Source organism: Paenibacillus plantiphilus, assembly GCF_927798095.1.
In the GTDB taxonomy this organism is placed as follows: domain Bacteria; phylum Bacillota; class Bacilli; order Paenibacillales; family Paenibacillaceae; genus Paenibacillus_Z; species Paenibacillus_Z plantiphilus.
The window spans coordinates 115,343-173,013 of sequence record NZ_CAKMMF010000007.1 but is presented as its reverse complement, the minus strand read 5'-3'; the positions used below and the strand labels follow the sequence as shown (position 1 = coordinate 173,013).

The window sequence follows — 57,671 nt, the reverse complement described above, 5'->3', positions numbered from 1 at the left end:
TATCCTTGGCGAAGCTTGGCGCGATATATTGGACGGGATGATCCACTTCTTTCGTATAGAACAGCAATGTGCTGCCTAGTGTAATGTCATCTGCTTCTTCCGGCGCCCATTTCTCTTGAAATTCAGCATGGGCTTCCCGCCCGATCCGATATTTGGCTCCTGCCAGGAAGCCGACAAGGCCATCGCCTGTACAGTCCAGGAACACCGGACTCTCAAACCTGATTCTACGCTCAGAGCCCATCATCCAGCCCGTTACGGCATGAATGACCCGATCGCTCTCTGGCCCATCGGCTTCAATCTCATGCACATCGGTATTTAGAAACAGTTGAATGTTCTTCTCGTTTCTCACCGTCTCAAGAATGACCATGTCCCATAAGTACGGATTGCCATCCGGGTTTACGTATTGGTTTTTCAGAAACATTTCACCCATAATTCCCGTCTCTCGCGCATATCGATTCACGCCATGCCCTGTTGCGCCAACAACCCAAACTCTAACCTCACTGCTTGAATTGCCGCCTAGCATCGGACGGTTCTGTACCAGAGCCACCGTTTTGCCGTTTCTTGCGGCTGCTACAGCGGCACACACGCCTGACAGCCCGCCGCCAATCACCGTAATATCTGACTTCACTGATTCAAACCTCATTTTCGCTTACCCCTTTCGCCACTAGACATATGCATTATCCTTTAACAGCAGAGCTGGCTAGTCCCTCTACAATAAATTTCTGGCCAATCAGGAATACAATAATCATCGGAACCATGCCGGCTGTTGCCGCTGCCATCATGCCGTTGTAATCTACACTGTTCTCCAGCACAAAGCTTTGCAGGCCAAGCGAGACCGTATACAGCTTCTCATCCAACAGGAAAATAAGCGCGTTCTCAAAATCATTCCAGTGCCAGGAGAAATCAATAATCGCCAATGTGGCTAATGAAGGCTTGGCCATCGGCAGCATGATGCGAAGAAAGATGCTAAAGTGACCCGCACCATCGAGCATGGCGGATTCTGAGATATCCTTGGGCACAGCAATGAAAAATTGCCGAAGCATGAATACGCCAAGTACAGTGAATAAGCCCGGCAGTATCAATGCCCAATGTGTGTTATAGAGTCCAAGCGCATTAAACATAATGAATTTAGGGATGAAAATAATTTGGTTCGGAATCATCATCGCTACGAGATAGATTAAGAACAACGTGTCTCTGCCTTTAAATTCAATTCTGGAAAACCCGTAAGCGGCTACGGCAGCAAAAAACACGGCTCCAATCGTGCTAATGATCGATATTTTCAGAGAATTCCAATAATACGTGATGAAGCTGGCTGTCCCTGTCCAAACATTCTCGTGATATTTTAAAGTAGGCTGATCGGATATCCACTGAAACGGGGACTGAAACACTTCGAACGGCTGCTTAAAGGAAGTGCTTATCATCCAGAGAAATGGATAGATCATGATGAGTGCAAACATGAACATCACGATTGTAGAAATAAGTTTACGCATATGCTCTATCCTTTCTATGAATAATGAACCCATTTTTTCTGAGCTATCCATTGTATAGCTGTAATGAGAATAATAATAACTAGCAGAGCAACTGAAATTGCAGAAGCATAGCCCATATCATAATATCTGAAGGCCGTCTTATAGATGTATAAGGATAATACGGTCGTACTGTCCCCAGGTCCGCCGTTCGTTACAGCCTGGAAGATACCCATCTGTTTGATCGATACAATAAATCCCGTCATCAGCAGGAAGAGCGTTGTCGGACTAACCAATGGCCAAATTACATATCTGACCGTATGGAATAAGCGGGCTCCATCTATCTTGGACGCTTCAAGCTGCTCGGAGGATATCTCCTGCAAAGCCGCCAAATAAATAATGATATTGTATCCGAGCAGGAACCAGATCCAGATAATGTCGAACACGAATATGGCGGACGAGGTTGAGGAAAGCCAACCCGGCGGATTACTGATCCCCAAATTCATTAATAAAGTATTCACCGGCCCATTGACCGGCTGGAAGATTAGCATCCATACAAAGGCAATCGCAACACCTGTTGTAATGTACGGCAGAAAAAACATCGTGCGAAGCACTTTTTTGAAATAGACACTCTTGTTCAGCACAAGCGCCGCGAGAAATCCGAGCCCGACAGATATAGGAACTGATCCTAGAAAGATCAACGTGTTTTTCAAGGAATTATAGAACACCTCGTCTTGAACCAATCTTGAGAAATTACTCATCCCGACAAAATCAGCACTCAGCTGCGGAAACTCCCAATTCGTAAAAGCCAGAAAAATAGAAAATAAAGCAGGAAGAATTATGAAAGCGGTTACACCTATCATGTTAGGAGCAATGAACATATACCCTACCAGCTGTTGTCGTCTCATCCAGTTAAGCTTCATCTGCAGCTCCCCTAATTGAGCGGGGAAATAGCCAGCCATTTCCCCGCCCCATTATTATTCAAAGTTAGTTCCTCTTCAGAAACTCATTATGTCTCTTAACGACATTCTGAATCGCCTCTTCTAACGACTGTGCTTTAATATAGTACTTATCAAACTCCTCTGTTCTAATATCCAGCACCTCCTGCGGAAGCGAGACCTGGAAAGTAGGCAGCTCATTGGACAGCACTCTCTCTAACGATTCCAGATCGTACTTATCCTTCAAATCGCCAAGCAGCAGCTCAATGGCCTTGGCCTGATCCGCATCCTTCGATGCTGGAATACGGCCTCCCGCAGCCTGAGGGAGCATACCGCCGTCGGCATACCACTTCAGAAATTCCCATGCTTCTTTGGTGTGTTCGGATTTGGCATTAATAGCAATTGCATCGCCCAAGCCGCCCAAATATCGGAAATCATCCTGTCCCTCTGTCATTCGCGGCAGTGGAGCAAATGCAGCGGTAAAGTCACGCGGATAATCCGTCAAATTATTGGCATCCCGGAAAACCCATTCGCCCGCATTCAGCATAGCGACCTTGTTGCCCAAAAACTCTGCAATCAAATTCATTTTGGTCGTCTCGATCAAGCTAATCGGCGGACTCACTTTAGAGGTATGCATCATGTCATATTGCTGCTGCAGGGCTTCCCCTACGATAGGAGCGTCGAAGTTAGAGGTCCCGTCCTCTTTGACTGATCCCTGCACAGCCAAAGATCCGTCAAACGAAACCACATCTCTCCAGAATGGAAATGACGCATAGCCCCATCTGGTATCGGTTTGCAGCGCTTTCGCATATTTCTCAACATCTGCTAATGTCCAATCCGTTGGAACCGGCAGGCCGGCCTCGTCAAGAGCATCCTTGTTCAACCAAACAAAATGCATGTTTCGCTTTGTAGGAAGCGCATAATATTTGTCATCTACCAGCCATTCCTTCGCGCCTGCTCCCATCTTGTCGTCAATGTTATACTCACTGAATGGACTCAGGTCGAGTGCTGCGCCGGACGATACCCGCTTCGACAGCAACGGTTTGGTATAGTTAGCGAAGATATCTACATTCTGGCCGGAGACGAGCGCCGTATCTAATTTCAGATTGCCGCTGTCGTCATTGACATATCGAACGTAGGTTACCTGGATATTGGGGTTCTGCTTATTCCACGTATCCACAATCTCTTGCGGCCCCGCTTCAGCGGGAACGCCTCCCCAGAACGTCAGATTAACCACTTTGTCCGAGGAACCATTCGATGATCCTGCTTGCCCGCTCGTGCCTTGGCTATTATTGTTGTTGCTTGAGCAAGCAGATAGAGCAGCTACTATCATTAGAATAACAACGAATCCAACGCTCTTCTTTTTCATCTTCATTTGACCTCCATCTGTTTTTGTTGTGTTACGTGTCCATCTTATAAAGGATTGAAGATGAAAAGAATGAACATATCCATTAATCGCATAGAACAAAACAATTGAAATACAAGGGCGCTCATCCTTCTCTATATTGAGAAGGCGTGACGCCCTTCATTCGTTTGAATATGCGATTGAAATAATTAATATTTTTGAATCCAACGTTCTCTGAGATTTGATGGATGGTAAGATCGGTCTGCGTCAAATAAAACAAGGCTTTGTTAATTCTGAGCTGATGCACATACGTAATGAGGCTTTCCTTCGTCTTCGATTTAAACAAGCTGCTAAAATAGTTTTCATCCATTGCAATCATAGCCGCCATGCTTTTCACCGAAATATCGTTGTGAAAATTGTCATTAATATACTTGATCACCTTATTTACTTCCGGATGGTCTGTCATAATCGTTGGCTGCGTCTGTTTATAGGCATTCAGGCATAACTGCAATCTCGTCAGAATCGCCCCCTTCAATTGCTCATGATTTCTTGCATCGAATAGCGCGCTCTGGCTGCTGCTTCCCTTCTGAATCATGGAATACAGCGTATAGTCGATATCTGCCGCTATTTTCTTCACATGCACCATTGATAAATGGCTGCTGCGCATATCGTTCCATATATCATCAATAAGCTCCTGGCAGCGCTTCTCTTCCAGCTTCTCAAAGCTGGATATGAGCTCTCGTTTCTTTCTCCATACAAAGTAAGGCGCAGATTCCTTGACCTCCATCGCATCCACACAGAATACGCCCTTCATTCCGCTATACCAGAACATGCTCATCTGCTGAATGATTCTGCTCCACTGCATATGCAGCTGCGAATAGTGCAGGCCCGTCCCATACACAATCGCGTAATTGTTATCTTCTGCGGAAGTGTCAATAATCGGCGCCTCTGGCTTATGCCAAATAAAGACGGTGGTCAGACCTTCACTGTGATAGAGATGGGTCACTTCTGCATAGCGGTAATCAATAAAAGGCAGCGCTCCAATATGCTCCTTGGAGCTCCAGCGTTCCTCGCCTCGAATAACAGCTACAAGGGTGAGATTGAAATGCTGCAGCTCGGCAATCACCGATGGTACAGCCACATGCTCCTCCTGCTCCATCTCGGTTATATGGCGCCAAATCTGCTGATAGAACAGATTGATCCGTTGATCAGCATACTGGGACTGCTCTTCAAGCTCCAATTTAATTTTGGATAGCGCCTCGACTAAACTGGATACACTCATGGAAAGCTTCAAAATATAATTCGAAGCCCCATATTCCAGCGCTTGTCTCACATATTCAAATTCATTCATGCAGCTCAGCATAATAAATTTGCAGTTGTAATCCAGCTCTCGGGCTTGCTTCAATAACTCTACCCCATCCATAACTGGCATCTTAATATCTGTAATGACCAGGTCAAAATGCTTTTGTTGAAGCAGCTGCAAAGCCTCTTCTCCATTATCCGCTTCCCCTAATATGGTGAAGCCAAGCTCCTCCCAATTGACGATCATTTTTACCGACTCTCTGACGAACATCTCATCCTCGACAAGCATCACTTTCCACATAGATGTCAGCTTCTTTCGTATGGTCTAGAAAGCAAATAAGGCAGCTGCATACGCACCAATGTCCCTTGCTCCAACGGAATAACCTCTAGCTTGCCATCTTCCTTGAACAGGATATGGAGTCTGTCCTTTAAATTTTGCAGACCGATCCCTTTCCGGCTTCTCCCTCTTTGCTTCACGCTTTGCTCTGCAATTCCAACCCCGTCGTCTTCAATTTCAATAAACAGCAGCTTGTCCCGGGTGAAGATGCGTATGCGTATAGTTCCCTGACCTTTGAGCGGCGCAATCCCATGAATGATGGCGTTCTCGATTAAAGGCTGAATGCTTAGCTTGGGAACAAGGGTATAATCCATCACCGAGCTGTATTCATACTCTACATCCAGCCCGTCATTGTACCGCAATTCATGAATGAGCAAGTAATCCTCCACCAGCTTGATCTCGTCTTTGAGAAAAATTAATTCTGCTTCTGCATGCAAGCTCGTCTCCAATATATTGCCCAGCGACACACAAATATCCGGAATATCCTTATCGCCTTTTCTTATGGCAAGCCACTTGATTGTATTGAGCGTATTGAGCAAGAAATGGGGATTGATCTGCGACAATAGCATTTGAAAATGAACCAGCTCCCGCTGCTTCTGCTCATCCTTCAACAATTTCACCATCGTATTCATATCTGTCGACATCTGATTGAAGGAACGAATTAATTGCAGAATCTCACCTGAGTAATTCCTCTCGGGAATGGTTAGCTTCAAATTCTGTTTGACGATACTGCTCATTTTCTTTTCCAGCACAGTCAATGGCTTCGTGAACTTATAAGAAATAAACATATTAATCCCTATAAACAGCGCAATAAAGGCAATAAAAATACTGAAAAATCGGATCTTCAATACATAGACCTCATGGAACAGCACTTTTCTGGGAATAACATCAACGAAGTACCACTCAAGCTGTGGGATACTCCGATAATTAATGAGAGAGTCTGTACCTTGATCGAAATAAAAGCCGCCTTTTTCAGACGTTGTAGGAAAAAATGAGAGTACGTCCGGTTCCAGCACGAGCTCGCTATTAAAGGAAGAAACCAGCGTGCCCGCCTTATCGATAATGTAGTACTGATGCTCCTCATCGCTTCTCACAAAAGTTCTGAACCATGAATCGTAATCAATACTGATTCTCGCCAGACTAAATGGCCTATTGCTGGTGTCTCTCATTGTCGAGCTAAGGGTCAGTAAATGCTTGCTGCCAGAGATATTGCGGGAAACATAATTCGGATCATTGGCAATCCACATGTAAGGACGCTCCGCACTTAATTGCTGTGCCCAATTTTCACTTCTTAATTTGTTGTAATCCAGCATTTCTTCCGGCTGAAATGAGGTGTAAACGTTTCCATGAAAATCGAGCAGTGTATAATAGACCATTTGCGAATTAAACAAAAAAATACTATTGTCAATGTTTTTGAGCACCTGCTCCAAAAGATCGATCCGTTCAAGCACGTTGTAGTTCTCAGGCATTGTCAGCACGTCGTAAGTCACACTATCGTTCTGAACCATCACTAACGTTTTATAAACCAGACTCATGAGATCCTCTGTGGATTGCTGCACTTGATCCAGACCTTTAGAGCTTTGCGCAACAATTTTGTCCTGCAGAGCCACTTCGAATTCGTTGAATAAATACACACTCAGAACAATTAAAGGACAAATAATGAGGACGAGCATCGATAGAAAGAGCTGCCCCTTTAATCTTTGGGGTTTCATTTTGTAATAAATCGTCTTCATGCCCATGTGTGATCCCCTTCCACTATGCCTCCCAGCTCCGTTACCTTCTATTCTAATAGATTTCCGTACATGGCTGATTGAACAAACCTTATATCTTCATCATACATATCACTGATATTCCTTAATTGGACAGGCAGAGCGCTCCTTCTTAGTCGCTTATCTTTGTTCCAATGGGTTGTTGGATATGTTCATTCTTATTGGCTGCCGTAATTTATATAGTTTAATTATAAAAAATTGCAGCAACATTCGAACAGGATAAAAAGGGGAGAACAGCCTTTGATTAAAATTGGACCTTCTTTAATGTGTGCAGATCTCGGCAGATTAATCGATAATATTCAGCAGTTGGACCGAGCAGATGTTGATTTCTATCATTTCGATATTATGGATGGCAGCTTTGTTCCTAATATTACGTTGGGGCCCGATCTGATAAGAGCGTTGCGTCCCTATACGGACAAGCCGTTTGATGTCCATTTGATGGTGGAGGAGCCGGAGAAATTCATCGATCTCATTGCCGGGGCAGGCGCGGATATGATCTCCGTCCATACTGAATCCAAGGTGCATCTGCAACGAGCGCTTCAGCAAATTAGAGGCCATGGTCTTAAAGCCGGGGCGGCGCTTAATCCTTCGACTCCATTATGTATGTTGGATTACGTTATGGATTCACTGGATTACATCTGCTTGATGACGGTGAACCCCGGATTCGCCGGACAGAAGTTCATACCGAGCACGCTGGGTAAAATCAAAGATTTGAAGAAAAAAATCGACCAAGCAGATTGTGCCGATATCGCGATAGAGGTTGACGGGAATATAAGCAACGCTATTATTCCGGAGGTTGTAGCGGGTGGCGCTGATATGCTAGTGTGCGGCACATCCAGCATTTTTATTCCAGGACAATCGCTGGGGCACTCCGTTGCACAGGTGAAACAGCTCATTTCGCATGTATAGGGAATCCATCGATTCATTTGCAAGGAGGAGGCAGACCGATGACCATTACAGTTGTAGGCAGTGTGATTATGGATATTGTTTTCTTGACCGATCATTATCCCCAGCATGGAGATACCGTGTTCGGCAAAGAGGTTAGCTACTCCCCTGGAGGCAAGGGAGCGAATCAGGCAACCGCTTGTGCAAAGCTGGGTGCTGCGACCACCTTTATTGGCTGTGTGGGCAATGATGCTTTCGGACATACACTGCTTCACAAATTGCAGAGCAATCAGGTCAATATCGAATCGATGAAGGCAGTAGCGGACAGCGGGACGGGGACTGCGCTTGTTACCATCGATTCATCCGCCGAGAATACGATACTTGTCGTCAAGGGCGCCAATGATTGCCTGACGATGGAGGATATTGATCGCTGCGAGCATATCATTAGCAACAGCCGCATACTGCTCGTGCAAATGGAAATCCGCAGTGAAGTCATTAAGCAAGCTATGATGGCGGCTCGAAGGCATGGCGTAACGATCATATTAGATCCCGCTCCAACTGACGGTATCGACATTTCAGCCCTGCCCTATGCAGACATTATTGTCCCGAATCAGCAAGAAGCAAGGTTTCTCACCCAGATAGAGGTTCACAATATTCCAACGGCTCTAGAAGCAGCCATCTATCTGCATCAGCATTATGGCATTGCCAAATCGATTATTAAGCTGGGGGGACAGGGCTCCCTTGTGTATCAGGATGGAGCGTATGAGCATATTCAAGCCATTGCTGTCCAAGCTGTCGATACGGTCGGAGCAGGAGATTCCTATGCCGGGGCGCTGGCCTATGCGTTAGCTGAGGGGCGAACGTTACTAGCTGCCGCCAAATTCGCATCCATTGTCAGTGCATTGAAAGTCACAAGGCATGGCGCTCAAGACGGTATTCCATCCATGGAAGAGGTCGTGAATTTCTGCAGCGCTCGAAATTTGACTATTGATTGATACAGGTATAAGGGGCTGTCCGAAAAGTCCAATATCCAATGAGTCAGACCCAAATGATGTGAAAAGATGCCTCCAAAACCACTATAGAAGTGGAGCCGGAAGCATCTTTTCATCCTATACGGGGGGCTTAGTAGGGGCTCTGAAATCATTAAACGACTTTCTTGACAGCCCCTTGCGGCGTATCCGTTGGTCCATCGCCTCTTCTCACTGTTGTCTGATGTGGCGACATCCGTACTGCCCCATCGCGCCCCGGGAGCTGCGCGCGGCGCAGAGCTGGCTAAGGCCCGGTTCTTCTGGCTTAAAGTTACGGACAGGCTCCGGATTTAGAGGGGCTGTAGCTGTGAGCTGTCTAATCCTGTCTAATCAGCCAGCCGTCAAAGCTACGGGCACTTCCGAATCAGTGCATTAGAGCCCGTGCCGAGGATTGGATGTGCTCCGCATATCTTTTGGCTTCGGCTGCAAGATAAGCATCCGTACCTGGAGTAACATGAAAGGCAACAAACGCGGGTAAATAAATTCCGTTGCATCTGGTTAACGTTCTTTGGATCGGCCGCAGCAGTTCACTGATTGTGAACCCGTTATCTCCGCCGGACTGGTAGGATTGCTCTGTGCCTCCCGTTGTTGTTGCGAGTATAAACTCTTTGTCCTTTAAGGCTTTCCCTTCAGGTCCGTGAGCCCAGCCATATGTTAGTACGTCATCAAACCACTTTTTCAACAAAGGCGGACAGCTATACCAATAGAATGGGAACTGAAATACTACCCTATCATATTGCGTAAGAAGCTGCTGCTCCCTTTCCACGTCAATGTCCCCTCCAGGATAGTCCTGATAAAGATCGCGAACATAGATGTCTGCATGATGCTGCAGCTCGTGTACCAAGGCTTGATTAGCCCGTGATTTATCTAAATGCGGATGTGCAGCGATTACCATAATACTCATGACATTCACCCTTAATCGTTATTGTAGGATCGCGATCTACCTCCTTATTATTTCGTAGAAATCGAATTGCGAACAGTACGCTCTTTTTTCATACTTAGTCCTATAAACAGTACCATAGACTCCGACACCGGCTATTTTGTCGTGCTGTTGCAAAACGGTATACTTTGATAAAATACATCAGGGAAACTAAACTTCATACGATGGAGAGTTGGGAACGATGCCGGAAGAAGTCCGTGGTGAGAGGGCAACACAGGGAATACAAGCTACCCTTGATGTGATGGGCGGGAAGTGGAAGCCGCTTATCTTGTTTATTTTGCTGCATGAAGGTACGAAACGCTTTGGGGAATTAAGACGCCAGCTTCCGAATGTGACACAGGGCATGCTGACCAACCAGCTTCGTGAATTGGAACGGGATAAATTGATCGTACGGCAGGTGTATCAGGAGATTCCACCCAAAGTCGAATATTCGTTGTCCGATCATGGCCGAACATTAAGCTCTGTACTGGTAGATATGTGCGGTTGGGGATATAAGCATATTGAATTTATACAATCAATAAATCAGGAAAAGCATTAAAGACGGCATGGATCGTACTCGTGGATAAGAGCGGCTGCAAACACTCTCATGATGTCAAAGCATCGCACAATCCTCTTCGGCTCTCTCCATAAGACGGAAATATCGTGTTACAGCCCTGAAAAGTGGAGCGAGGCACGCTGTAACGCTGAAAAACCTTCTTACAGATGTCAAAGCATCGCATAATCCTCTTCAGCTCTCTCCATAAGACGGAAATATCGTGTTACAGCCCTGAAAAATGGAGCGAGGCACGCTGTAACGCTGAAAAACCTTCTTACAGATGACAAAGCATCGCATAATCCTCTTCGGCTCTCTTCATAAGACGGAAATATCGCTTTACAGCTCGGAAAAATGGAGCGAGACACGCTGTAACGCTGAAAAACCTTCTTACAGATGTCAAAGCATCTCATAATCCTCTTCGGCTCTCTTCATAAGGCGGAAATATCGTGTTACAGCCATGAAAAATGGAGCGAGGCACGCTGGATATTTGGAATGCAAGGGATGGATGATGCGGACCCGACCTGCTGAAAATGTTAGAAATGCCATTCATCCACGTTCCAGCTTAATGCCGCGAGCTGTTACTTGTGTTACTTGGGCAGCAAGGAAGCATACTGCTTGCGCATGGCATGAAGCTGCTTGAGCTTATCCATCGCCGCATCTCCCCGTTGTCCGGCCAAGGCTACGGACAGGCTCTCCACAATCGTCATCGGAGCGACAAGGGAATGGAAGGCGTCCGCATCTCCCCGGTCCACTTGAAGGACGATATGGCTGTCGTCGATCATGTCGGACAGCAAAAGGTCCGTCACCAGAATCGTCGTATAACCGGATTCGGACGCCTGTTCCAGAATGACGGCTGCTTCAGGGGATTTGCGGACGAAGCCGAAGAAGAGAACGACGTCCTTCGGGCCTGCGTGAACGAGGCTTTCCAGCAATTCGTGCCCGCTCTGGGCCATAATTCGGACCTCCATTCCGATCCGGTTCAAGCGAAACCGCAGCAAATCGGTCAGGCAGGAGGTGGAGCCAGGCCCATGTACGTATATGGTATCGGCGGCGTTCAGCGCCTCTACCGCCCGGTCGAACGCATCGCGGGATATCCGCTTCGCCGTTTCCTCCAGATTGACCGCCGCTGAGGTAATCATCCGTCCTACAACCTCGCGGTCGGTTTGCTCCAGCACATGCTGCATTTTCCGGGCCGGAGTTGAGTGCTGTGTTTCCTGCAAATATTTCTTGAACGATTTCAAATTGTCATACCCGATGACTCTCCAGAAGCGTGACACTGTGGCGATGCTGACGCCAGCCTTGACCGCGATGTCTTCCTCCGTGTAAAAGGGAATCCGTTCGGCCGACTTCATAATGAAATCGGCTATTTTCTTCTGGCTTTTAGACATTTGATGAACGGGAATCTCGAATTCGAGCTTATTCAATAGGGGTATCCTCCCACAGCGTTACTAACCGTTGCAATAATTGTACTAACAACATTGTAACCCGTCATATCCTATTTTCCAATCCACTGCGCCACATCAGCTATTCCGTTCTTCTTCAACAGTTTCTTGACCAGACTGGCAGCCTTCACCTTCGTCTCCAAGCAGTCAGACACCTCGATCCGGTAACGCCCTTCCTTCAGACATGCCCTCAGATCAGCTACAGTAGTATAATCGCCGTCCAGCTCATTCAGTACGCTCCCGAACTGAAGGGGATGGTGCGTATCGCTGCCTGCCACAACCGGTATGCCGATCTTCTGCCCCAGCCCCATGACAGTCTCCCTCATCCCCGGCCCGTACGAATACACATCTTTGGCATTGAGATCGAAGCAATCAAGCCGTCTGAGTGTCGCGATGTCATGCTGGGTTAGAGGATTGCTCTCCCGATGCGGATGCGCTCCGATTCTCAGCAGCGACAATTCGTCGCACCAATCTAGCAGTTGGCTGAATGCCACAAAATCGTCAGCCGAAGTGTGCGGCTCCAGTCTTGAGCGCAGCTCCAGTATCGACTTTCTTGAACCGATGACGAGGATATGACCGCCGAATTGGACGTCGACCTCCATGCCCGGGAACACCTTGAAGCCCTCCACATCGTAATAATCCTCTTGGTAGGTGTAATGACGGTCCAATGCCTCATAGATATCATGAAAACGGTATGTGTTAAAATGCTCGGTCATAGCAATGGCATCAAGGCCATTCTGAGCCGCTTCATGAATCGATGCCTTGAAATAGTCAATGGAAAACTCGGTTTTCTTGGATAGCTTGATATGTGCGTGAAGGTCGATTTTCATCATGGAATTCTCCTATCGTTACAGTGTGAACTGACTGCCCAGCCAGAATAAGAAGGCTACATAAATAGCGGATACAATAATAAATGCGTAGTCCCGGGGGAGAACCTTCAAGTAGGCCAGCTTGATTCGTTTAACCCTTGGGTCCTTGACGGCATAAGTGAACCCCTTCACTTCCAAAGCCTCAACCGTTGTCCGCGTACGCTTGGCCGTGTTGAGTATTAGCGGATAAAAAGCCAGCACCGATATTTTGCCCATGTAGACGAGCGCTCGCCAGCCAAGGAAGCCTTTTCGAAGCGGAGCACGCCCCCGAAGCCGATACGAGTAAAGAAGATTATTGTATTCCTCAATGAGAATTGGAAGCATCCGATAACCATACGCAACCCCGAAGCTGAATTGAGCAGGCATGCCGAGACTGAGCAGAGCGTCACTGAGCTTCTCCGGGTCCATACTGGAAAATACGGCGATACTCGCAAGCGCGATGACGAGCAGCTTGAGCGTTAGCGTAGATAGCGCCAAGGCGGCAGAGAAACCGCCGCCGAAGGCCAGCGCGACGATCAGCATGTAAGCCGTGTCCGTGACGAGTCCGAACGCCAGCACGATGAGCACGAGAACGCTTGGCTTCGATGTATAGGTAAGGATGGCGATTGCCAGCAGCATGCCGATGAGTACGGTTTTGTTATGAATGAACCAAGGGGCAATCGCGAAGAAAGAATACCATCCGATGAGCATCCGGGGATCGAACCGCGAGAGGAACGTCATGGATTGGCCATATGCTGTTCTTAGCAGCTCAATCTTGATTCGCTCCACACTCAGCTTTTCCCATATTGTCGTTTTGTGTGTCGGTTCAGCTAATTCCATACACAAGCTCCTCTCTCGGCATGCGCTGCATATAAGCGATGAATTGTTCCACAGACAGACAGGCTGGCTCGATGCCAAGCCGTCCGCATAATTGCACGATCTGAGGTGCAATCAAAGCCGCTCTGTCCAGTATTTCCGGGTGTTGAAACACGGTTCTGCTGTCTGTGTCCAGCAGAATCCGCCCTTCGTTCATAACGATCACGCGATTGGCCCAATCCGCTACAAGCTGCATGTCATGTGTAGCTATAACGACGGCTTTGACCTGCTCGCGAAGCTGATCGAACAGCAAGGTCAGCTCCTTGCGGCTTGCAATGTCCAGACTTGCAGTCGGCTCGTCGAGCAGCATAATGGTCGGGCGCATGGCCATACCGATCGCAAGAGTCGTACGCCGCTGCTGTCCCCCGCTCAGAAGCCGCCCATCCCGCTGCTGCAATTCTGTAAGCTTGAATCTGCGCAGCACATCCTCAATAAAGGGCTCGATGCCTTCCTGTTTTCTCGCTTTGAGAAAAAACTCGATATCCTGCCGTATGTTATCGGCAATAAACATTTCCTCGGGATTCTGGAAGAGGAAGGCCACTAGATCAGACAGCTCCTCGGGCGTGCTCTTGCGCGTGTCCTTCCCGCAAACTGTAACCTTGCCCTCCCAAGGACGGCGAAGTCCCGAGATTAACCGCAGCAAGGTCGATTTGCCGGCTCCGTTATTGCCGATCAACGCAATGCGGTCACCTTCATGAATGTCCAAGTCGATGCCTTGAAGAATCGGCTTCTTCTTGCGGTCGATGCCTTGATATCCGCTTATGACGCCCTCGAAGCACACTAGCGGCTCTCCGCCGGCAGCTTGCGATGAAGGAGGCACTATAGACTCGCCTGTGTCAGATAGGAATGAAGCTCTCCTTACAACAGGCGACCAGTGGGCTGCCGCTTCCTCAATCGTAATTGGATAGGCGATTCCCCGTTCTACCGCTTGTTCGCTGCGCAGAGCATGGAACGCCTGGGTCACTTGTGGGGGCTGAATATTCATCTCGGTTAGCTCCGAGACGGCGGACAGCCCTTCCGAAACGGATTTCACCCAGCGTACTCGTCCGCCCTTCTCCATCAGGACCATATTCCGGCAATAATCCGCGATAAACTCTGTATGATGCTCAATGACGACGATTGTTTTGCCATATCGCTCATTGAGCAGCTTGAGCTTCTCATAGATCACCCGCGCATGCGCGGGGTCCAGCTGAGCGACCGGTTCGTCTACTACGATGACATCCGGGTCCAGTGCCAGTGCGGCAGCCAAGGCGGCCATATGCTTCTGTCCTCCGCTCAGCTGCCAGATCCATTCATGGCGCAAATGCTCAATCTCCAGCATCCGAAGCGCATTCATGCCCCGCTCCTTGTAATCCTCGTAGCCGAAATTAAGCGGAGCGAAGCAGACCTCGTCGTATACGGTAGGACGCACCAATTGGTTCTCGAAGTCCTGGAATACGTAGGCGACACGCTTGGAAAGCTCGGCAACGCTGTGATCCGCTGTGGAAAGACCGTCAACGAGGACGGTTCCTTCCATGTCACCGGAATAATAGGTTGGGATAAGCCCGTTGAAGCACTTGCATAATGTGGATTTGCCGCTCCCGTTGCTCCCTGCAATAGCGATAAAATCGCCACGGCAAATCGAGAGACTGACTCCTTCGAGAGAATTGGCTTCTGCGCCCGGATAACGGAAGGTCACGTTGTCGAGTTTAATAATCGGCTGTTCCTCCGTTGACTGGAATGTCATTAAACCGTTTCCCCTTTCCGCTTGCCGGATTTCCTCGATATGCCCCATATTAACGCTGCGATGAAAATAACGGCGGCCACACCCATGCTGATCCAGATCGCCCCATCACCCAGACCGGCTATGAATTCCGATTCCCAGTCGATGAAATTGATATCGGATTCCGCCAAAAATTCCGCCGCGCCCGCAATAGCGAAGAACAGAATGCTCAGAATAATGAGTCGCGGCGTCACGAAATCCCCAATAGATGCGGATGCCCTGCCGTCACGCGGCTTCATGCCGAGCAGCGGCTCAACCTTGCCGTACAGACGAGGGACGAGATACAACGTCGGGAGCAATGCGAACAAAGTGCCTGAGACGATCATCGCATTCAGGAATGCAAAGCCTTCTATGGCCAGCACGCTTTCGGGAAGTCCGGGAACAGCCTCGAAGTCTTCGACTCCGAAATAGACCTTGCCGATATCGACGATAGTTCCAAGCAGTTGATCGATCCCGATGGCGACATAAGCCGCAATTGCCAGCTGACGCCGGTTGGTTGGATTCTTAACGAGCATTCCAGCGATAAAAATCGCGAGTCCGAATTCAATGAATTTCTCCAGCTCGCCCAGCCCTCCGAATTGACCGAGCAGCAGCTCTCCGAAAATCACTTCTCCGAAGCAAGCTCCCAGAGCGGCGTAGAGCGGGTTGAAAAGGATCGCGAAGAGCAGCGGAATGAAAATAAAATATTCGACCTTGAGCTCAATCGGGCCTACCTTCACTTCCGGTATAAGCTCGGTAATCATGTTCGAAATTCCGTACAAGGACATGGACAAAATGAAAATCATGAGCTTCTGCTGCGGTGTTAACTCCCAGCGTTTTGTCATTGATCCAGCGTTCATTTTCGTTCCCCCTATTAGTGTTCAAGTCTTCCTATTCAGAATAAGGAGGATTTGTTATCCGATCGTTAACCCTATGTTATATTTGCATTAAATATTTTCATACTGTTTTACTTGAAAACAAACTTTCACTATAATGGATATAGGACATGGAAATGATACCGGCAAAGGGGCGGCTGTGAAGTGAGAATCGATTTGCATACGCATGCGAAGTGGTCGAAGAGCATTGATTTTTCCTATGAATATTATCGGAGCATGATGAAGGAGGCGGGCAAGTGCCGTTTGGATGCGGTCGCATTGACGGAGCACTTCAACACACGTCAGTTCTGCGATATCTACGATACTTTAGATCGTCATTGCCCATATAACGGGCATTATTATGTTGTAGAAGGGGTAAAGGTATTTCCCGGAATAGAGATAGACGTGATGGAGAACGGTCACATCTTATTGATCGGGTCCAGAGATAATATCGTTGCCATCCGTTCGAGGCTGGATGATCATACAGAGGAAGGCCACTATATTGCGCTGGAACGGTTGCTCGATCTGAGTGAGGAGCATTCCTGTCTCCGTATCGGGGCTCACCCGTTTCGTGGTGCGAACCCGCTGTACCATCTAAAGCCGGAGCTGCTGGCTCGATTGGATGCGTTCGATGCCAACGGCAGAGATTTGCACCATTACGGTCTGGAGATGGAGGAACAGGTGCAGCGCTTGGCGCAGCAGGTTGGATTGCCAGTCGTTGCCGGCAGCGACACGCATCAGCCGTTGCAGTTCGGCAGCGTGTTCAACGAGTTTGAACAAAGCTGCGACACGATCGGTCAGCTACGCGATGTTATACGGCAGGGTGCTTACGGATATCAAATATCGCAGCAGCTCCATTCGAAGGTAGCAGCTGCCGAGGCTGAGCAGGCTCGATATAAGAGGGAGCTGGCGGTCCGTGGGAGCATGCATCTCGTTTGGCCTTGAATGTAAAAAGAACAAACGTTCCCTTTATATATTGAAATTCACTCTTCATTTATAGTACTATTGAATTAGTCATCCATAAGTTTACAGATCGGCATAACGTTTTGAGGAGGGTAAGCGTGTTCTACTCAAAAGAGACTATCGCATTGATTGTCGAGCAAGTTCATATTTCGCTTCATAATTTTGATCCCCAGACGTTTGATTTAAACCCTCCGTTCAATGCTGAGGCGGCAATAACAGCGTTCGGCGGGCATGTTAGAGTCAAGCTTCCTGATTATACAATGATGAACCCCAGTATTGGTGAAGTTAGACCGCTTGAGCCTTTTTCCGAGAAGAGGTTTGAAGTCAGCATTCCTCACGATGAGTACCCGCCTAGAAAGAATTTCACTTTAGCGCATGAGCTCGGACACGTCATTTTGCATTATCAATGGGCGAATCAACAGCAATGGGAAAAGAATTGCAGGGAAATTGAGGTTCTAAAGAGGGACTTGAGCCCGAACAGAATTGAATATGAAGCAAATTATTTTTCCGCCTTCTTCTTGATGCCCGAGAAGAATATTCGCAGCGATGTCAGCGCCACTCTCTCGCATGCGAACATTTCGTCAAATCTGCTCATTGAGAAATTAGCGGAAAATTATAATGTTTCTCTTAAAGCGATGGAAATCAGATTAACTCAATTGGGTATTTTGTGAGGTCTATATATGTCAAAGCAGATTAGTCTTGATATACAGCAATATCAGCCATCGTCGGGAACTGGCAGTTTGGAGCGCCTGAAGTTGTTTTTGTCATTCGATATCGTAGGTTCAACGGAACACAAGCAGAAGAATCCAGATTTGTGGCAAAGCAATTTCAACAGGTTCTACATAGTAATTGAGGACAATATCAAACAGCTTAATATGGAGATTAATAAACACGGTCAGGATATTTTTAATATCAGGCCATGGAAGCGCCTCGGGGACGAGGTTATTTTTGAAACAGACATCATTTCAAACAAATATTTGTTGAAGGCACTGGATGGAGCGTTCAAGGTTCTGCACAAAACTGCGGAATTTCTTGAAAATATTGATCAGGCAAAGCCTTATTTAAGCCTGAAAGCAGCTGCTTGGGTATGTCCGGTAGATCAGGTCAGCAATATTTCTCCTGAAGGCACCAACGATTATATCGGCAAGCATATCGACGAAGGATTCAGAGTTGCAGGAAACTTTGCAAAGAGAAGACAGATGGCCGTTAGCTGCGAGTTGGCCTATCTGATTGCCTATTTTAATGAGCAATCTTCTATGGAGCCTTTTTACTTCCTTGGCTACAGACCGCTCAAAGGGGTATGGCAAGGCAGTTATTACCCTGTCATCTGGTTCTCCAACAATCTCGAACAATCATTAAGCAAGCTGCCATTTGACCAATCTGACAAATGCGATTTGACGAATTTATTACACTCTGACAAGAAGCTGAGCTGCAGAGCCATGAAATCAAAGCTTGACCAAGTCCTTAAGGAAAAACGGCTGTACGGACACATGGCGCTAATGGTCAAGTATTTGGACGCTGCCCCTCAAATTATATATAACAGAGAAGTGTTTCCCGTTAAAATCGAGGTGCATAACGCAATTATTTGCTACGATGAGCGGAAACAAAAGATACTGCTGCACAAGCGTCCGTCTCACAGGAAGGTAGGAGCACACAAATGGGCGGCGCCAGGCGGACAAATTAACCTTAATGAGTCACTATTGGCCTCCTGCCAGAGAAAAGCGTTAGAGGAATTAAATGTGAAGCATATCGAGCCAAAGATGGACATTGTTGTGCCTTACTATATTCCATCAACCGAAACCGGGGTGGGCATAAATGGATTCAGGGTTCTTTGCCTTATCCCTCAAGCAGAGTGCGATAGCTTTATTGAGAAAGATGACCAAGACAACAAACTGAAGTGGTTCTCCCTTGAAGAGATTGCTGAACTCAGGGAAGAAGCCGTCCCGGATCTCTATCAAGAGATAAGCAGATTACTACAGTACTATGGGGCTTAATATGATGATCCCATAACGAGAATAAGGGCATCGGCTGTATCATGCAGCCAATGCCCTTATTCTCGTTATTCTTTATTGCTCCAAGCTGTTCGTGATCATCGTTACCGCTTCTGCTCGGGTAGCCGAGTTAAGAGGTCTGAAGCTGCCGTCTGAGTACCCTGTAATGATTCCCGCTTTGACAAGTGCCGCTACGCTGCCTTGTGCCCAAGGGGATATCTTGTCCTTATCGGTCAAAGCTGAAAGGTCTGTTTCAGGCGCTAGTTCCGCTGCCCGCATGATCATCAGAGCGATCTGCTCCCGTGTAATCGGATCGTTAGGTCCGAAGTGATCCGCATCATAGCCTGTTACAATTCCGTTCGCAACGGCCGTGGAGATTTGTTTGGCTGCCCAGTGACCCTTTGTATCAAGGAACAATTGGTCGCCTTGCTGCTCTAATGCAAAGGCTTTAATCAATACTTGAACGAATTCAGCTCTCGTAATCGTTTTGTTCGGAAGGAATGAACCATCTGGATATCCAGTAATCGCGCCTAGATCAACCAGTTGCTGAATTTTTTTCTCAGCCCAGTGTCCTTTAATATCCTTCAAAACGGTCTTGGCTGGTGCTTCTTTCTCAGTGGCAAGCACAGCGAACTTCGTAAAGTGATTGACATCGCCGCTAATTTCACCAGTCGTCGGATTAATCTTGGGATTGTCCAAGATGACCCACTCTCCCGTTGCCTCATTGAACCAATGAATGGCATACGAATACTTACTGATGTCCAGCTTAGTCACATCTACAAACATCGTAATTGTGACAGACTTATCAAAGTCGCCCGGCTTATCCTTCGTAATGGAATAGACGTCACCTACGATAATCGTTTGCGGGTTCTTCAATAAACCAGCTGTATCTGTTACTTGCTCAATTTTGACTTTCATATTGCCTGATATTACGTTGCTCGGGAATTGAACCTTCACACGATTGCGCTCTGCCACTCCGCCAGTGCTTCCGGAAATATCTGTTTCGCTAGAGGCGGCCGGCCCAGACTGCCCCGCTCCACTATTGGATGCATTGGAATTGGATGAAGAAGTTATCGAATAACTTGCGCTCATGATTCCGCTGTCCGCCATACCTTCATGTACCGCAATCGCTTTGATCGTCTGCGCGCTGCTTATAATGATTGGCGCGCTGTACAGCGTGCTGCTTCTAGTTGGATTGCTGCCGTCAATCGTGTAGTAGATTGCCGCGCCTTGCGTTAGGCTGCTCAGCGTTACGCTTGTCCCTGATGCGACTGCTCCTGCTGCAGGACTTGCAGTCGGGGCAGCTGTTATCCCCCGAATCGTGTAGCTTGCGCTCATGATTCCGCTGTCTACCATTCCCGCATGTACGGCAATCGCTTTGATCGTCACCGCGCTGCTTACAACAATTGGCGCGTTGTACAGCAGACTGTTTCTGGTTGGATTGCTGCCATCAACCGTGTAGTAGATCGCCGCGCCTTCCGTAGCGCTGCTTAGTGTCACACTTGTTCCTGAGGCAACAACTCCACTTGCAGGGCTTGCCGTCGGTGCCGCAACAATCAACGCTGCCGTCACTTCCACAGATGTCGTAGAAATCTGTTCCCCTTGACCGACCTGGATTTGATACGTTCCTACAGCTTCATTCGCTCCAAGGGTAATCGTGTCGTTATATACGCCGCTCTCCACTTTGGCTACATTGAAGTATAGAATGCTATGATCGGGGCGGTAGACTTTAATAATAACCTGGGATAGGTCTGATGTGCCCGTTATGTTAATTGGACTGCCTGGATGGATAGACCCGGTTACTGGGCTAACCGTCACTGCGGCTAACAGCGTACCGGGAAACAGAGCTACGCATAGCACGATAATCAGTGATAACATACTTGTACGTTTTCTCACTTATGCTTTACCTCTTTTCTACTATTTTTCAATATAGCCGTAATGCCAACAATACCGTCTCCATTAATACCAATTATCAAATTGCTGGCAGAGCACATCATATTCATCTGGTGTAATTTCCGTTGCAAGATTATATCCCATGTTATCGGGACTTTCGCCAGTGATTAGAAAAGCTCTTACCGAGTAATTATCATTCGCAGATGCACCTGCCACATTGAAATACGCTCTAAATGTTGCATAATAATCCAAGTCGTTAATCGTATAAGAAACCGTACTAACCGGCACATCCCCATTCATTAGCTGGAATACAGCAGTCCCTTGTTCGTCATATACGTCGTACATATCAGCAGTATCAGTATTCACAAGCAGTTTAGTCGTTGCCGTAATACCACCATTCGTCTTATCGACGATTGTTGCTATATAGTAAGAGTCTTCCGGCTTATAGATATCTTGCTCTACTTCTGCAAAGGTATAGCCCTCAGCTTTGACAAGGATTCTGTTCTTGCCTTCAAGCAGCACGCCTGTATGGAACAAGATCTCTCCTCGTACATACGTGTTCCCCTCCCCGGAGTATTCCTTCTCGTTCGTAATCGTGTAGTTCTCCGATTGTACAACCTGACCGTTCACTTCTATCTCGTTAATATGGCTTGCCCAGTCTGCATTAGGTTCAAAGCCTATCCCGATTTCAGTATTTGTGAAGGGGATTTCACTATCGTCGAGATAAGGAGCCCTGCTCGTCGCTACCGTAACCTCTACTGTATATTTGATCTTATCACCCGTATTATCCGCTGCTTCGAAGCTCACAGTAGCAGTACCCAGTTGAGCTCCAGATAAACGCATATATTCTTGATTCCAGTAATAAGGCATGGATACTTGGACGATACTCGAATTTGAACTCACAACATTGCTATACGTCATGGAGTAGCGTTCAGGGTCCTGCAATAAACTTCCACTATACTTATCAACAAACTCATTAATCACTACACTCGTTTTATTGTAAAGCAGAACCGGCGGTTTGTTCGTACCGATCTGTTCATTGCTTGAAACGGTGAATGTGCCGAACCCAACAACTACACCTGCGCCATTAACCTCAATGACAGAAATGGTCTGACCGACAGCTGCCGGTACAAACGGATTCCCGCTTAAATTGATGTTGTAAATATTCAGAAGCGTAATCGCCTGTGTACCTACATCGATACTTTGCTGAGCACTTTCCTGTCCGGAAGTGGCCCAGAAGGTATTGCTTGAAGAAAGTCCTGTGAACTTCGTTTTCCCAAGCGTGACCATATCTCCGCCTTGCAAGGCTAGCAAAGCAGAAAGCGCACCTACTTGCTCAATCACGGTAATATCCGTACTGCCCGTTCCGCCGTCACTCGCTGTTGCAGTGACTCTGACGATGCCTGCTTCTGTTCCCGTCAACAGACCTGTCTCGGAATCAATACTCGCGTAGTTCTGGGTTGTAAGCTGATCCCCATCCACAACGTCGTATACGTTCCAGGTTACGGTCAGCTCGGAGTCATCTATCATTTGCAGGTTTGATCCAACCTTAACGCTGCTTGCATTATTCTCACCCGTTACCGCAACAGGCGTTCCCACTGATGCCATTGCGCTAATCGGCAGAATCGATAGTACTAAGACTAGCGCTACCAACGAGGATATCATTCTAGTTCTTATCTTTCCTTTGGTAGTTACCCCAATCCAATCCTTCATCATTCGTCATTCCTCTCCCTTTTCGTTTCGCTTATTCGACCATTTATTACTATAGTCCTATTTTTCCTATAAAAAAATCCCCCATTTGGGGGGGATAACGTTTGAAGTGGTCCCTTCATTTGCCCCGACTGAAGGCGGTATTCCTTTATATGGATGAAGGGCGGACGTGTCGGTTGACCTCATCCCCGATAACAGTTAAGTTATTGTTCAGAACAATAATTTATTATTCAATATCGGGATGATAATCAATTAATAAATGGAATAATTGCAAATAAATATGAATGAGGTGGGAAATGAAGAGGAGCGATGCTTTCTGGGAAATGCGCAATCTAGGCAGAACTGTCCTGGAGATTAATTGTGATGATAATGATACCGTGGATTGCCTAAAGGATTTGGCTAGTGATTGTGAAACGTATGATTATCTTGTCGCAAAAATTCCTAAAGGGAGGTTGGATCTTGTTCATGCATTTGAAGATCGCGGCTTTCGATTTCTGGAAACACAAATTGAATTATTGTATGACTTAAAGAAGATGAGGGAAGTCTCAGGTTATGTAAAGAGAATGGCCGATCAAGCCCGTTATAGAAAAGTGCATACATTAGAACAACTGAATGTCCTTCTATCGAGAATAGAGGAAGACTTATTCATTACAGATAGAGTATCGTTGGACCCTTTACTCGGGACGAAGATGGCTCATACCCGATATTTGAATTGGCTAAGCGACTCTCTTCAAACCGGCGCCTCAATATACGAAGTAGAACTGAAATCTCGGGATATTGGATTTTTTTATGTAACGGAAATAGACAGCACAACGGGATATGGAGCTCTTGCTTCCGTATATAAAGAGTATCGAAAGAGGGGGTGGGGATTAGTTGTGCTGGAGGCCGGTTTCAAATATGCGAAAGAAGCTGGTTATTCTAGAATCATAACTCGGGTATCCTCGAATAATTTGGAAGCGCTGCGGGCCAATCTAAATGTTGGGTTTGAATGCAAGGATATGTATTATATTTTAAGAAGGGCCAATTTCTCAAATTAGGATGTATGATCATGATGCACACGCAGCTTTCAGTCATTATTCCTGTTTATAACTCACAGGACTCGATAGGGATCGTCGTAGAGAAGCTACTTATGGAGTACGCTGATTTGTATAGAATGGAAATTATTATGGTCAACGATGGAAGCGTCGATCGCAGTAAAGAAGTATGTACGTTATTGGCGAATCAGCATTTCAATGTTACGCTCCTTGACCTGGAGAGAAATTACGGACAGCAGACCGCGATATTCAAAGGACTTGCCTTGGCTCAAGGTGATTATATTGCGCTTATGGATGATGACATGCAAAACCCTCCAGAGGAGCTTGTTAAGCTGGTTAACAAGATCGCTGAAGGTTTTGATGTCGTAATTGGTCAACGGGTGGCGTATAAACAATCGTCATTCCGGAAACTCATTTCCTATCTCAATACGCTTACGTTCAATTATTTATCGCATTCAGGCAAAAAAATGTATTTCAGCAATTTTATAATTATGCAAAAATCTATAGTGAAAGAGATCCTTAAGCGGTCATCATCCAATCCGAATGTGTACGGATCGATACTTCAAATGACAGACAATATTGCACATACACCTACACTACATCGAAAAAGACAGCATGGACGCTCCAATTACACATTATGGAAGCTATTAAGGCATTGGTTTAACAGTTTGCCGTATTTCACAACCAAAGCAACTCGCTTTTCACTATTCTTGGCACTCTTTCTCATACTAGGTATGGTGATCACCTTTATTTACTTATGGATTTAGCTGTATTTATAAAATCGGATGAAAGCATATTGCGGAACATCGATTTGAAGCTGTTGTTTATCCAATCTCCCTACGGGCAGATAGTATTCGTACGTCTTGTAAGAATCAATCCGGGTAATTAACCTCAGGTCCGATCGATCGCTATTCGTTTCTCCTTTTGTCCCCTCCTCAATTACGTGCTCGCTGTCGATGAATACTAGCAGATGATCTTGAAGCTCGGTTTGCTGATAGACATGCTCCGAATTGTTGAATATCGTCATTTTCATAAGCTCATCCCCGTCTTTTTCACCATAAGAAATGCTCAGGGGGATAATATTGGCATTAAATTGCGTGTCCACATGCTGCTCATTATTCATGCTTGCTAATGGCCCTTCTTGAAAAAACTTGTCATCGTTCAGTGACACCACTTTATTTTTCTTGTCCCAATTTATAGAGGCTCCCAAGCCATCCGCTACCCATTTGGCCGGTACCATGATCGTGCCATTCTTGTTCGTAATGGAGGAATCCAGTGTAACCCCCTCCCCATTAATGATTGCTTCCTTCTCGTTAAGAGTGGCTGTAATCGTTAATGCTGATGATGTCAATGCAACTGTCTTGTCCCTATTGTTCCATTTGATCTCACCGTTCAGGACATCTGCAAAAACTCGCAATGGCACCAGCGTTCTATTATTTGCATCCACATAGGGCATTGTTCCCTTGGAATATATAAGGAACGCACCATTAAGCTTTAATTTCAAAGCATCATTTCGCAATGTTTCTGCCGATACGCTTGCCATTGGAACTAACAGGCATAACACTGCGACCAACGCAGCGACAATACTTTTTCTCATCATAAATCCTCCGTTTACTTGTGAAATTCCAACCTGCTACACATTTGGTGCGTTCATAAGCATGATGCCATGAGACATTTCGCCAATTGAATTACATTATATTATAAATGAGCCTCATGCTGTAAATATCTCGTTGTGTAAAGACGAAATGGATTGGATAAATGTTGCGGGAGTTCCCACATGATTTGCTTGAATCACGATTATCGATAATTAAAGACCGATTCGGAGTATAATAGATACGTATACGATAGATGGACGGTGGAAATCTGTATGTATAGGTATTCGAATATAGCGCAGAAGAGGTAACAGGATGAGCGAGAAGCATTTTACAGATTATCAGTTAAGTGAAGAGATCGTGAGAGCATTGAATAGCTTGGGCTTTGAGACGCCGACAGAGGTGCAGACGGAAGTCATTCCCGTGGCGCTGGAGAGGAAGGATCTTGTTGTCAAATCGCAGACAGGCAGCGGCAAAACAGCTGCTTACGGTATTCCGCTCTGTGAGCTGGTGGATTGGAACGAGAATAAGCCGCAGGCATTAATTCTAACCCCAACTCGTGAGCTCGCGGTGCAGGTCAACGAAGACGTCACGAATATTGGGCGCTACAAGCGAATCAAGTCGACGCCTCTTTATGGGAAGCATCCTTTTCATATGCAGAAGGCTGAGCTGAAGCAACGGACGCATATCGTCGTTGGAACACCCGGGCGTGTGCTCGACCATATTGAACGCGGCACGCTATCGCTAGGGCGGATTGCTTATCTCGTTATTGACGAAGCGGATGAGATGCTAAATATGGGCTTTATCGAACAGGTTCAGGCGATTATTGGGGCGCTGCCTGACAACAGGGTAACTATGTTATTTTCCGCTACGTTTCCTGAGGATGTGGCCAAGCTGTCACGCAAGTATATGAACAATCCTGCTCAAATCGAGATTAAAGCGAGCGGCATCACGACAGCAACGATTGAACACGCTCTTATTCAAGTGATGGAGGCGGACAAGCTGGCGCTGCTTCAAGACCTGCTCATTGTTGAGAGTCCGGACAGCTGCATTGTGTTCTGCCGTACGCAGGAGCATGTCGATCAATTATTCAGACAATTGGCTGATCGCGATTATCCATGTGATCGTATCCATGGCGGTATGGAGCAGGAAGAGCGATTCGAGGTGATGAATGCGTTCAGAAGGGGCCAATTCCGTTATTTGATTGCGACAGATGTAGCCGCCAGAGGGATCGATATCACGAATATTACCCATGTTATTAACTACGACATTCCGCTTGAGAAGGAAAGCTATGTTCATCGCACAGGACGTACGGGACGTGCAGGCAAGACGGGTAAGGCGATTACCTTCGTCACGCCTAGAGATGGCAACCGATTAGCCGAAATTGAGGCTTATATTGGATTCGAGATTCCGAAAGTGAAGGCTCCCTCCGAAGAGACTGTTGAGCGCCGCAGGGAAGATTTTGAGCAGAAAATAAATGTTGGACCCCAGCTGAAAAGAGATAAGCGCGAGCAATTAAACAAGCAGATTATGAAGCTTAACTTTAATGGCGGCAAGAAGAAGAAGCTGAGGGCGGTAGACTTTGTTGGAACGATCGCCAAGCTTGAAGGCGTTACCGCAGACGATATCGGGATTATTACGATTCTCGATCATGTGACAGATGTTGAGATTCTGAATGGCAAAGGACCGCTTGTGCTTGAATTGATGAAGACTACAACGGTTAAAGGCAAGCAGTTAAAGGTGCGCAGAGGGAATAAAAGCTAGCTTCGTTACATTGGAATATAGGACAAGCCGCCACAATAGTGGCGGCTCAAGGGTTGAACACTTAACCATTTAAGAAAAGTACTCACTCACAGGTTTCAGAGTAGGTTCTCCGTTTGGATTGGTTGGAGAGGCTGATTTTTGAAGCTCTGCAGCTTTTTCCATATCCTGCTTGATCCGCTTTGCAATGGATTCCAGCGTTGGCTTGTATATACCATTATATGCGATACCGAGCAGCGCCTTGTCATATCGAGAGAAGTCTATCAATGCAATCTCCCCATTGTCACCCGTGATATCAAGTGAAATCGTCGGATCATTGTTGCTGTAACCTTGGCTGTTGTATGCAACCGACTTGACTGCGCCATGGACAACATTATATTTCTCCGCCATTTTCTTTGCCAGCTCGACATATTCCTGCGGGTTCCTATCGAGAGCCGCGTCAAAGGCTACTGAAACCTGTTTATCCAATTTTCTTTCACGGCCTATGGTTAATAATTCTCCTGTTACAGAGTCTACCCAGAAAGTGGAGTTGAGCTTGCCGTTCACCAGCACATCAGCGTGCCAGCACGAACGGGGAGAACCTTCGGTTGGCTGTTGGTAACCCAATTCAATCACCTGACCCTCCAAGTTCAGGCCAAATATCTCCCATAGGGCCTGTGCCCCTATTTCCGCTGCTTCTTCCCTTGTCATGTCCTTGCTCGTTGGTGTTTGGTTTCGAAAATACTCCCGGTCAATTGCTCTCACCGTATAATTAGCCTTCCTATAGCCCTCCGGCAAACTCTGCTGCGCCGATGAGGATACAATGGATGCAGCCTTAGCATACCTTGTAGGGACAGTCATTGTTTCTTTGGCTTCCACCACCATTACTGCCTGTGTAAATCCCTGGAACAGCAGCGTACAGGCTCCAATGACTACAGCTGCCGCTAATATGTTTTTTCTAAAGCCGTTCTTGTCCACTTTCGTATCATTCATTCGAATTTCTCCTTTGCCGTTTTGTTTGTGATCACAATTTGCAGTATAGAGAGTCCGGATTATAGAATCGTCATCAAGTCATTATGAAGTTGTAAACTTTATTGTTACCGTCGTTCCTTCGCCGGGCTTGCTCATAAACTCCAGCTCTGCGCCATGACTCAAAGCAATCTGTTTACAGATGGCAAGGCCTAATCCAGCGCCGCCGTCCTTGCGGTTTCGGGATTTCTCTGCACGATAAAAGGGCTCTGTAATGTGCCCGAGTATCTCGGGGGGTATCCCTCTTCCGTTATCCTGAATGCTAATCGTTCTCCTCCCTTCTTCTATTGCGGCACGCACCATAATATATCCGCCCATGCCGCACGCCTTAATCGCATTGTCGACAAGATTGACAAACAGACTTTGCAGCAAGCAAGCATCTCCCCGAATATCATCCATTTCACAAAGAAACTCTATTCGAATTTCCTTCTCTGCGATCTTATTATGCAGGGTCTGTTTGACCGATTGAAAGAGTTCGGATACGTTTTGCGTTTCCCATTCGATCCCATCATTATTAAGGTTGGCCAGTTCGAGTAACTGATAGGCCATCGTCTGCATGCGCTTGCTTTCTGACATTATGTAGCCGATTGCTGACAGCCTGTCATCCTCTGTCAAGGCAGCCTTTTGCATATATTCCGCATATCCATAGATTGCAGTCAGGGGCGTACGAAGCTCATGGGCAAAATTATCAATAAACTGCTGCTTCTTCTCTGCGGCGGCAATTAGCTCCGTCATTTGTCGCTGGATTTCCGCCGTCATATGATTAAAGCTTTGTGCCACTTCGGCTAGCTCATCATGCCCGAATACCGGAAGCCTCGTTTCATAAGCACCGGCCGCAATATAGCGGGAGGTTTGAGAAATCTGCGACAACGGCTTGAATATTCGATTAAGCAAGGCAAGAAGACCTAATGCAAGCAAGCCGGAGAGAATCGCTCCCGCGAAGAACAGCATGTTCTTCATATGCTTCCAAGCAGTGACGGCATCTGTTGTATCATAAATATAGACCATGGTATACAAATCAAAGGGCGCAGGAAGCTGCCCCGACACGATTGCATAGGTACGGCCATCTGTATGTTGGATCGCAGCTAGGCGGCTTCCGTTCTTTGGCGGTTCCAAGAAATGGCTCTGGATAGAGATTTCCAGACGATTGGAATAGACGAGCTGATTGCCCTTGTAAAGCGCCAGCTTAACCTTTCTATCCCCGGACAGATAGCTGTATGGCTGGAGCAGAGCGCCTACAGAGCCGTCAATATCTGTTCCGCGACTTTCCACAGCATGAAAATCCTTGATAAGCGCAGATGCTATAAAATAATGTTCATTCAAGCTTCTTTCCTCTGCACGATTAACCGTATCCTTGAATGTAGTGACAGCAATGATTAGTATCCCAAGATTGAAGGCGATCAGAAAAAGTGTAAGTGTTGTTAAAAAGGTTCGGAATTTCATAGATGGCTCTCCAAGCGGTAACCCAGCTTATAGACTGTTTTTATTACATTTTCCCAGCCCAATTTCTTTCGCAGCTTTTGAATATGAACATCAATCGTTCGGGTATCGCCTTCATAATCATAGCCCCACACAAGCTCCAGAAGTCGTTCTCTGGACAATGCAATATTACGGTTGTTTACCAATACCTCTAGCAATTCATATTCTTTCGGCGTACATTCTACAAGCTGTCCCCTATAGAACACCTGATGGCTGTCAAAATCAATCCGCACAGCTCCCGCTTCAAAGCTGCTTTTACTTTTTTGAGTTCGCCGCAGCACGGCCTCCACACGGGCCAATAGCTCCAGCATTTCGAAGGGCTTTGTCAAATAATCGTCAGCCCCCATAGAGAAACCATTTATACGATCGGATAAGCTGCTGCATGCCGTCAAGAAGATCGTAGGTGTTTCATGTACCTTGTTAAACACCTCGAACCCGTCAACCTCAGGCAGCATGATATCTAGAATGATAAGATCATAGGAATGGGCCCGAATTTCAGCAATAGCCGTTAGACCGTCATAAACAGACGTGCATTGATGCCCCACAAGCTGCAAATTCCTTTTAACCAGCTCATTGATTGATTCTTCATCCTCCACAATTAATATGGCCGCCAACAACAATCACCTCATTTTCTATTTAGCAATAGTATTACTGGTTTATTATAGAGTTGTAAAATCTTTGGGCGCCCATAGGAAAAAACCCTAAAACCATACGGTCTCAGGGACTCTTCCACCAGCTTGTAATCTCGCAATTGCATCGGATGCCGAATCAACCTGTAACTGCTGGCGCCAGTAGTTTAACTCTTATATTCTAAATGCAGTAGAGGAAATGGCCTTCCTGAGCTGTCTAGTGCCGACCGTCTGGTCTGTATAAAACCGTAGCGTTCATAGAATCTGCATGCTCCCTCATTTTGCTCGTTAACATCAACTTGGAGGTGGCTTCCTTTTATTCTGGCGGCATGTTCAATTAATCGACTGCCTATACCCTTACCATGATAGCTGGGATCGACGAACAGCATCTCTATTTTGATTCCGTCAAGCCCGATAAATCCTGCGGCTTCATTGCTTTCGTTCAGCTCTACCCAAACTTCAACTTCCCTTAATGCGCCATTCTGAACCATCTGATGATAAAATTGAATATCCTTTTCCGTTAAAAATGTATGGGTATGTCGAACAGCTCGATACCAAATATCCACTAGTGCATCATGATCATTTTCTCGATAAGGAACAATTCCGTTTAGCATAACTCATCCTCCGTCATTCCAACATACAGCTCTGCCTTGCTCATTTTATCACACTATTCCACATCCCCTGCAGCATTCCCAGCACGTTCCCCAGCATAACTTTCACCGTTGCTTCAAACTGCCGTTAAGCAGGCATCCGCCTCGCTGCTTTCCTACAAAACATACGAGTCATCAATCGCTGTGCGCGGAGCCCTGTGCCAGAACGGCAGCTCAAGGAGTGGCCGTTAGACCTGTTGAGTTAAGAGAAACTCCAACACTTCGGCATTAAGCTTTTCATGAAAGTGTTGGCGATCAAAGCCGAGCGGGTCTTGTGAAGGGAGAAACGACGAGGTAATCATCGATTCAGGAAAGGGGCTCAGAAAGGAAAAATGTCCGGCATTTTCGACGGTTCTATATATAATTTTACTCGGGTCAGCAACGCCTTCCACTATAATTTGCGCATGAAAAGGAGGCGTATAGGGATCATTCTCGGCATCCAGCATTAAGATGGGGATGTTAACTGCACGCAATGCTCCCTCTGCCCGAAACCAGACTGACGCCGGCGCCAGCAGAACTAGGGACCGAATACGAGAATCCGGCGCAACCTCTACAGACTGTGGTTTGCCGTCCGGGGTTTCGTGGGAAAAGCAAGTCGGCGCACCGCCCGCTGCTGCCAGTGCTGTATAGCCGCCCAAGGAATGTCCGATAATAGAAACGGCATCTGGGATCAAGCTCTCCGACAGCAGCTCATTTTGGAAAAACCAGTCAACAGCCATCTGAATATGTCTTGGTCTATAGGTGAGGTTCTGCATCGTGCCTTCCAAGCTGTTGTTATTCCGATTGTTGAATGGATGTTCCGGCATGCCGGCGATAAAGCCGTTGCGAGCCAAGTGCCGGGCCAACGTCCGGTAGACAAGCGGTGAACCGCCGGTACCATGCGAGATTAAGACCAGAGGGAACCTGCCTTCCAATGGTTCTGCATCTCTGGCTAATTCCAGCAGGTACGGTCCCAATCGGTCTGCTTGTTCTCGCGTGCCTGCCGGATACATCACCGTCATAGGAAATGTAATTCCAAGAGAGTCATCGGTTATCTCCACTTCGCAGCAGCCTGCATAGCCGTTCTTCAATCTCACATTCCCTTTCATTGTAAGCTTCCTCTCCTTAAACTGTACTCCTGTTCATCTCTATCGGACCAACAGGTATATAGATATCAAATTCCGAATCGTCATTCGCCGGACCCCGATATCTGTCATCAAACCGGGCAAATTCCGGGGCGTTTGTCCGCAGCCTCCCCGATTTGGGCAACCAGGTGTTATAAATATACTGAAACGTATCCGATATTCTCGCCAGCGAACCTCTATGTGAGAATACGGCGTAGGTTTCGGCAGGGAGAACTTTATAGACCATTCCTTCAGGAATCCGCCCCTCTTCGCTAACCTCGACGCAAGTGGTATAGGAAACCTCCCATTGAGCCCCCGTAAGCTCAATTAAAGCGTAAAGGATAGATCCAGTAGGCTCTCGTCTGTTATCAATTTCAGCCAACCGTTTCCTGAAACAGCTCCACAGCTTTCCGACTTCGCCGGAATTTAAGCTCTGTATTTCCATCCCGACCAAATAAAACGTATCCTTGGTTATGAAATAGGGTTCGAGGGTTAATCCGTCGCGTAGATGATTGAACCCGGCCTCGTCCAGCGGCAGCCTCTCCATCGCTCGGAACAGTGTATCCTTCATATCCGTTTGTTTACGGAATTGCCCCGGTGAGATAGAGAACATTTGTTGAAAGGCGCGGGTGAAGGCTGCTTGTGATTCAAACTGATAGTTGACGGCAATCTCTACGATTCTGCGCTTGGTGTGAAACAATTCGTACGCCGCATGGGTTAATCTGCGCCTTCTGATGTACTCTGAAACGGAGTTTCGCGTAACGGATTGGAATATTCGGTGAAAATGATAGGGAGAGTACCCTACTAATTGTGCAACTTCTACTGCGGTGATAGGATCGGACAGATGATTTTCAATATAATCAACCGCTTTCGTTACCGAATCCATGTATTTCATTTCAACGCCTCCATGGAGATATCACAACTGTAATATAATTCGGTTTTTTATTTTTGATATTTTTTGCGGATCATACCGTCATCGTATCTTCTTTGCTTCAACTTGTTTTTTCTGCTGCTATAGAGCATTATTATGGCATTATGACCTTTAAATTTCACTTCATGTTTGCTGCTATCGATTTATTATACCCGGAAAAGGCTCTGCGATCGCGGAGAGTTCTTACGCCATTGCGCAGTGGATTTTTCTTCAAATCCATATTTACAGGAGGAGCGCTTTATGTTTGCTACCGAAGATGTTTTAAGAGTATGGAGAAAATTCGATAATTTTCCTATGGAAACATTAACAAAAGCTTGGTTCTTCAAACAGAATACTGAAAAAAGACAAAGAGAAGTATCACTTATGAAGGAACATCGCGAGCAATATGGAATAACGGGAAATTGTTTTGATCTCGCAATTTGGCTAATGCATGAATTTGAAAACGAAGGTGTTGAAGCTTATCCAATCGGTCATCATTTAGGAACGGCAAAAGCACATATTGCAGTAATAGCGAAAAATGAGCAAGGAAACCGTTATCTTTGCGATTTAGGAGACCAGTGGCTACAGCCCATCCTGGTAGATACCGATAGCGAGGACTATTGTGAAGATCAATTAAACGGTTTCTTTCCGGGGGCAGAAATACAAGTGAAACAAGATGGTGATACGCTTTCCGTTCTATACCATAGACCAAACGGGAAAGTGAGCACGCAGAGCTTTAATCTCGCCCCTGTTACAATCGAGGACTTTTCAAGAGCTGCCGAAATATCCCAAAATACGATCAATAAGCTGCCTTTACTAGAATGCAGGATTCCTTACAAGAATGAAATCGCGCACTGGGAATTTTATAATTGGCGAAGCTTTCTAAGCACAACGGAAGGAATATTCGATGACCCAGAAACAGACGATCTTGAACAATGGTGTGCCAGAATTCATCAAAAAACGGGTTATGATGAAAAATTCCTCTTCGAAGTCTTACAAATATTCAGAGGAATGCGATAAATACCCTTTGGCAAAGAGCCCCCTATTGTGAGGGACCAGAAACTGGAGGGGATATGCGGATGAAGGATAATGAACGCGAATATGCCGCACTGATAACGGACCAGTTTCCCGAATTGAACATGCAATCCGTTGATTCGCTTGGTGAAGGATATCGAAATTACGCGATCCTCGTTAACAGAGAATGGGTGTTTCGCTTTCCCAAGAGCCAACAAGGCGCAGATGAATTGAACAAGGAAATTGGGTTTCTTCCTTTGCTTTCCAGTCATGTGAAGGTCGCGATTCCGGAGTTCGAATACATCGGAACACAGAGTGACGGACGTCCCTTCGCGGGCTACCGGAAAGTCCATGGCGAGATTCTGGGAGAAGACGGAATCGCCTCCATCTCCGAGCATGCAAGTCATCGACTAGCCGAGCAGCTTGCTGATTTCATGAATGCGTTGAACACATTTCCAGTTGAAACGGCTATTCAGGCCGGAGTTCCCGTTCGCAATCTTGCGAATGACATTCATTTGTTGAAGGAGGCCATGGAGAAGCAGGCGTTTCCGCATCTTAATCCGTCTTTACGGGACTACCTCAACAGGCGTTTTCAATCCTTTCTTGAGGAACCGGCATATACCCGTTATTCACCAGCACTGATTCACGCTGATCTTTCGCCGGATCACTTTTTGACGGATGCGCATCAGACAGCACTAACGGGTATTATCGATTTCGGCGATGCGGCGATAAGCGACCCCGATTACGACTATTTGTATCTGCTAGAGGATTGCGGCGAGCTGTTTACCCGGCGTGTGATGACCTATAGGGGCGAAGCCGACCTAGATGACCGCATCCAAAAAATCTCCTTGCTCGTCACGTTCGATCAAGTCCGCTATCTGTTGGAAGGATTGGAGTCCGGAGACCAAGACTGGATTCAAGAAGGGTTTGAGGCTGTGGAACAGGATATGCGGGGCAATCAGTAGAAACAGCCTGAAATACGAGATGAACCAGGTATCTGTCAGGAAGATGCTGGTCGAATTCCAGATTTGAATACACTTACAGAACAGCTACGGATCAGAGGGATTCTGTAGAACCCTCTGCTCCGCAGCGTTTCTGTTTAGCTTATTTTTTCACATCAATCACAATTTTCCCAACATCGTGAGCGCCGCTCGTTGCGAGCTTGAACGCTTCCGATATGTGATCCAAATCAAAGCGGTGGGTAATCATTTCATTGATCCCAATCTTATTCTCTTGCATCAATTGAATCGCGATTTCGAAATCCTGCTTTACATACATCTGTGTTCCTAACAATGTTTTCTCAGCTCTTTGGAGCATTTTCATAGGGAACACAGGGTCTTTCCCGAATAATGCCGTGATGACGATTTCTCCACCATTTTTTGTGATTGATAGGGCTTGTCTTAAGGTTAGCTCCAGACCTGCAACATCGAAAGCAGCATCAAGCCCGATACCCCCGACTTCTTCTTGTATCCGTTCTTCTACATTTTCCTTCATTGGATCGATTACGATATCCGCTCCCAGCTTGCTTGCAATTTCCCGTCTGCTCGCAATTGGATCAGAAGCGACAACAAGCTTGGCTCCGAATGCTTTCAGCACTTGAATAATTAACAGCCCGATGGGGCCGGCTCCCAGGACAGCAATCTTCTTTCCCTCCACACTCTTCATTCTTCGAGCAGCATGCACAGCCACAGCGACACTTTCTACCATTGCGCCATAGGTTGCACTGAAATTTGGCGGCAGTTTCACTAAATTCCCTTCCGGCACAGCAGTAAAGTTGGCAAATGCCCCAGGATGATGCCCTCCTATTACTTTCAATTCACGACAGAGATTAAAGTCGCCTGCCTGACAAGGCTCGCACTTCCCGCAGCCTACTCCTGGTATTGCCGCAACGTAATCCCCCAATTGAAAGTTCCGAACATCAGCGCCTACTTCCACTACTTTACCGGCAAATTCATGCCCCATCCGAACAGGCGGCTTCAGTACAGGGTGATTGCCTCCATAGATGTGAAGGTCTGAACCGCAAATCCCGCACACCTCGATTTCCACCAACAATTCGCTGGCTTTAATTGCAGGTCTTGCTTCCTCTTCAACTTGCATTTGCTTCTCTCCAACTAGAACCGCTCTTTTCATAGGGCACCCCTTCAGGGAATTATTGATTTACATGACTTCATTTATTAATTCACATGACTTCCTTGAAGCCATTAATCTTTTCTCAGTGGATTTAATGTAGGATCTCCACCCAATATACCGCCATCAACAGCAATAACTTGTCCCGTAACAAAGCTCGCCTCATCAGAGAGCAGGAATGCGATCATATTCGCAACATCCTCCGGTGTTCCTAGACGTCCCAGCGGCGTGCGATTGATAAGTCTATCCCTGTAATTCAAGTTCTCAGGCAGCGACAGGTCTACGAATGGCGTTGCAATATAGCCAGGGCTTACTTGATTGACCCGGATACCGAATTCAGCCAGCTCTACTGCAAGTGTTCTCGTTATTTGTGAAACGCCCCCTTTGGCAGCACCATAGATGGAAACATTGTGTACGCCATAATGAGAAAGCATAGAGCCTATATTAACAATGCGACCGCCGTTGTGCTGTTTCATAACCTTCGCAGCAGCAGTAGAAGCAAAGAATGTTCCGGCTAAATTGGTATCGATGATCCCTTTCCAATCTGCCAGCGTGTAATCCAAAGCCGCTTTGCGGAAATTGGTCCCCGCAGAATTGACAAGCATATGAATATTGCCGAACTGTTGACCAATCTTCTCTATCACTCGTTCAAGCTGTTCAACATCGGATACATCCGCTTGGAAGAAATGCAGCCGATCTTTAAATTCAGGCCTATCATTCATAAATTGCTCAGCTCGCTCCGCACTGCGCCCAAGCACCACACATGTTGCTCCATTAGCCAATAGCTTCTTCGCAGCTGCTCCGCCAATTCCCGAATAACCGCCCGTAATTACTGCTACCTCATTGTTGAAGTTCATAGTTGCTCCATCTCCTCTACGCGATCATGCTGCTGTTTCTATTATGATTTCACGGAACCGGCCGTTAACCCGGAAATCAACATCCTGCCTAGAAAGGTGAAGACGATAATCGATGGGATAATCGCAGTTGAAGCTGCCGCTGTTAACGGTCCCCACTCTTGACCGAAGAAGCCCAAATATTGATAGATAGCCAATTGAACAGGTCTTAGATCAGGGCTGTTAATCATGATGGAGGACAGAATAAATTCGTTCCACGCCCCCAGGAATATGAATAATGCCGCTGCTGCCAGAGCAGGTCTGGTTAATACAGCCATCATGCCAAATATAAAATAGAATCGAGAGGCTCCATCAATCGTTGCCGCCTCATCGACCTCGACGGGAATCGTCTCAACGCCTGATTTAATAATCCAGATCGCCATCGGGAGGTTGTAGGCCGTATATAGAATCGGCAAGGTATACCATTCGTTCAGGAAGCCCAATTCGCTCATGTACAAATAATTCGGAATAATGAGGGCTGAGCTGCCGATGGATAAAGGTATACAGAACACAACAAGGTAAAACATCGGCTTCTTGAACCTGAAGGAAAACCGATCAAATCCATATGCCGCTAGAAGTCCGAGAAATAACCCAAAGATAATGGAGGCCACGCAGTAAAAAATACTATTCAAAAAGGTTTGCAAATAACCTCCATTGAAAATTCTGATATAGTGTTCAAAGGTAGCCTCAAAATTGAATAGCTTAGGCGGATAGGAGAATATATCAGAAGGTGACATAATAGAAGTCTTAACTCCCCATAAGATGGGGACGATATTGACAATAACGACTAGTCCAAAGGTTATGAAAAGTATGATCGATTTCAATGATCCTGAGAAAGTAAAATGCAGTCCTTTAGATCTCATATTTCACCATCCTGATATAAAGCGTTATCAACAATACGTTAACCAGCAGCACTACAAAGGATAACGCGCTTGCGACTCCGAAATTAAAGTACACGAAGCCTTGGTGATATAGTTCCATCGTAATGACATTCGTCGCACCGCCCGGGCCGCCGCCGGTGAGTACCATAGGCACATCCACATTATTGAAATTACTAAGCATTAGAATAATGGATGTTACCATGATCGGCGTTTTTAGCAGAGGCAGCTTAATCAGCCAGAAGGTATGCCACTTATTCGCGCCATCCACTTGCCCAGCCTCTTCCAGCTCCTTCGGAATACTTTTGAGCCCAGCCAGAATCAATACCATTGCAAATCCGACTGTACGCCAAGCGATTACAAAGATCAGCGCGATCGGCGCCATTTTGGGATCGCCTAATACATCCACACTCTGAAAACCCATTGCGTTCAGAACATAATTTAACAGTCCCAGGTTATTAAAGATCCATTTCCATAAGAGCGCCCCGACCACCATCGAGATTACCCAAGGAATCAATACAACGATCTGGATGATATAAGCGGTAAAGCCCTTCTTGGAATTAATCCATAATGCGAGCAAAGTGCCTGTAATAATCGATATGAATAGTCCTACAAAGGTCACAATAAATGTGATTGAAATTGAGGACATGATCGCATCGCTCGTAAAAACTTTCGTGTAATTTTTGAGCCCTACAAAATCGCCTAACTGCAAATATCTCATATCGTATAAGCTGATGTAGATGGTATAAAATAAAGGAATGATTAAGATGACGGATAAGAAAAGGATGCTTGGTGAAACCAGAATAGCCCCAAGTTTATTTGCTTTCACAATTGCGCCTCCAATGCTGCACGAATAGCCATCCCATTCATCGGCTGCGGGTTGTATTCCTTCGCCCGCAGCCGATTACAGGACCCTTGATGTTACTGCGCAGAGCTCCGTTAATTGGCCCCTACTCTTTCATTGAACTCTTCTTCTGCTGCTTGCAATGCCGTCTTTGCATCCGTGCCTTTCACCAATATCTCCTGCGCAATCTTGTTCAAGTCCGATCTCCAGCCGCTAACCGGGAACTTCCACGGCTGAGCATAACCATACTTGGCAAACCCTTCTGCCATGACTAACAAATAGGCTTTATCAGGCTTGTTCAAAAACTGTTCATTGTTTTGCACGGTTGACTTGCGAACAGGCACTTGACCGCCAATTTCCATCCAAATCTTATCCGACTCCGCATTGATCATATGCTCAACGAATTTTCCGGCAGCCTCTTTATGCTTACTACCCGACCACACACCTACATTCCAGCCATTAATGACACTCGGAGAGAACGTGGAGCCATCTTCACTTGGGAAGAAGGTCATTTGAATGGTACTGCCATCAAAGGTAGATTCCGCCTGCAGAGTTGGAATACGCACGCCAGCACCAATCATCATGGCGTATCTTCCCGCTTTAAATTCGTTATATACGTCTTCTACAGAGGACGATATCGCAGATTCGGGAGTGACCTTGTGCTTCCTCACCATGTCCAATTGACGATTCATAGCTGCAACACCTGAATCCGTGCTCCAATTGGCCTGTCCGTTTTCTGTAAACATATCGCCTTGCGAATGAATGAGAGCTGGCGGGAATATTTGCGGATCAGGTGATTCCGGACTAAATGCTTGACCCAAACCGTATCTCTGAATGCCCGAAGCCGCGTCTTTCTCCGTTAATTTCACAGCTGCATCGACGAGCTCATCCCAGGTCTTGAATGGAACCTTAATGCCCTTCTCCGCCAATAGATCTTCCCTGTAAATGATGCCTATATAGTTTCTGGACAAAGTAACCTGATAATGCTTCCCGTCCTTATTGCCGAAATCCCAATAGGCATCGTCTACATCTTCGATATCTTCTTGGGACCAGTCATTCAAGAAAAGGCTTTCAAAATCAACCAGCGCATTTTGCTGCAGCGCGGTTCCAAAGTCATCCATTGACGTCCATATCACGTCCGGCGCATTGCCCGTTTGATTCGCAGCGAGGAACTTGGTTCCCAATGTGTCCCATACTTGCGGTTCAACCATGACTTTCGTATTCGGATTGTCCCGCTCGAAATTAGCAATGATCTGCTTCAGGGCTACTTCTCTGGCACTTGTTCCATTCGGATCAAGGAATGTCCACATTTTGATCGTTGTATTCTCAGAAGTTTCGTTGCCCGCATTCGACTGACAAGCTGCAAGCGAAATGCTTAAGCAGCATACCAGAACAGCCATCAGGATCTTACGTATTTTACGATTATTCATTCGTGCATTTCCCCCTAAGAAAAGTGTAGGTAATCCTTGTTGAATACTTGCTGCGTGTGACGTTCCCACTCCCTCCATCAGCCGCCGAGAGTAACTGCCCATTAAAAATATCACATTCAAAATAGGCAGACCATGAACGAATCACCTTGATATGCATTATTATATTGTGATAACATCAACACTATAAAAACGGAATGTATGCGTTTACAAATAAAACTAATTCCAAAGGTGAATGCTATGAACGATGCTTTAGGTGACTTACACAACATGGTTCCTCACTTCACGCAAGTCATCCATAGAGTCGTAAATGGTTCATGGGTCAATCATAGAAAGGTATGGGATACCCACTCCTTAATCCTTGTCTATGATGGAGAGGCTGTTATTGGATGCAATGAAGAACAGCGGGTTGGCAAAGGGGATTTGATCTACTTTAAACCTGGCGATGTGAGATGGGGATATACGTTCGAGGATAATCCAATGAAATGTTATGCGATGGATTTCCAATATTCCTGCCTATTATTCGATGACAAGGAGTGGATCAAGAAGGACATTCCTTTGCCTATGCAGTCGTTTCTTCAAATCACGGATTCTCATCTGTTTTCCAGAGTGCTTAATTTGTTTCGGAATTTAACCAAGGAATGGATCTCGCCCAGTACCTTCAATAAGGTGTTCAGAGAAAGAGCTTATTTCATGGAGATCCTTAACCTTCTCTTCCTGTGGAACTCATCTAAGCAATCCCTCAATTATGATAAAATACGGAAAGTAGAAAAGGTGTCTCAGTATATACTCGAAAATTATTCGCATAAGGTGAAGCTTCAACAATTGGCGGACTATATTCAACTCAGTCAATCTTACCTGCAGGTCATTTTTAAAGAGATAACCGGTAGCTCTCCGATCGAGTATTTAATCAAAGTTCGTATTAACAAGTCCAAGGAGCTTATGAAGGAAGGCTATCAGAATATCGGGGAAATCTCCGAGCTTGTCGGGTTCAACGATGCGTTCTACTTTAGCAGATGCTTCAAAAGGATTGAAGGCACTACCCCGACTGAATACCGAAGCACGATTTCATCACAGAACCAATTTGTTTAACAGGGGCCGTTCAGGGCATTACCTACGCTTGGAGCTTGGACGTAATAAACAAGGCTGCCCGTCTCGGGGCAGCCTTGCTTGGCTTATTGCTGTATATTTACGAGCTTAACGAACCCGGATTTCGACGACCTCGGCATAGGATGTCCCATTGGTTTGTTCCACAACAAGCCTTAACTGCTTCGTCTGCACACCGTTCTCTACGATATGCTTTCTTTTCCGCTGCCTGTTGCCTTTCACTTCAAACAGAATGCTCCAGTTATCCTTCTCCAATACCTCCAGCCGATAATCCCTAACCAATTCCGGAATAATATCGAATTCAGTCCGATGATGATGGAGGTTAATGAGATCTTCATTCACATCATCATTAAAGGTGATGTGAATTTCATTGAATGTCACTTCCTGGTCCCATCGCAATGCAATCCACGCATCATCGTTGGAATGCCCTGAAAGCCACATATGCGCTCCACCATAAGGACGCTGGTAACCATCTATAATTTTTGCAGGCTCAAAGGCCTTTGTTTCATTTCCTAAACGGAAGCAGAATGGTTTGCGCACGACACGTTTCATATTCCATTTCACAACTAGCTGATCCTGGTTGAGCGACTCCATTCCACGAGCGACGTTCAGCGCTTTTTCCTTAATGAATGAGAGCACTCCGCTCATTGGCTGGTGAGACAGATATACGGATACACTCGGATTCTCCTTTATTACCACGAAGGCATTCTGCGCATTTTCCGGTTTCCACGGGAGGTTGAATGCTACCCATTGTTTGCTGCCCTTCTTAGCGGTTTGGACATCTCCCACCTGGAGCTGATAAGGGATGTAATTTTCCTGTCTTCCTGTATCCCAGACCTCAACCTCAACGGTTGTGTCTTCAGCAGCGTCTAACAGAATTTGTATGCTCTCTATGCCAGGATCTACAGGCAGCAAGAAGGCGACATCTGTTGCGAGCTCGAATGCTTCATCTGCCGACTCAACTGCAAGACGGCTTATATAGCTGGAGGCAACAACCTCCGCCTGAAGTGCAAGATCTGCAGGATCATCGTTCTTAATCCCAATAACAGACGCATCTTCCCATAGGAGGATTTGCTGCAATTGCTTCAAATGCTTCTCATAAATCTCCCGAGGGGTAGCCTTGTGATCCACACAAAGCGCTGCAGCGGTTCCCGCCGCTTGACCTACAGAAGCACATGTACCCATTACTCGTGATGATCCAAAGGCAATTTGTGTCGCACTAATGTTTCTGCCTGCGAATAACAGGTTATCTACATTGACGGAGTAAAGGGTGCGATATGGAATTTGATAGATTCCATCCGCATGGTAATGCCGGGACGTGTAATCAGCGGCATACATCCCTTCAGGCGGATGCAGGTCAATCGACCAGCCTCCGTAGGTTATATTATCTTCAAATTGAGTTTGTTGTTCCAGATCGTTCTGGTTGAGTACATAATCCCCTTTGAATCTGCGGTATTCCCGTTTCCCTGGCATGCTGCCAACCCATTCCAAGGTCATCGTATCCGCTTCGAATTTGCCGGAGTTTTTAATATAATCCCATATTCCATAAATGACAGACCATAATTCATCACGTATCCGTTCATTATCATGAAGGGTGTCTATTTCCTCTTCTCCCCCCCACTCAATCCACCAATAATGACAGCCGGAATCTCCGCTGTTCAATATCCTTTTGATCGGAATCGGCGTCTGCGTAATATCTTTCGTAAAGCTTGGCGGAACAAACTTCACAGGGCGCCCAGCATCCTTGGTATAAAACAGCAGTGTGCTCCCGAGCGTAATATTGTCCGACACATCAGGAGCCCACGCTTCGTTATATTCGTGCTTGGCTTCTCGACCAATTTGATATTTGGCCCCAGCCAGAAAACCGATTAAGCCGTCACCTGTGCAATCTAGAAAAACGGGACTTTCGAAGCGAATTTTACGTTCAGAGCCCATCATCCAGCCTGTAACTGATTGAATATGACGGTTTGACTCATCACCCTCAGCCTCAACCTCATGGACATCCGTATTTAAGAACAATTGGATATTAGGCTCATGACGCACCTTCTCCAGAACGATGAGGTCCCAATAATACGGATTCCCCTCAGGGTTCGTATATTGATTTTCTACAAACATTTCACCTAGAATGCCAGTCTCTCTAGCATAACGATTGACGCCATGACCTGTTGCTCCAACGACCCAAACCCGCATCTCACTGCTCGAATTACCTCCCAGAACCGGACGGTTCTGAATAAGGGCTACTTTCTTCCCCAAGCGGGCAGCCGCTACAGCTGCGCTTACTCCTGAAAGCCCGCCGCCCACTACAGTAACATCTGACTGAACGTGTTCGTATCTCATTGTTTTCACTCCGTTATCTATACTAAAGTTGAATTTGTGTCTTCAGAAGATCTCTGTCCTTCGGCTGTTCAAAAAAGTCGAGCGCTTGCTCCAATGAGATCGTCTGCGAAACCAAATGATCGACTTGGATACGTCCTTCGCTGATCCATCTCATCGCAGGAATTGTTGTATAATGAACAGCCATAGAGCCTAGAATGGTCCAATCCTTATTGAAAAGCTTGAATGGATTCAGAGGAACCGTAACCTCACTGTCGGCTACTCCGAATTGCAAGTATTTTGCAGCAGGCCCCATATAGGAGAAGGCGCTTTGGATCACCGAAGAAATACCGGTTGCCTCCACAACGATATCGAAGGTCTGCCCGGACAGATGTGTATCGAGCTCATCGCTCAATACCGTTTGGGTTGCCCCGAACTGCGCAGCAATTTCCAGCTTGGATGAAGAGATATCGACCACAACCAGCTCTGATGCTCCTGATCTTGAGATCGCCTGTACTAATTGTTGTCCCATTGCACCAGCACCGAACAAGATGACTCTATTGCCGGCTTGAACCTGCAACCGATTCATCGCATAAACGACACACGCCATTGGCTCAATGAAGGCCCCTTGCTGGAATGTCATAGAGTCGGGCAGCTTAATAAGCGTATTGGCTGGAACCCGGACATATTCTGCCATGCTTCCATGCCTGGTTACACCTGTTGCCGCAAAATTCAAGCATTGATTGGACCTATGGGTTTGGCAATATTCACAATGACCGCAAAATATATTGGGATCTGCGCTAACGCTGTCGCCCACTGAATATCCCGTTACATTCGGGCCGATCTCATGAATGACACCAGAAAACTCATGCCCCGGAATGAGTGGATAGGACGACATATACGTCCCTTCATAAATATGAATATCTGTTCCACATATCCCCGTTCGTTCCACCTTGATGGTCACTTCATTCATTCCCGGCATCGGATATTCCACTTCCTGAATACTGGCTTGAAACGGCTGTTCGATCACAAGCGCCCTCAATTTTCTTCACCTCTTCGATACACTAGTCTGAGCTATAAAGTGTTCTGCTGAACGTCTGACCTAATGGGGGAAATCAATTCATACTTCGCCATGTGCAACGATGTCATACATGATATCAACCCTCCTTAGTCTCGCATGCTGCCTTGTGATAAAAAATAACATATCCATTGTTGAACTGACATGGACTAATCGGGCTGAAATGTACTATTTCATACTGAATTCTGTTTGTGCCGGCTTGGGCCTTACCACGAGCAGGCTCACACCGGCTAGTTATGCTCGGTTTGACTAGACGCGCAGCAAAATAAAAAGCAGCCGCAATCGGCTGCTTTCTGTCTGAGCGTATACTAGTACTCTTAGGCATGCTTCATACTTTGTATTCGTTAGGATGCCAACTATATCTTACGACGTTCGGTATTGGCTTACTCCTTGTCGCGCAAGCACATCCCTTTCAAGTACGTCGTCAAACTCTCGATATTCATTCGAACATGCCGATTGTCGCCCTCCAGCTTGCTGAGCATGATGCCGCCTTCCATGACGGATAACGTAAAGGTTGCTAGTGCATCGATATCAAGATTCGCTTTGAATTCACCGGATTGAATGCCTTCCGAGATGATCGCTTTCATGTTGTCCAACGTGCGCTCCAGCCCTTGCCGAGCTTGTGCACGTAGAATCGGATGGCCATCGTCGCTCTCGGTAGCCAGGTTTAGCAGCGGGCAGCCGCCTATAAAAGGAGGAGCTTCCACTACGTTTGCATACACCTGCAGATAGACAAGTAGCTTGCCCATAGCAGTTGATTGCTGCTCAAGTGCCTCTTTGATGGTTTGATTCACGATGCTGCCTGCATATTGGTAAGCCTCAACGGCGATTTCGTCCTTGCTGGCGAAGTGGCGGTAAATGCCGCCTTTCTTAATGCCTGTTAGCTCTGTAATGTCCGACAAGGACGATCCCGCATAACCTCTCTGGTTAAACAGCTCGGCAGACTTCGCGATAATATTTTTGCGGGTGTTTTCTCCCTTTAGCATGCTGAATCCCCCTACGCACATGTGGAATGATTGCTTTCATTATATCAAATAAAAATTTACTTTCGATAAGGGGGTCCTTATGTTATATTAAAGATACCGATCGGTATCTTTTTTGAAATCTGCTTCATATAGAGACACGAGCAATGGGGACGAACAACCCAACAGTAGGAGGAGAATGGATGATGCGATTGAATCAGATGCTGGATGAAGCAAAAACACAATTTGTGGCCAAAACGCCCGTGGACGTTCACAACGAAATCTTCCGCTTGATTCGTGAGCAGCAGCAATCGGGCTTGGTGTACGGCTTGCAAGAGGGGCAGCAGGCGCAAGACTTTACCTTGAACAATTCGGCAGGCGTCCCTGTGAATCTGTTCGAGCTGCTTTCCCATGGGCCGGTCGTGTTAACCTTTTATCGCGGAGGGTGGTGTCCCTTCTGCAATATGCAGCTGCGGGCTTACCAAAGCATTTTGCCGGAAGTTGAAGCGCTCGGTGGTCAATTGATTGCTGTGAGCCCGCAAAGTCCGGACAATACGCTCTCCCAGCAAGAAAAGGAGGAGCTTCGCTTCCACGTCCTCAGCGACACGAATGGTCTGGCGGCCGCCCTCTATAATCTGCTGTACGACGTTCCGCCTTCTATACAGGAGATTATGACGAATCAATTCAAGCTGAATCTGATGGAATACAACGCCGCCAACCGCTGGATTCTTCCTTTTACTTCGACATTCATAATCGACAAGTCCGGCGTAATCCGCTTGGCTTATGTGAACCCGGATTTCATGCAGCGACTGGAACCCCAAGTCATTCTCGATCGATTAAAACAGCTCTAAGCTTGAAATCGCCAAATTTGAGGACCACGTCCGATGCCTATTCTTGTTCCCCTGCTCACATGTTGAAGCCAGGGACACCAAATAATCCCTGTCTCCGTATGAGATGGGGATTATTTGGACGTTGACTTAGTCAGACTGTTTTGCTGGAACCGCATTCCGTCGTGCCTTCCTTATTTTCGATCCGATATTACCCCGAATGTGGAGGCTTTAATATAGGTTTGCTTTTGTAATGACTTCAGTTGCTCTGTCGTTCCAGTTACTACGGCTCCAATAATTTTCACATCCCCTTTATCCAAAGCTCCATCTTCCCCCACTAATGATTGGTATACCTCGTCTGCTTCCCACTCGAAATTGTTACTTTCTCGAATGGTCCCTACCCGCTGCAAAAATTCATTCATTGTTTGTTTGCCCATGTCTCTCCTCCCTCCCCCATACAACGTTATGCTCAATAAAAAGTTTACAGGTTTAAAAAATATGTTATGCATGACTCAAGATTGCAATAAAACTAATTACCGAATAAGCTACCACCAAAATGGAAAGCATGCTTGACATTGATCGCGTTGCACGATATGCTCTTCTTGTGGAAAGCTAGCTTTCCATGAGGAGGGTGAACGCATTGAATAACCGTTTGGAAGAAATCCGCAAGCAACGCGGAATTAAGCAAGAGGAATTAGCAGCGGCGCTTGAAGTGTCAAGGCAAACAATCGGTTCGCTGGAAAACGGTCGTTATAACCCATCGATCCTTTTAGCGTTCAAGATTGCCCGTTTTTTCGGTATGAGTATCGAAGAAATCTTTATTTACGAGGAGGATGACAATGTATGAACAAAACGGTTTCGTCTTATTTGATTACCGTTGTAGGCGTAGCAATACTAGCAGTCGGTCTGTACTTCATCAAAACAATTGAAGATCCACAAGGTTTGCTGCGAGCGTTGCCTTATATCTGCGTTGGACTTGGCTCTGGCTTGTTCGGTCACGGTATGGGAGAAATAATGCTCCAATTCGCGAAGAAGCATGATCCCGCCGCCGCAAAGCAGCTAGAGATCGAGAAGAACGATGAGCGTAATCTGGCAATCGCTAATCGGGCAAAAGCGAAAGCATATGACATGATGGTTTTTGTGTTTGGAGCCTTGATTACAGCATTGGCCTTGATGGATATAGATTTAACAATGGTATTGCTATTGGTTTGTGCCTATACGTTTATCATTGGATATGGCGTTTATTACCGATTCAAGTACTTTAAAGAGATGTAATGAAATTCATGTACGCTCGGCCAGCTTAAATTCCCCTACTCGCTCATGTGAGGAAGTCAGTGAATGCCGAATAATCCCTGTCTCCATATGAGACGGGGATTATTCGACGTCGACTTAGTCATGCACACCGTCTTCTCTTGCCAAGCACACCCGTACCGCTCCACCGCGCGCTGGAACCTGTACGCGGCGCCGTTACATCAGCACACCACTTGATTTTTTGTCTTGGGAAGCATGTAGCTTTACCATCGCGAATCGTGCAATAGGTTGAATGACTGCAATCTCAGCGATCAATACAATTAAGAAATTTCTTGGCCAATTCGTTAAGAAGCTGCTAAAAATTTCAGAATGAAAGCCGTTCCCTATAATTTCACCAATAAGCGTCATAACGGCTGACATTCCTAGTACAGTGAATAAGATACGGAATAAAATCCGGGCATTGAAACTGTCCGTTGGTTCCGTAAACTTCCTGACCAATTTTTCTGCAAGGCGACCAATTAGGACTGGTTCAATAATCATGACAATAACCCAAAAAATCGGCAGTGATTTAAGAATCGTTAACACAGCGTCTTTATTGAATTCCCCAACAGCTAGAGTGACATTTAATGTCGTCATTAGCAGTACTGTCAGTGTACATATAATTGCACCGTACAATGCGCCCTCCTTCGCGTTTCTTGGCAATCTTGTTTCTTGATTCATTGTTTTCTTCCTTTCAAAAAAGCTAATTTCAGCCATGCTTTATTAAGCCCTCAATAAAAGCGGTAATCGCCTGGCAATCATTTTCAAAGGATCGGTTGATTTCTGCGTTAAACAAAGCATCATCGCACCTTCAATCGAAGCTGTCATCAACCATGCAATATCGGAAGCTGATTCATTCGAGAAGCCTTCAGTTACAAGCTTCTCACAGTAAATATGTTGAATGTTTTCATAAAGCGCACTGCATGCATGGCGGACAGGTTCGCTCACCGTAGCCATTTCACTGACAATGCTGCTGAATGTATATCCGGTAATCGTTCCGTCAGTTTCCAAGTTGTGAATTAACTTTTCAATTATCGCTTGTATGGCTTCCTTAGATAATGCATGCGCTCTGAAAATACCCTCAATATCTGTCATGATTTCTTCGTTCAAAGCCTGTAAGCAAGCAATTAACAGCTCTTCTTTGCCATTGGGAAAATGATGATAGAGCGCCCCTTTTGTAACGTTGCAGGCCCTTAAGATTTCACTCAGTCCTACACTTTTGTAGCCTTTTTGCTGAAAAAGGATTGTAGCAGTATCAATCATTAGCGATTTTGTATTCACATTCATGTATCCTCCCAACATACCAACCGGTCTGTTTGTTAGTATAACAAAATTGTCTTCACTGATGTAAGTAATTTTTTGTTCCCTAAGTCCACCGCGTAATACTTTCGCTCAGAGACTCTTAATATCCTGAGAAACTTCAAACAAGTCGTTGTTGAACTGATGCCCACGCCCGTCAAACTCGCGAATGATTGCCTGCGGAAATCTTTCTGCGTACAGATTCAGGTGAGTAAACGGCACTATTTCATCGTCACGGCTATGATAAAAGAAAGTAGGTTGTATATCGGAAAGGGTCGACACAACATCTTCATCCAAAGCAAATTCATCAACTTCCCAATCTTCAGTGCCCCAGTATATCCGATTCATGGAACTTCCTTATTTCCATTGCCACACCCTCTCCTCGCAACAAGACTTGTCATTCAATACTGTCTGTAACGGCAAGTTTTGAAGAAGACCATCCTTACTGCAAAGGATGGTCTTTTCTTTAGATATAAACACCACTGAACTATCATTCTTTATCCTGTCTGGTTCCCTTGGTTTTAGCATAAACAATTGAGCGTATTCTTTCCTCGCTCAGACCATATTTCGGGGCTAAGACTTCAATACCAATACCTGATTGAAATGAGACTTGAATTTCCAAATTTCGTATTTCGAGTTGTTGCCTTGCACCTGACTCACTCCCCCAACTCTTGCGTAACTTTTGCGGTATATACAAGTGAGTGCCATCAACGTACCTTTGAATTTCTTCTACCAGTTGCGCAGGAAGTATGTCTTTAGCGTTAACATATTTCTTCATAGGCCTCTGCTCCCGTCTCTACACTGATCTATGGAGCACGACCGTCCCGATAGGTGCTAATGAAAATCCTTCCGCACACAAGGCAATAATACTCAATAAATTCCTTGATGACATTCGTGTACCCACGTAGGATAGGTTCAACTGTTTCATGGACATTAACGTGCAACGGACGAATCGCTGGATCTCATAATAATGGCTTTGATCGTTTGCTTTAGGCCGAATATGTATACCGAGCGTATTCGTGCCTCTGTCTCGATTCACTTTATAATACGCAACACCATCAATCTCTCCATCTATATTGCATAGCTTAATAAATACATGCTCAGGGGTCACTTCAGAAAATTCATATCTGATATTCTCAGCAATATATCTCTCCCCATCTTCCTCAAGAATTTCTAAAATATTATCGATGTCAAAATCATTTGCTGGCAGTACCCTGTCAACTTCGAGATCCACGGGTGGTTGCCACTTAAAAAAATCATTCATCACAACCCATTGCGCATAGTATGGCTCTGGTTTAAATCCATAATTGACCCAAAAATCTATATCTGCATTATGAATTTGACCAGGCAATATTTCGGAATAACAGTAGACTGTATCTCCTCCATTGTGTTGAATATATGTATTGCATGCATTTATCAAAGGTTCTAATGATACCTCTGACCCCTCTTTAATTCCAAGCTTATGGATTGTGCCATTTCTCCCTTCTAACTCTAGGGTAGTTGTCAATATAGCGACAGTCTCTCCACCAGATTCAAGGACATATCCTTTGTTTATGGGATAAGACGAATCATCATTAGAAAAATACTGTTCTTTGCTGATAATCTTTTGACTGTAGTCAATAGAGAAATCATCCTTGATTTTTACACCGTTTCGTTTACCTCTTCTTATATGCTCATCCCACACAAGTTGGTTAAAGCTCTCGAAATCGTCATCCTCACAGAACTCCCTAACACGGTATTGCGATGACATGACTATCGCCTCCATCATCCTGTTATATTTTTCAGCTCTTACATACATCATGTCATTTATTATAAAAAAGTGAAAGATTCACTTTTTTTCAGACTTTTATTTAAATAATCAACCACTGCCCCTACAGCCTGAACAGAGTGCTAAAAAGAGCAGGCTTCCAAAAATCATGTAACACAATCAACTCACCAGAAAAGCCTGCCTGTATTTATGATACCGTTCACCGCATTGACTGAAGCGGCAAATTTTAGGGCCATCCTTAGCGGGATGGCCCTTTCTTTGAAAAATCACACTAACGTTTGCCGTTAATTCAACTTCTTGGTAAGGAGAATTTCCAATGGTTGAGTATCAAGTAATAGGCATCCAGCATCTTGATAGCCAAGCTTTCTATAAAAATGTTGTGCTCCTTCATCAGCCTGGGTGGATGTCATAACCATTTTGAAGCCCTTTTGTTTCATTTGTTCTTCCCAGAAGAGAACAACTTTATTTCCAACACCCGTGCCTCGAAATTGTTCATCTACCCAAATCATATTCATGAAAGGTATATTGTCCCAAAAATAACCGTACCTCATCCATCCGATATTACTTCCATCTCGGTTCCGTAGTATATATATTTCATTTTCCTTTATTTTTACCAGTATGAGGCTCTCTGAAATATGATGGTCACGGCCTCTTATGTATTCAAAGTCTGAATCATTTGCAAAAGAAATGTTCATTGCTAGTTCCCCCTTATGTCAAATAACACTTGAAACTATTATAACCCCCCCCCCTTTGCTTTGTTAAAGTAACTTTTTATTTACTATGTTTAGTTAAAGTGCCTACTCCCTTGAGTTGCCTCGTAGAGACTATTATACCTTTAGTGGGTAACGAGGCTGGTTGAAGGCGTTTCAGTATGAAAAAGCCAAAGAGACTTGGGGATGGGTAAAAGACGTTCCAAAAGCGCTTGTGGTCCTTATCGAGTTAGCAGAATTATTGGGTGCACTTGGAATCATACTGCCTCACGCGACGAATATCGCACCTGTGTTAACGCCAATTGCCGCAACCGGACTTGCCGTGATCGTCCTTTGTGGTGCCCTTTTCCATATTAAACGCAAGGAATATCGGGAAATCGGCGTGAATATCGTCTTCATCGCGATAGCTGTAATTGTTGCGAGCAGTCGTTTTTAAGCCGATGTTTTAATTTGGTTAGCAAATCGCAATCATGATCCTCCACCTGTTAGATCAATGGTTAACTACTTTTACTTGTAAGAGCAACTCACTTTGCTCATAAATTTGCCGTTATTTGTGATACGGTTCACCGTGGTGTATCTAAAGGAGATTTGAATGAATGTACAATAATTAGTTTCCAATTTTTTCATAAATAATATATAATAAAAATAGTATTTTATCGTGATTAAGGGAGGTTCTTTTCTTGTTTAACTTAGAACGTATAGAAAAACAAATTAATGATGAAAGAAAAACTGTCGACTATGACACACGTGAATTTACAATTGAAATCTGGGTTCAAAAATATGAAACAGGATTAGAAGCAGACAAAAATGAAATATATGTACCTGAATATCAGAGAGAATTTGTATGGGATGATGAAAAGCAATCCAAATTTATTGAATCCCTAATCCTAGGATTACCAATTCCTATATTATTTTTAGCTGAAAATTCAGATGGAAGATTAGAAATAGTGGATGGGTCTCAACGTATTCGCACTCTTGCTGCATTCTTAAATAATAAAATAAAACTGACCGATTTACAAAAGCTAAGTTATCTTAATAATCTTTGCTTTAAAGACTTGGATGCAACAAGACAGCGCAAGTTTAGGAATATTGCAGTTAGAACAATAGTTTTATCCGAGGATACTACTGATACAGTTAAAAATGATATGTTTGAGAGAATTAATCGAGGGAGTGAATTGCTTACTCGAATGGAAAGTCGAAAAGGGATCTATTGGGGACAATTTAGTGATTTTATATTTAAAGTGTGCGGAGAAAATGAGGATTTTAAAAAAGTAGCACCCGTTCATGAATCTTGGATTAAACGACAAGAACATGAAGAATTAATCTTAAGGTTTTTTGCATTGGTGGACTTATATCCAAATTATCCTGACTATCAAGGAATTGCAAGGACTTTAGATAACTATTTTATTAAGAAAAACAATACATTTTCTGATAAAGAAGCAAACGATAAAACACTAATCTTTACTAATATGATTTCTTTTGTAGAAAAACATTTTAAATATGGCTTTTCTAAAAATAGTTATCAACAAGTCTCTAGAGTATATTTTGAAGCTATATCGGTTGGAATAGCTTTAGCATTAAAGCAAAGACCCAACTTAAAGATTTCTGAAAATAAAATAAACTCTATCATAAATGATTCAACATTTAATAATATGATTTCTGGTAAGTATAAAACGCACACACCAGATAGATTATTACAAAGAATAAATTACATGAAAGATAGCCTTTTGGAGAATTCTTATATATGATTTATTCATATAATGATCTGCAAGAGATATTCAATGATAGAGTTGATTATATAGAAACCTACACAAGTTATATTGGAACGAATATAAATGATATCTCTGTAAAAAATAGTAACGTATTGAAATCAAACATATTTTTAATGCTGTATAATCTCTCAGAGTGTATTGTTAAAAGTACAATATTGCTATTACACGAACAAATTCTAAGTGAGTCTTTAAAGTTTTTAGATTTAAATGGAGCCATTAAATCAACTTATATTGACTTTCTAATCTGTAAAGATGGATTCAACAACATTAAAGATGATCAAAAATTGAATTTGCGAAATTTATACTGTACTCGTTTAGAATTTCATAATAATTTTATTACTGATTTCTCATATGCCGAATTCACTAAATATAGAAAAGGTCTTATTTCTGGAAATATAGATCACAGAGCTATTGTGAAGTTAGGGAATTTATATGGAATAGAAGAAGTAAAGAGAAATAGAGAAGAAGTTGAACTACTAAGAATTAAAACAATTAGAAATGATTTAGCGCACGGTAGTCTAAGCTATAAAGAATGCAGTAGAGATATTTTGTTTTCAAAAATAGTCGAACTAAAAGATAGTATCTTGGATTATTTTATACTCTACATGGAAAATACAAGAGACTATTTTTCTAACAAAAAATTTATGAGTACTTCAATTTTGGTACCAATTTAGTTATTTATTCAATAGCCAGTTGGCTATTTCAGTTCAAATCTCCTTTACTTATGATAAGGTTCACCATATCACAAGCAAGCCGAATATGCCTGCCTCCCAGCCCACAGCTACAAAAACACCCCCTCGACCCACGAGGAGGCGTTCACTTATATTGTTCGTAGAGCTGGCGAAATTTCTCCGAGGGCTGCAGGCCGAGCTCTTGACGCAGTAATTGTGTATAATGCTCACAATAATTGTGGAGGGACTGTCGATCTCCCATCGCTCCGAATATTTGCAGCAACAGAAGAGCTGACGCTTCTTCAAATTCATTGCGGGACACCAGTCTTCTCGCAATTCGCGCTGCTTCTCTATACCGCTTCACAGACAGCAGCCAGCTTGCAAGACGCTTCGCATAGGAATCGTATATAATTGCCAATCGCTCACGTTCTGCCGTTGCCCACACATAAGATTTGTCCTCTAGTAGCTCGCCTGCAAATAGCTTCTCCAGCTCTATTGCCGCCGCTTCATTAGCTGTATGGATTGCGGATAATCGCTCCACGCCCTGCTCGAACTGAATAAAATCGACATCTGCTTGATCCAGGTCTATCCGATACTGTTCCTGTGAGGACAGGATCATCTCTTTGCCCCCATGCAGCGACAACGCTTTTCTAAGCTGATAGACCGCCGTATTGAGATACGTCTCCGCATTCTTGAGAGGCATCTCAGGGAAAATATCCGCCAGAATCCGGACTTTGGCTACACTTCGTCCTCGATGAACGAGCAAATACGCGAACAACTCCATGCTTTTCTTGGAAATCCATTTCACTGCACCCGCTTCCTTGCTGCTGGCCTCAAGGCAACCAAGTCCCCGAACCGTCAGCCGATGAGGCGTGAGGTCTCCATGGCTTCCAGCACCAGAAGGAGCAACGCTGCGTCTTCCCGCCGCTCTAGCGATCGTCTGAGCCAAGCGCTGTCTGGAAATCGGCTTAACCATATAGTCCAATGGATAAACGTCATAAGCGTGAATCGCATAGTCCGCATGGGAGGTTGTAAAAACGATGTCAAGATTAGCGCGAATCGAGCGCAAGCTGCGGGCCAGCTCTAATCCATCGTCCGCAGCGATCTGGATGTCCAGAAATGCGAGATCCACATCGTCCCTACCCCGAACGAAGTCCAGCGCCTCCGCCGCATTCCGGAAGCTTCCTGCAAGCTCCACATCCTCCATATTCGACAGCAGCCGCTTCATCGCAAGCAGCATGGCAGGCTCATCGTCTACGATGATGACTCTCATCACTCTGCTCCGCCTCTCACAGTGAAGTGAAATACGCTTCCTTGTCCTGCTTTGCTCTCCGCCCATAATCTCCCGCCGCTTAGCTCTACGAACTGTCGGCTTACAAGCAATCCAAGTCCCGCTCCCTTCTCTCCCAAGGTGCCGGCCGATGAGTGGAGCTCCTTCTCAGCAAATAGCTGACGAACCCGCTCCTCTTCCATACCCGTCCCGTTATCGCGGACCGAAACGGTCACCATATCTCCCGATAACTGGGCATCTATCTGGATTGAACCACCCAATCCAGTAAACTTGATAGCATTGGATAACAAATTACGGATAATGAGTCCAAGTGCTTCCCGGTCAGCGTACACCTGAGTACCTGAGGCAATCGTATGATTCACTGTTATATGTTTAGCCTCACTTTTAATATGCAGCATATGACGGCAATCCTCCACAACCTCAGACAGCTCCAGCACCTGTGGACGAAGCGCCATATCTTCCCTCTGGCTGCGAAACCACTCCAACAAATTATTCGCCATCCCGAGTGTATTGCGAATCTGATCGCCTAACGTCACAATGATTTCCCGGTGATCAGGATCAAGACGATCTCTGTCTTCTTCCAGCAATTCAATAAGCTGATACTGCAGCGCCAGTGGACTGCGAATATCGTGCGACACGATCGTAAACAGCTGATCCTTCAACTGGTTGAGCTGTGCAATCTGCTCCATATGCCGCTGTTTCTCTGTAATATCGACGATAAGAGAAATGCTGCCCTGTCCCTTCTTGCGCAGTACTCGTAACGGATACACGTTCACACTGTATATTTTTCTTTCTCCATCCAACCAGGCATCAATCTCTACGCGTCCCTGCTGCATAGACTTGCACAGCTTATGCCACTCCGGCCAAGGCTCCAATAGCTCCGCCACATTCCGGCCATTAATAGCCGCATAGCCCATCTCCGCAAACCATTTGGAAGCCTGTTTATTGCTGTCGATGATCTTGCCTGACGCATTCGCGATCACAATACTTTCCTGAAGCGTATCAAGTACAATATTTCTGGCAATCGGAACCGTTGAGAAAAATTTAATCCGCAGTGTAATAACCAGCATCAATGTACCTGTAAATCCACAATAAACCGACAAAGGAAGCAGCCAGGACGACCACTCAGGATTCATGAGCTTGGCAATCTCCAGAACAAGCGGAAATGAGCTCAGAATAAGAATCAACATCCCCGGCTTACGAAAATCGTTGCGGATATTCCATACATACTGAAATAGAAAATAAAGACATGCAGCGACCACAGAGTAACAAGTGATCGAGAAAGCGGCCGAATAGACGGTCCTCGTCGTCATTAAATGTCCGTTATCGAGCTCAATGGTGCGATAGATCATATGAAGCACAGGGTCCAGCCACGACAGCAGCGACCAGAGAGCAAATACCGTGAAAAGCATGATTTTCCAGCGAGATTTCAATAACTTGTCGCGGCCGATCAACTGATACACGAATAGGAGAAAGAAAGGCACCATTAAATTAAGCGCCGTAACCTGAATATTGCGAAAAAACAGCTTTTCCACGAATAAATAGCTGCTTTTCTCCAGAATGATACTGCTTGAGTAAATCATCCGACACACGACCATGCCGATGAGGTAACCTACTCCACGTTCCCTTCTAAACCCATATATAGTGAATAAAATGATGCCCGTCATGATGACGGAAGCAATCATTAAGACAAGCTCTACAGTGGAATTCATGATGCATATCCCTTTATGTCTGGCGTAAGATGATGACTAGCTTTATATTATCGCTTCTCTCAATATAGTATACGAAACCATGAGGTGCAAGGCGTGGCATTCCATATTTCGACAAAAAAACGGCTGGCCGGTGATGTCATTTAGAATGACATCACCGGCCAGCCTGAAGCTGCATTTATAGGCTACTCCCTTGATTTGCCCGGCATCTCGTCAAGAGCATGCCACAGCCGCAATAATATCGTTGCCGCTTCGGCCCTTGTTGCTGGCTGAGATGGGCTGAATTGATTCCCTTCACGTCCATTCAACAATCCTCGCTCTGCAGCGGCATAAACGTATCCTTTTGCCCAATTCGGAATATCGGCATCATCAGCAAAGGAGGTTATTTGTCCTTGTTCAATATTCCACTTCATGACCCTTACCATCATGGCAGCCATCTCTGACCGATTCACAGTCTGCAGCGGGCGGAGTGAACCGTCCGGGTAACCCTGCAATATGCCAATCTCTACCGCATCGCTAACCGTAGTTGTTGCCCACGCGGGGATCTCATCCTGATCGGTGAAGGATAGCTTGTCCGCAGCAGCGCCAGGAGTAACTCCTAGTGTGCGAAGCAGCATAGCCGCAAATTCTACTCGTGTAAC

57 protein-coding genes (2 of these 57 running past the window's edge) are annotated in these 57,671 nt (G+C 45.6%); 18 read left to right on the top strand and 39 right to left on the bottom strand.

Annotated elements, in window-relative coordinates; translation table 11 throughout:
* The 6 genes from L6H65_RS08435 to L6H65_RS08410 all read right to left on the bottom strand — a co-directional run.
* A protein-coding gene (locus L6H65_RS08435; RefSeq protein WP_236340058.1) for an FAD-dependent oxidoreductase crosses the window boundary here: on the bottom strand, window positions 1–643 show its 5' end (the start). 1,598 nt of this gene lie to the left of the window's left edge; 643 of the gene's 2,241 nt are visible here — the first part of the coding sequence; the start codon lies at window positions 641–643; the stop codon falls past the left edge of the window.
* Between the two features lie 34 nt (window positions 644–677).
* Window positions 678–1,490 carry a carbohydrate ABC transporter permease gene (locus L6H65_RS08430; RefSeq protein ID WP_236340057.1) on the bottom strand — a complete coding sequence of 271 codons (813 nt, stop codon included), beginning with the start codon at window positions 1,488–1,490 and terminating at the stop codon, window positions 678–680.
* A gap of 14 nt (window positions 1,491–1,504) precedes the next feature.
* Window positions 1,505–2,428 (bottom strand): carbohydrate ABC transporter permease, encoded by a 924-nt coding sequence (locus L6H65_RS08425; RefSeq protein ID WP_236340056.1) that lies wholly within the window; start codon window positions 2,426–2,428, stop codon window positions 1,505–1,507.
* Window positions 2,429–2,453: 25 nt separating this feature from the next.
* Entirely contained in the window at window positions 2,454–3,773 is a 1,320-nt protein-coding gene (locus L6H65_RS08420; protein ID WP_236340055.1) for an ABC transporter substrate-binding protein, read from the bottom strand.
* Window positions 3,774–3,894: 121 nt separating this feature from the next.
* On the bottom strand, window positions 3,895–5,352 hold the full coding sequence (locus L6H65_RS08415; protein ID WP_236340054.1) for a response regulator transcription factor: 1,458 nt from the start codon (window positions 5,350–5,352) through the stop codon (window positions 3,895–3,897).
* Window positions 5,353–5,357: 5 nt separating this feature from the next.
* Window positions 5,358–7,127 carry a cache domain-containing sensor histidine kinase gene (locus L6H65_RS08410; protein ID WP_236340053.1) on the bottom strand — a complete coding sequence of 590 codons (1,770 nt, stop codon included), beginning with the start codon at window positions 7,125–7,127 and terminating at the stop codon, window positions 5,358–5,360.
* A 270-nt stretch (window positions 7,128–7,397) separates the two neighbouring features.
* On the opposite strand from L6H65_RS08410, the gene rpe reads away from it, so the two are divergent.
* Together rpe and rbsK are read left to right on the top strand one after the other, a co-directional pair.
* Window positions 7,398–8,066, top strand: a complete 669-nt coding sequence (gene rpe / locus L6H65_RS08405; protein WP_236340052.1) for a ribulose-phosphate 3-epimerase — start codon at window positions 7,398–7,400, stop codon at window positions 8,064–8,066.
* 38 nt (window positions 8,067–8,104) lie between these two features.
* On the top strand, window positions 8,105–9,037 hold the full coding sequence (rbsK, locus tag L6H65_RS08400) for a ribokinase (RefSeq protein WP_236340051.1): 933 nt from the start codon (window positions 8,105–8,107) through the stop codon (window positions 9,035–9,037).
* Window positions 9,038–9,434: 397 nt separating this feature from the next.
* Here the strand turns inward: rbsK and L6H65_RS08395 are convergent, their stop codons facing one another.
* Window positions 9,435–9,974 (bottom strand): NAD(P)H-dependent oxidoreductase, encoded by a 540-nt coding sequence (locus L6H65_RS08395; protein ID WP_236340050.1) that lies wholly within the window; start codon window positions 9,972–9,974, stop codon window positions 9,435–9,437.
* A gap of 217 nt (window positions 9,975–10,191) precedes the next feature.
* On the opposite strand from L6H65_RS08395, the gene L6H65_RS08390 reads away from it, so the two are divergent.
* A complete protein-coding gene (locus L6H65_RS08390) occupies window positions 10,192–10,548 on the top strand; it encodes a winged helix-turn-helix transcriptional regulator (RefSeq protein WP_236340049.1) in 357 nt (118 codons plus the stop codon).
* 584 nt (window positions 10,549–11,132) lie between these two features.
* Here L6H65_RS08390 and L6H65_RS08385 read toward each other — a convergent pair.
* The 5 genes from L6H65_RS08385 to L6H65_RS08365 all read right to left on the bottom strand — a co-directional run bounded on the left by L6H65_RS08385 (window position 11,133) and on the right by L6H65_RS08365 (window position 16,312).
* A complete protein-coding gene (locus tag L6H65_RS08385) occupies window positions 11,133–11,969 on the bottom strand; it encodes a MurR/RpiR family transcriptional regulator (protein WP_236340048.1) in 837 nt (278 codons plus the stop codon).
* A 71-nt stretch (window positions 11,970–12,040) separates the two neighbouring features.
* Window positions 12,041–12,820, bottom strand: coding sequence for a PHP domain-containing protein (locus tag L6H65_RS08380; RefSeq protein ID WP_307728315.1), 780 nt, complete (start codon window positions 12,818–12,820; stop codon window positions 12,041–12,043).
* 15 nt (window positions 12,821–12,835) lie between these two features.
* A complete protein-coding gene (locus tag L6H65_RS08375; protein ID WP_236340047.1) occupies window positions 12,836–13,675 on the bottom strand; it encodes an energy-coupling factor transporter transmembrane component T family protein in 840 nt (279 codons plus the stop codon).
* Window positions 13,662–15,437, bottom strand: coding sequence for an ABC transporter ATP-binding protein (locus L6H65_RS08370; protein WP_236340046.1), 1,776 nt, complete (start codon window positions 15,435–15,437; stop codon window positions 13,662–13,664). Before L6H65_RS08370 ends, L6H65_RS08375 begins: the two co-directional genes overlap by 14 nt.
* Complete coding sequence (locus L6H65_RS08365; protein ID WP_236340045.1) at window positions 15,437–16,312, bottom strand: DUF8171 family membrane protein; 876 nt, start codon at window positions 16,310–16,312, stop codon at window positions 15,437–15,439. Before L6H65_RS08365 ends, L6H65_RS08370 begins: the two co-directional genes overlap by 1 nt.
* A 180-nt stretch (window positions 16,313–16,492) precedes the next feature.
* On the opposite strand from L6H65_RS08365, the gene L6H65_RS08360 reads away from it, so the two are divergent.
* The 3 genes from L6H65_RS08360 (at window position 16,493) to L6H65_RS08350 (ending at window position 19,284) form a co-directional block, all read left to right on the top strand.
* Window positions 16,493–17,272, top strand: a complete 780-nt coding sequence (locus L6H65_RS08360; RefSeq protein WP_236340044.1) for a PHP-associated domain-containing protein — start codon at window positions 16,493–16,495, stop codon at window positions 17,270–17,272.
* A gap of 116 nt (window positions 17,273–17,388) precedes the next feature.
* Window positions 17,389–17,961: an ImmA/IrrE family metallo-endopeptidase gene (locus L6H65_RS08355; RefSeq protein ID WP_236340043.1), complete on the top strand. Its 573-nt coding sequence runs from the start codon at window positions 17,389–17,391 to the stop codon at window positions 17,959–17,961.
* A gap of 9 nt (window positions 17,962–17,970) precedes the next feature.
* Window positions 17,971–19,284 (top strand): NUDIX hydrolase, encoded by a 1,314-nt coding sequence (locus tag L6H65_RS08350; protein ID WP_236340042.1) that lies wholly within the window; start codon window positions 17,971–17,973, stop codon window positions 19,282–19,284.
* A gap of 72 nt (window positions 19,285–19,356) precedes the next feature.
* Here the strand turns inward: L6H65_RS08350 and L6H65_RS08345 are convergent, their stop codons facing one another.
* Window positions 19,357–21,177 (bottom strand): chitobiase/beta-hexosaminidase C-terminal domain-containing protein, encoded by a 1,821-nt coding sequence (locus L6H65_RS08345; RefSeq protein WP_236340041.1) that lies wholly within the window; start codon window positions 21,175–21,177, stop codon window positions 19,357–19,359.
* A 63-nt stretch (window positions 21,178–21,240) separates the two neighbouring features.
* Window positions 21,241–22,890 carry a hemoblobin-interacting domain-containing protein gene (locus L6H65_RS08340; RefSeq protein ID WP_236340040.1) on the bottom strand — a complete coding sequence of 550 codons (1,650 nt, stop codon included), beginning with the start codon at window positions 22,888–22,890 and terminating at the stop codon, window positions 21,241–21,243.
* A 290-nt stretch (window positions 22,891–23,180) separates the two neighbouring features.
* Here L6H65_RS08340 and L6H65_RS08335 point away from each other — a divergent pair, with 290 nt between their 5' ends.
* The gene (locus L6H65_RS08335; protein ID WP_236340039.1) at window positions 23,181–23,921 is read left to right on the top strand and encodes a GNAT family N-acetyltransferase; all 741 of its coding nucleotides are present in this window, start codon (window positions 23,181–23,183) and stop codon (window positions 23,919–23,921) included.
* A gap of 11 nt (window positions 23,922–23,932) precedes the next feature.
* The gene (locus tag L6H65_RS08330) at window positions 23,933–24,685 is read left to right on the top strand and encodes a glycosyltransferase (RefSeq protein WP_236340038.1); all 753 of its coding nucleotides are present in this window, start codon (window positions 23,933–23,935) and stop codon (window positions 24,683–24,685) included.
* Here the strand turns inward: L6H65_RS08330 and L6H65_RS08325 are convergent.
* The gene (locus tag L6H65_RS08325) at window positions 24,682–25,518 is read right to left on the bottom strand and encodes a copper amine oxidase N-terminal domain-containing protein (RefSeq protein ID WP_236340037.1); all 837 of its coding nucleotides are present in this window, start codon (window positions 25,516–25,518) and stop codon (window positions 24,682–24,684) included. The genes L6H65_RS08330 and L6H65_RS08325 overlap by 4 nt on opposite strands.
* A gap of 307 nt (window positions 25,519–25,825) precedes the next feature.
* Between L6H65_RS08325 and L6H65_RS08320 the strand changes: the two genes are divergently transcribed.
* Window positions 25,826–27,274 carry a DEAD/DEAH box helicase gene (locus L6H65_RS08320; protein ID WP_236340036.1) on the top strand — a complete coding sequence of 483 codons (1,449 nt, stop codon included), beginning with the start codon at window positions 25,826–25,828 and terminating at the stop codon, window positions 27,272–27,274.
* A 69-nt stretch (window positions 27,275–27,343) separates the two neighbouring features.
* Here the strand turns inward: L6H65_RS08320 and L6H65_RS08315 are convergent, their stop codons facing one another.
* The 6 genes from L6H65_RS08315 to L6H65_RS08290 all read right to left on the bottom strand — a co-directional run bounded on the left by L6H65_RS08315 (window position 27,344) and on the right by L6H65_RS08290 (window position 33,035).
* A complete protein-coding gene (locus L6H65_RS08315; protein ID WP_236340035.1) occupies window positions 27,344–28,243 on the bottom strand; it encodes a ribonuclease P Rpr2/Rpp21/SNM1 subunit family protein in 900 nt (299 codons plus the stop codon).
* Between the two features lie 81 nt (window positions 28,244–28,324).
* Window positions 28,325–29,722 (bottom strand): sensor histidine kinase, encoded by a 1,398-nt coding sequence (locus L6H65_RS08310; protein WP_236340034.1) that lies wholly within the window; start codon window positions 29,720–29,722, stop codon window positions 28,325–28,327.
* Window positions 29,719–30,372 carry a response regulator transcription factor gene (locus L6H65_RS08305; RefSeq protein WP_236340033.1) on the bottom strand — a complete coding sequence of 218 codons (654 nt, stop codon included), beginning with the start codon at window positions 30,370–30,372 and terminating at the stop codon, window positions 29,719–29,721. The genes L6H65_RS08310 and L6H65_RS08305 overlap by 4 nt, the downstream gene beginning before the upstream one ends.
* 182 nt (window positions 30,373–30,554) lie before the next feature.
* Window positions 30,555–31,001 carry an acetyltransferase gene (locus L6H65_RS08300; protein WP_236340032.1) on the bottom strand — a complete coding sequence of 149 codons (447 nt, stop codon included), beginning with the start codon at window positions 30,999–31,001 and terminating at the stop codon, window positions 30,555–30,557.
* Window positions 31,002–31,225: 224 nt separating this feature from the next.
* Entirely contained in the window at window positions 31,226–32,125 is a 900-nt protein-coding gene (locus tag L6H65_RS08295) for an alpha/beta hydrolase family protein (protein WP_236340031.1), read from the bottom strand.
* Between the two features lie 16 nt (window positions 32,126–32,141).
* Complete coding sequence (locus L6H65_RS08290; protein ID WP_236340030.1) at window positions 32,142–33,035, bottom strand: AraC family transcriptional regulator; 894 nt, start codon at window positions 33,033–33,035, stop codon at window positions 32,142–32,144.
* Window positions 33,036–33,311: 276 nt separating this feature from the next.
* Here L6H65_RS08290 and L6H65_RS08285 point away from each other — a divergent pair, with 276 nt between their 5' ends.
* The gene (locus L6H65_RS08285) at window positions 33,312–34,070 is read left to right on the top strand and encodes a hypothetical protein (protein ID WP_236340029.1); all 759 of its coding nucleotides are present in this window, start codon (window positions 33,312–33,314) and stop codon (window positions 34,068–34,070) included.
* A 59-nt stretch (window positions 34,071–34,129) separates the two neighbouring features.
* Window positions 34,130–35,029 (top strand): phosphotransferase family protein, encoded by a 900-nt coding sequence (locus L6H65_RS08280; protein WP_236340028.1) that lies wholly within the window; start codon window positions 34,130–34,132, stop codon window positions 35,027–35,029.
* A gap of 139 nt (window positions 35,030–35,168) precedes the next feature.
* Here the strand turns inward: L6H65_RS08280 and L6H65_RS08275 are convergent, their stop codons facing one another.
* The 5 genes from L6H65_RS08275 to L6H65_RS08255 form a co-directional block, all read right to left on the bottom strand.
* The gene (locus L6H65_RS08275; RefSeq protein ID WP_236340027.1) at window positions 35,169–36,194 is read right to left on the bottom strand and encodes a zinc-dependent alcohol dehydrogenase; all 1,026 of its coding nucleotides are present in this window, start codon (window positions 36,192–36,194) and stop codon (window positions 35,169–35,171) included.
* 71 nt (window positions 36,195–36,265) lie between these two features.
* On the bottom strand, window positions 36,266–37,048 hold the full coding sequence (locus L6H65_RS08270) for an SDR family NAD(P)-dependent oxidoreductase (protein WP_236340026.1): 783 nt from the start codon (window positions 37,046–37,048) through the stop codon (window positions 36,266–36,268).
* Window positions 37,049–37,089: 41 nt separating this feature from the next.
* A complete protein-coding gene (locus L6H65_RS08265) occupies window positions 37,090–37,947 on the bottom strand; it encodes a carbohydrate ABC transporter permease (protein ID WP_236340025.1) in 858 nt (285 codons plus the stop codon).
* Window positions 37,937–38,791, bottom strand: coding sequence for a carbohydrate ABC transporter permease (locus tag L6H65_RS08260; protein ID WP_236340024.1), 855 nt, complete (start codon window positions 38,789–38,791; stop codon window positions 37,937–37,939). Before L6H65_RS08260 ends, L6H65_RS08265 begins: the two co-directional genes overlap by 11 nt.
* Window positions 38,792–38,901: 110 nt before the next feature.
* Entirely contained in the window at window positions 38,902–40,236 is a 1,335-nt protein-coding gene (locus L6H65_RS08255) for an ABC transporter substrate-binding protein (RefSeq protein ID WP_236340023.1), read from the bottom strand.
* A 237-nt stretch (window positions 40,237–40,473) separates the two neighbouring features.
* Here L6H65_RS08255 and L6H65_RS08250 point away from each other — a divergent pair, with 237 nt between their 5' ends.
* Window positions 40,474–41,325 (top strand): AraC family transcriptional regulator, encoded by an 852-nt coding sequence (locus tag L6H65_RS08250; protein WP_236340022.1) that lies wholly within the window; start codon window positions 40,474–40,476, stop codon window positions 41,323–41,325.
* Between the two features lie 105 nt (window positions 41,326–41,430).
* Here L6H65_RS08250 and L6H65_RS08245 read toward each other — a convergent pair whose 3' ends face one another.
* From L6H65_RS08245 to L6H65_RS08235, 3 genes are all read right to left on the bottom strand, one after another.
* A complete protein-coding gene (locus L6H65_RS08245) occupies window positions 41,431–43,677 on the bottom strand; it encodes an FAD-dependent oxidoreductase (RefSeq protein ID WP_236340021.1) in 2,247 nt (748 codons plus the stop codon).
* Window positions 43,678–43,699: 22 nt separating this feature from the next.
* Window positions 43,700–44,695, bottom strand: coding sequence for a zinc-dependent alcohol dehydrogenase family protein (locus L6H65_RS08240; protein ID WP_236340020.1), 996 nt, complete (start codon window positions 44,693–44,695; stop codon window positions 43,700–43,702).
* Between the two features lie 419 nt (window positions 44,696–45,114).
* On the bottom strand, window positions 45,115–45,717 hold the full coding sequence (locus tag L6H65_RS08235; protein WP_236340019.1) for a TetR/AcrR family transcriptional regulator: 603 nt from the start codon (window positions 45,715–45,717) through the stop codon (window positions 45,115–45,117).
* A gap of 179 nt (window positions 45,718–45,896) precedes the next feature.
* On the opposite strand from L6H65_RS08235, the gene L6H65_RS08230 reads away from it, so the two are divergent.
* Window positions 45,897–46,544 carry a peroxiredoxin-like family protein gene (locus L6H65_RS08230; RefSeq protein WP_236340018.1) on the top strand — a complete coding sequence of 216 codons (648 nt, stop codon included), beginning with the start codon at window positions 45,897–45,899 and terminating at the stop codon, window positions 46,542–46,544.
* Between the two features lie 170 nt (window positions 46,545–46,714).
* On the opposite strand, the gene L6H65_RS08225 is transcribed toward L6H65_RS08230, so the two are convergent.
* Complete coding sequence (locus tag L6H65_RS08225) at window positions 46,715–46,957, bottom strand: anti sigma factor C-terminal domain-containing protein (protein ID WP_236340017.1); 243 nt, start codon at window positions 46,955–46,957, stop codon at window positions 46,715–46,717.
* Between the two features lie 203 nt (window positions 46,958–47,160).
* Between L6H65_RS08225 and L6H65_RS08220 the strand changes: the two genes are divergently transcribed.
* Together L6H65_RS08220 and L6H65_RS08215 are read left to right on the top strand one after the other, a co-directional pair.
* Window positions 47,161–47,367 (top strand): helix-turn-helix transcriptional regulator, encoded by a 207-nt coding sequence (locus L6H65_RS08220; RefSeq protein ID WP_236340016.1) that lies wholly within the window; start codon window positions 47,161–47,163, stop codon window positions 47,365–47,367.
* The gene (locus L6H65_RS08215; protein ID WP_236340015.1) at window positions 47,364–47,795 is read left to right on the top strand and encodes a hypothetical protein; all 432 of its coding nucleotides are present in this window, start codon (window positions 47,364–47,366) and stop codon (window positions 47,793–47,795) included. Before L6H65_RS08220 ends, L6H65_RS08215 begins: the two co-directional genes overlap by 4 nt.
* A gap of 192 nt (window positions 47,796–47,987) precedes the next feature.
* Here L6H65_RS08215 and L6H65_RS08210 read toward each other — a convergent pair whose 3' ends face one another.
* From L6H65_RS08210 to L6H65_RS08185, 6 genes are all read right to left on the bottom strand, one after another.
* Window positions 47,988–48,527, bottom strand: a complete 540-nt coding sequence (locus tag L6H65_RS08210; RefSeq protein ID WP_236340014.1) for a DUF2798 domain-containing protein — start codon at window positions 48,525–48,527, stop codon at window positions 47,988–47,990.
* 6 nt (window positions 48,528–48,533) lie between these two features.
* Window positions 48,534–49,091 (bottom strand): TetR/AcrR family transcriptional regulator, encoded by a 558-nt coding sequence (locus tag L6H65_RS08205; protein ID WP_236340013.1) that lies wholly within the window; start codon window positions 49,089–49,091, stop codon window positions 48,534–48,536.
* Between the two features lie 111 nt (window positions 49,092–49,202).
* On the bottom strand, window positions 49,203–49,457 hold the full coding sequence (locus L6H65_RS08200; RefSeq protein ID WP_236340012.1) for an alpha/beta fold hydrolase: 255 nt from the start codon (window positions 49,455–49,457) through the stop codon (window positions 49,203–49,205).
* A gap of 142 nt (window positions 49,458–49,599) precedes the next feature.
* Window positions 49,600–49,887: a CD3324 family protein gene (locus L6H65_RS08195; RefSeq protein WP_236340011.1), complete on the bottom strand. Its 288-nt coding sequence runs from the start codon at window positions 49,885–49,887 to the stop codon at window positions 49,600–49,602.
* Window positions 49,888–49,905: 18 nt separating this feature from the next.
* On the bottom strand, window positions 49,906–50,859 hold the full coding sequence (locus L6H65_RS08190; RefSeq protein ID WP_236340010.1) for a hypothetical protein: 954 nt from the start codon (window positions 50,857–50,859) through the stop codon (window positions 49,906–49,908).
* 302 nt (window positions 50,860–51,161) lie between these two features.
* A complete protein-coding gene (locus L6H65_RS08185; protein WP_236340009.1) occupies window positions 51,162–51,572 on the bottom strand; it encodes a GNAT family N-acetyltransferase in 411 nt (136 codons plus the stop codon).
* Between the two features lie 160 nt (window positions 51,573–51,732).
* On the opposite strand from L6H65_RS08185, the gene L6H65_RS08180 reads away from it, so the two are divergent.
* The 3 genes from L6H65_RS08180 (at window position 51,733) to L6H65_RS08170 (ending at window position 54,033) form a co-directional block, all read left to right on the top strand.
* Window positions 51,733–52,023: a DoxX family protein gene (locus L6H65_RS08180; protein ID WP_236340008.1), complete on the top strand. Its 291-nt coding sequence runs from the start codon at window positions 51,733–51,735 to the stop codon at window positions 52,021–52,023.
* A 244-nt stretch (window positions 52,024–52,267) separates the two neighbouring features.
* Window positions 52,268–53,335 carry a DUF262 domain-containing protein gene (locus tag L6H65_RS08175; RefSeq protein WP_236340007.1) on the top strand — a complete coding sequence of 356 codons (1,068 nt, stop codon included), beginning with the start codon at window positions 52,268–52,270 and terminating at the stop codon, window positions 53,333–53,335.
* On the top strand, window positions 53,332–54,033 hold the full coding sequence (locus tag L6H65_RS08170; RefSeq protein ID WP_236340006.1) for an MAE_28990/MAE_18760 family HEPN-like nuclease: 702 nt from the start codon (window positions 53,332–53,334) through the stop codon (window positions 54,031–54,033). Before L6H65_RS08175 ends, L6H65_RS08170 begins: the two co-directional genes overlap by 4 nt.
* Window positions 54,034–54,175: 142 nt before the next feature.
* Here L6H65_RS08170 and L6H65_RS08165 read toward each other — a convergent pair whose 3' ends face one another.
* From L6H65_RS08165 to L6H65_RS08155, 3 genes are all read right to left on the bottom strand, one after another.
* Window positions 54,176–55,303 (bottom strand): response regulator, encoded by a 1,128-nt coding sequence (locus L6H65_RS08165; protein WP_236340134.1) that lies wholly within the window; start codon window positions 55,301–55,303, stop codon window positions 54,176–54,178.
* On the bottom strand, window positions 55,303–57,033 hold the full coding sequence (locus L6H65_RS08160) for a sensor histidine kinase (RefSeq protein ID WP_236340005.1): 1,731 nt from the start codon (window positions 57,031–57,033) through the stop codon (window positions 55,303–55,305). Before L6H65_RS08160 ends, L6H65_RS08165 begins: the two co-directional genes overlap by 1 nt.
* 182 nt (window positions 57,034–57,215) lie before the next feature.
* Window positions 57,216–57,671, bottom strand: partial view of an S-layer homology domain-containing protein gene (locus L6H65_RS08155; protein ID WP_236340004.1) — the final stretch only. Its footprint extends 3,315 nt past the window's final position; the window shows 456 of its 3,771 coding nt (coding positions 3,316–3,771); its start codon lies off the right edge, out of view; it ends in the stop codon at window positions 57,216–57,218.

Bases quoted from the DNA above. Each gene is read 5' to 3' on its own strand.
- L6H65_RS08430 (WP_236340057.1), bottom strand. From the start codon at position 1,490: ATGCGTAAACTTATTTCTACAATCGTGATGTTCATGTTTGCACTCATC.
- L6H65_RS08425 (WP_236340056.1), bottom strand. From the start codon at position 2,428: ATGGCTGGCTATTTCCCCGCTCAATTAGGGGAGCTGCAGATGAAGCTT.
- L6H65_RS08420 (WP_236340055.1), bottom strand. From the start codon at position 3,773: ATGAAAAAGAAGAGCGTTGGATTCGTTGTTATTCTAATGATAGTAGCT.
- L6H65_RS08415 (WP_236340054.1), bottom strand. From the start codon at position 5,352: ATGTGGAAAGTGATGCTTGTCGAGGATGAGATGTTCGTCAGAGAGTCG.
- L6H65_RS08410 (WP_236340053.1), bottom strand. From the start codon at position 7,127: ATGGGCATGAAGACGATTTATTACAAAATGAAACCCCAAAGATTAAAG.
- rbsK (WP_236340051.1), top strand. From the start codon at position 8,105: ATGACCATTACAGTTGTAGGCAGTGTGATTATGGATATTGTTTTCTTG.
- L6H65_RS08395 (WP_236340050.1), bottom strand. From the start codon at position 9,974: ATGAGTATTATGGTAATCGCTGCACATCCGCATTTAGATAAATCACGG.
- L6H65_RS08390 (WP_236340049.1), top strand. From the start codon at position 10,192: ATGCCGGAAGAAGTCCGTGGTGAGAGGGCAACACAGGGAATACAAGCT.
- L6H65_RS08380 (WP_307728315.1), bottom strand. From the start codon at position 12,820: ATGATGAAAATCGACCTTCACGCACATATCAAGCTATCCAAGAAAACC.
- L6H65_RS08375 (WP_236340047.1), bottom strand. From the start codon at position 13,675: ATGGAATTAGCTGAACCGACACACAAAACGACAATATGGGAAAAGCTG.
- L6H65_RS08370 (WP_236340046.1), bottom strand. From the start codon at position 15,437: ATGACATTCCAGTCAACGGAGGAACAGCCGATTATTAAACTCGACAAC.
- L6H65_RS08365 (WP_236340045.1), bottom strand. From the start codon at position 16,312: ATGAACGCTGGATCAATGACAAAACGCTGGGAGTTAACACCGCAGCAG.
- L6H65_RS08350 (WP_236340042.1), top strand. From the start codon at position 17,971: ATGTCAAAGCAGATTAGTCTTGATATACAGCAATATCAGCCATCGTCG.
- L6H65_RS08340 (WP_236340040.1), bottom strand. From the start codon at position 22,890: ATGATGAAGGATTGGATTGGGGTAACTACCAAAGGAAAGATAAGAACT.
- L6H65_RS08335 (WP_236340039.1), top strand. From the start codon at position 23,181: ATGAAGAGGAGCGATGCTTTCTGGGAAATGCGCAATCTAGGCAGAACT.
- L6H65_RS08330 (WP_236340038.1), top strand. From the start codon at position 23,933: ATGATGCACACGCAGCTTTCAGTCATTATTCCTGTTTATAACTCACAG.
- L6H65_RS08325 (WP_236340037.1), bottom strand. From the start codon at position 25,518: ATGATGAGAAAAAGTATTGTCGCTGCGTTGGTCGCAGTGTTATGCCTG.
- L6H65_RS08320 (WP_236340036.1), top strand. From the start codon at position 25,826: ATGAGCGAGAAGCATTTTACAGATTATCAGTTAAGTGAAGAGATCGTG.
- L6H65_RS08315 (WP_236340035.1), bottom strand. From the start codon at position 28,243: ATGAATGATACGAAAGTGGACAAGAACGGCTTTAGAAAAAACATATTA.
- L6H65_RS08310 (WP_236340034.1), bottom strand. From the start codon at position 29,722: ATGAAATTCCGAACCTTTTTAACAACACTTACACTTTTTCTGATCGCC.
- L6H65_RS08300 (WP_236340032.1), bottom strand. From the start codon at position 31,001: ATGCTAAACGGAATTGTTCCTTATCGAGAAAATGATCATGATGCACTA.
- L6H65_RS08295 (WP_236340031.1), bottom strand. From the start codon at position 32,125: ATGAAAGGGAATGTGAGATTGAAGAACGGCTATGCAGGCTGCTGCGAA.
- L6H65_RS08290 (WP_236340030.1), bottom strand. From the start codon at position 33,035: ATGAAATACATGGATTCGGTAACGAAAGCGGTTGATTATATTGAAAAT.
- L6H65_RS08285 (WP_236340029.1), top strand. From the start codon at position 33,312: ATGTTTGCTACCGAAGATGTTTTAAGAGTATGGAGAAAATTCGATAAT.
- L6H65_RS08280 (WP_236340028.1), top strand. From the start codon at position 34,130: ATGAAGGATAATGAACGCGAATATGCCGCACTGATAACGGACCAGTTT.
- L6H65_RS08275 (WP_236340027.1), bottom strand. From the start codon at position 36,194: ATGAAAAGAGCGGTTCTAGTTGGAGAGAAGCAAATGCAAGTTGAAGAG.
- L6H65_RS08270 (WP_236340026.1), bottom strand. From the start codon at position 37,048: ATGAACTTCAACAATGAGGTAGCAGTAATTACGGGCGGTTATTCGGGA.
- L6H65_RS08265 (WP_236340025.1), bottom strand. From the start codon at position 37,947: ATGAGATCTAAAGGACTGCATTTTACTTTCTCAGGATCATTGAAATCG.
- L6H65_RS08255 (WP_236340023.1), bottom strand. From the start codon at position 40,236: ATGAATAATCGTAAAATACGTAAGATCCTGATGGCTGTTCTGGTATGC.
- L6H65_RS08250 (WP_236340022.1), top strand. From the start codon at position 40,474: ATGAACGATGCTTTAGGTGACTTACACAACATGGTTCCTCACTTCACG.
- L6H65_RS08245 (WP_236340021.1), bottom strand. From the start codon at position 43,677: ATGAGATACGAACACGTTCAGTCAGATGTTACTGTAGTGGGCGGCGGG.
- L6H65_RS08235 (WP_236340019.1), bottom strand. From the start codon at position 45,717: ATGCTAAAGGGAGAAAACACCCGCAAAAATATTATCGCGAAGTCTGCC.
- L6H65_RS08230 (WP_236340018.1), top strand. From the start codon at position 45,897: ATGATGCGATTGAATCAGATGCTGGATGAAGCAAAAACACAATTTGTG.
- L6H65_RS08225 (WP_236340017.1), bottom strand. From the start codon at position 46,957: ATGGGCAAACAAACAATGAATGAATTTTTGCAGCGGGTAGGGACCATT.
- L6H65_RS08215 (WP_236340015.1), top strand. From the start codon at position 47,364: ATGAACAAAACGGTTTCGTCTTATTTGATTACCGTTGTAGGCGTAGCA.
- L6H65_RS08210 (WP_236340014.1), bottom strand. From the start codon at position 48,527: ATGGCTGAAATTAGCTTTTTTGAAAGGAAGAAAACAATGAATCAAGAA.
- L6H65_RS08200 (WP_236340012.1), bottom strand. From the start codon at position 49,457: ATGAATCGGATATACTGGGGCACTGAAGATTGGGAAGTTGATGAATTT.
- L6H65_RS08195 (WP_236340011.1), bottom strand. From the start codon at position 49,887: ATGAAGAAATATGTTAACGCTAAAGACATACTTCCTGCGCAACTGGTA.
- L6H65_RS08190 (WP_236340010.1), bottom strand. From the start codon at position 50,859: ATGTCATCGCAATACCGTGTTAGGGAGTTCTGTGAGGATGACGATTTC.
- L6H65_RS08185 (WP_236340009.1), bottom strand. From the start codon at position 51,572: ATGAACATTTCTTTTGCAAATGATTCAGACTTTGAATACATAAGAGGC.
- L6H65_RS08170 (WP_236340006.1), top strand. From the start codon at position 53,332: ATGATTTATTCATATAATGATCTGCAAGAGATATTCAATGATAGAGTT.
- L6H65_RS08165 (WP_236340134.1), bottom strand. From the start codon at position 55,303: ATGAGAGTCATCATCGTAGACGATGAGCCTGCCATGCTGCTTGCGATG.
- L6H65_RS08160 (WP_236340005.1), bottom strand. From the start codon at position 57,033: ATGAATTCCACTGTAGAGCTTGTCTTAATGATTGCTTCCGTCATCATG.